Genomic DNA, 46,927 nt, shown 5'->3' on the forward strand with positions numbered 1-46,927 from the left:
CCCCGATGCAGTCCCACATCAATTTCAATATTCACATTCAGGCAGATGTTAAACCATTGTGCCAACTGCAAATATTGCTGCAAGCGCCCCAGATCATCAATCAGCCACTGAATATCTGGCTGCCGCTCACCTGCAGCCTGATAAAACTGCTCTATAGCGTGTATCGGCATCGGTTTACCCAGCAAAATATCGGCCTGGGGGAATGCTGCATGAATGCTGAAAATATGTGGAAGATGAAACAGCATAAAGCGCCGGGTGTTCAGTTTTTCACTGGCCAGTTTAAGCAGCGACAGACTGGCGAGGGATTTCACCACTAAACGCGGTTTTAATTGTGCAGACAAGTGTGACTGCACAATATCCAGATTATGCTGATACGCAGCCAGATCCAGAATCAGTTGTGGCGTGCCTGTGCCCTGCTGTTGTAAATCCTGCGTCAATTGCTGAAAGTAGTTGAATTGCATCACCCTCTCCTCGTTTTCAGAGCAGAAATAATTGCTTTAAATGGGGATTCAGCCATTTTTGCTGAGGGTCCAATTGCTGGCGCAATGCCATAAAATCATCCCATTTCGGGTAAAGATCGCGCAGCGAGGCTGCGGTCATGGAGTGCAATTTTCCCCAATGCGGCCGGCCCTGGTATTTCTGCAAAATAGGCTCGACCAAATCAAATATCGCGTGATAATCCTGCTTGTAAAACTGGTGGATGGAAATGGAAACCGAATCGCGCTGATAAAAAGGACTTAACCAGATATTATCACCTTTGACATAACGGAACTCGATGGGAAAAAACATCGCGACCTGATGCTTCCTTAAAGTCGCTAAAACTTCCTCCAGACATTGCAAACCGAGTTCGACAGGAACCTGATATTCCATTTCATTGAATCTGGTATGGCGCGGTGTGGGAAAAATCTGGCTGGACCAATCCACATGACGAGTCGGTTTGACAAAGACCCTCAGCAGTTTTTGCAGATAGGGATTAGATGCCGGAATCACCCGGGTCAATTCAGAACACAGCGTTAATAAGGCATCTTCCGAAGGCCATGAATCCTGTCGGGGTTGAATGGCTTCATCCGTCTCATCCAGGGTTTTGAGCATCACCTGATCAGAATGAATGAAGGCCCAAAATTCAATATGCCGGTGCTGGTTTTTCCATTGATCGATATGGGTAAATATGTCCTGAATTGGACATAAGCGAATCTGCTCTTTTAATTTATAACGGGGCCGATTTTGCAGGGTAATTTTGGTCAGCACTCCCAGGCTGCCCAGGGCGACACGTCCGGCTTGAAAGATGGCGGTATTTTGCTGATCATCACATTGCAGCAACTCGCCCTCTGCAGTCAGCAATTCAAAGCCTTTCACAAAGGCAGATAGACAGGGCAAATTTATGCCGGTGCCATGCGTGCCGGTAGAAATCGCACCGGCCAGACTTTGCTGGTCAATATCCCCCTGATTCATCAGTGCCTGATTGATAGGAGCAAGATATTCGCCTAAATCCTCCAGGCGTGTACCCGCTTGAACGGTGCATTGGCTCTTATCTTCATCAAAGGCTACCACACCCTTTAACTGATCGAGATTAAGCAGAATTTTATCCGTCTTGACCAAAGCACTAAACGAATGTCCTGCCCCCACAACACGAATATGGGCATAGGACTTTACTATTTTTCGTAATTCATTCACATGCCGAGGTTGCAAAATTTCTGGATGTGCCTGTTGGCTTCCAGACCAGTTCTGCCATCGGTTATCCGCCTGTTGTATTTTCATTATTATTCCCTGGCTGATGTTATTTTAATTGCCCGTTTAGAGTAAAATACCTAAAAAAGCAAATATGGGAACCCATGCGTTCAAAAAAAATCCATGCTATAAAATAATATTTTAATTTTCAATATTTTAAAAATTATCAAATAGCACTCGACTAAAGCATAAATGCAAGATTTCCAAGAAGTGCATATCTTTTTCAAAAGGATATCAAAATAAATATATATAACGGAGTTTTTAACATGGTTAGCGCATACGATGAATTACCGCGTACCCCCGCAAATTTTGTAGCGTTGTCACCTTTACGCTATCTGGATCGGGCTGCTTATATTTACCCGAACCAAAATGCGATTATTCACGGTAAGCGCCGTATTACCTGGCGTGAAAAATATAATCGTTGCCGCCAGTTTGCGCACCAACTCCAAAAACTCGGGATCGTTAAAAATGATACCGTTTCGGTACTGCTGCCCAATGTCCCTGCAATGGTTGAAGCACATTTTGCCGTGCCGATGGCCGGTGCCGTACTGAATACCTTAAATACCCGTCTGGATGCCAAAACAGTTGCCTTCATGCTGGAACACGCCGAAAGCAAGGTGCTGCTGGTTGACCCTGAATTCAGCAAGCTTGCCACAGAAGCCTTGGCGCTGATCCCGCAAGAAATTTATGTTATTGATGTAGCCGATGAAGAATATGAGGGTGAAGATACCCGTATTGGCCAGATCGAATATGAAGACTGGATTGCGCAAGGCGATGCCAATTTTGAATGGCATTTGCCAGCGGATGAATGGGATGCCATCAGCTTAAGCTACACCTCGGGCACCACGGGCAACCCGAAAGGCGTGGTGTACCATCACCGTGGTGCTTACATTAATGCCGCCAGTAATATCATTGCCTGCGGCATGATGCCTCGCGCGACCTATTTATGGACGTTGCCATTGTTCCACTGTAATGGCTGGTGCTTTGCCTGGACCATGGCGGCCAATGGCGGTACCAACGTCTGCCTGCGCAAAGTCGATGCTGAACTGATTTTTAAACTGATTGCCGAACATAAAGTCGATTATTTCTGTGGCGCACCGATTGTTTTGTCAATGCTGATCAACACCCCGGAAGAGAAAAAGACCCAGATTAATCACCGTGTCGAAGTAATGGTTGCCGGTGCTGCGCCGCCGGCTGCGATTATTGAAGGCATGCGTAATATTGGCATTAATGTCACTCACGTCTATGGTTTAACTGAAACTTACGGTCCTTCTGCACTGTGTGCCTCACAGGCGGGCTGGAGCGATCTGTCAATTCAGGAACAGGCGCAACTGCACTCCCGTCAAGGTGTGCCATACCCATTACAAGACGGTATGAAAGTGCTTGATCCGGACACCATGCAGGAAGTTCCGCATGATGGTAAAACCATGGGCGAAATTATGTTCCGCGGTAATATCGTCATGAAAGGCTATTTAAAGAATCCGGAAGCAACAGCCGAAGCCTTTGCTGGTGGCTGGTTCCACACTGGCGACTTGGCGGTTTGCCAACCGGATGGCTATGCCAAGATTACCGACCGTTCTAAAGATGTGATTATTTCCGGTGGCGAAAATATTTCCTCTCTTGAAGTGGAGGAAGTACTGTACCAGCACCCTGCGGTCCTGACGGCAGCAGTCGTAGCGAAACCGGATCCGCGCTGGCAGGAAGTTCCATGTGCCTTTGTGGAACTCAAACAAGGTAAAACGGCAACAGCTGAAGAACTGATTGAGTTCTGCAAACAACATTTAGCACGCTTTAAAGTACCGAAAGATGTGATGATTACTGAGATTCCAAAGACATCTACCGGCAAACTGCAAAAATTCATCTTGCGTGACTGGGCCAAAGAACGTGCTACAGGCGAGTTTCAGTAATTTCTTTTTAACATCACAATAACCTCCATCCCGACCTTCCTCCTACAAGGAGGAAGGAGAATGCGGAACCTTAGAAAAAGAAAACTATTGAGGCATAAAAAAGCGACTCCATCGGGTCGCTTTTTTATTATCAGCAAAGCTCCAGATCAATTATCTGAAATCAAAGCCACTTGCTGAATATAGTTAAACAGTTTTAACTTGGATGCTGCCAGCTCTTCTTCGGTTGCCTGATTTTTGATATCACGATGGATACGCAAAATATGCTGGCGAATCGCATGATGCTCGGCGGCATTGTGCGCTTTTATGAACTCTTTAATCACCGGATCACCTTGCGCGATCATACGATCGACCCAACGTTGCAACTGTGCGGTTTTTTTCGCACCCTGCTGCGGGGTAAGGTAAGACAAAATCATGGTTTCATCTTCATTACGCAATAATTTTCCTACACGCTGAAACTGACGGCGACGCGCTTCATGTGAAGTAATGCTTTGCACATCCAGTAAAGCATCAATCAGACGTTCTTCCACCGGAAGGTTTTTAATTTGTTTGATACTCAACTGAGCCAGTTGCTCACCCAAAGCAGCCATGCGCTGAACTGCTTTTTTCTGTTCGGTTTTACTCGCACGTCCTTCTAAACTTTCAAAGTCATCTTCAGTAAAACGGTTCGGTCGACGTGCCACGATTAATCTGCCTCGTAAAATTTTGCTGCAAATAATGCCTGAATTTCAGATAAAGCCTGTTCTTCATCTGCACCTTCAAGCACTAAGCGTAAAGTTGTGCCCTTGCCTGCACCGAGCATCAGCAAGGACATAATATTTTTTGCATCTACCAATTTGTTACCTTTACCAATTTGAATCGATGAACGAAATTTGGTGGTAACTTCGATTAGCTTTCCAGACGCACGCGCATGTAAACCTAGTTTATTAATTACGTCAACAGTTGTGTCAATCATGACCAGTGCTTCATTTCTCTGTGGAGGACTTGGATAGACCATTTTTCCTCAAGGGCTTTTTTGAGTCTATCTACGATATATACGGAACGATGCTGCCCGCCGGTACAGCCAATGGATACCGTCATATAGTGACGATGACCTTCTGCAAAGGCAGGCAACCATTTATCTAAAAAATGATAAATGTCTTCAAACATTTCATTGGTTTGTTCACTTTGCAGTAAGAACTTTTGCACAGGCAAATCTAAACCTGAATATTTGCGCAATTCCAGATCCCAATGTGGATTAGGCAAATGACGTACGTCAAAGACATAATCGGCATCAAGCGGAATACCGTGTTTATAACCAAATGATTGTAAAATTAAAATCAGGTTATCTGATTGTCCAAGTTTAGACAACAAGGTATGTTTCAGATCATGCACGCTTTTATCGGTGGTATCAATATGCACCGTTGAACGCAATTGTATGGGAAGCAATAAAGTTTTTTCTTCCTGTATACATTCAATCAGGCTTTTAAAACGACCGGCTAAAGGATGTGGACGGCGCGATGCACTAAAACGGGAAATCAGTTCCTGGTCCTGGGTGGTCAAATAAATGATATCCACCGAACCATGTTTCTGCAGTTGTTCAAAAACATGGTCGAACTCTTGCAGGTCTGCACGGGTGCTGCGCACATCTACGCCCAGTGCCAGCTGTTCCAGGTTATTGTCACGATCCAGCTTTTCTACAATTTCCGGCAGCAATGCCAGCGGCAAATTATCAATACAGTAATAGCCCAAATCTTCAAGCACCTGTAAAGCAGATGATTTTCCTGATCCGGATTGTCCTGTAACGATTAAAATACGCTTCATGGCAAGGCTGTCCTTAATAACAAAGTCTATGCAGTATGCTTGACCTGCAAGTTATCAATCAGTCGGGTGTTGCCTAATTTCGCAGCTACAAAAAGCACCACATCCTGATCAAAAGCTTCTATTTTTTGTAATTCTGGAGTACGCGCTTCCACATAATCCACAATAAAACCAGCTTGTGTCAACTTTTGCTTCATATTTTCTAACACTTCAGCAAGACTGACACCATTGTGCAATTGCTGTTCGGCAGCAGTTAAACTTTGATAAATGGTCGGCGCAATGGCACGGTGTTCTGCACTCAAATAACCATTACGCGAACTGAGCGCCAAACCATCTTTGGCACGGGTAATCGGTACACCAATCACTTCCAGCGGAATGTTCAGGTCACGCACAAACTGACGAATCACTGCCAGTTGCTGATAGTCCTTTTCACCAAAGAAGGCATAGTTGGGCTGAACAATATTGAACAGTTTAGTGACCACCACCGCCACGCCATCAAAATGACCCGGACGCTGTAAACCACATAAGTCATTGGTAATATCAGACACGCTAATATTGGTTAAACGTGGCTTATTGCCATACATCTGCTCAACGCTCGGCGCAAAAATAATGTCACAGCCGACATCTGCCAGCAAATGGCTATCCTGCTCCAAAGTCCGTGGATAGCTGTCAAAATCTTCGTTGGGTCCAAACTGGATCGGATTGACAAAGATACTGACCACGACAACATCACAGATTTTTTTTGCTTCACGCACCAGGTTTAAATGCCCTTCGTGCAAATTGCCCATGGTTGGAACAAAACCGATAATTTTTCGTGCCGATCGAGCTGGACTCAGTGAAGCGCTTAATCCCTGAATGGTGGTTTCTGTTTTCATGTTTACAGCTCGACTTGAAAAGTTTGTTCTTTAGCAGGGAATGAACCCTCTTGGACTGCCGCATGGTATGCCTTGAAGGCATCCAGAATTGCAGTTTCTCCTGCTTGTTCTTTCATAAAATTACGCACAAATTTAGCCACATGACCACCGGTCAATCCCAGCATATCTTGAACAACCAGCACCTGACCGTCCGTGTCTGCCCCCGCGCCAATGCCAATCACAGGCGTATGCGGAAACAACTCACTAATTTCCTTACCCACCTGCGCCGGAACACATTCCAGTAGCAGCAGCGCAGCACCAGCTTCCACCACAGACTTACAATCGGCAATCAGCTGATCGGCAGCTTCACGGGTACGCGCCTGAACCTTATAGCCGCCAAACACATGTACGGATTGGGGGGTCAGGCCCAAATGCACACACACAGGAATACCATTACGGGTCAAAACCTGAACGGTTTCCGCCAGCCATGCGCCACCTTCTATTTTTACCATGTGCGCACCAGCTTGCATCACTTGTTTGGCACTGATTAATGCATCATTCAGCGTGGCATAGCTCATAAATGGCAAATCAGTCAGAATAAAGGCATGCTGGTTGCCGCGTCGAACGGCTGCCGTGTGATAAGCCATATCCTGTACTGTCACAGGTAAGGTAGAATCACAACCCTGAATGGTCATTCCTAAAGAATCACCCACCAGAATTGTATCAATTTCAGCAACTTCCATTGCTTTCGCCATACTCGCATCGTAACAAGTCAGGCAGGAGAATTTGCGGCCTTGCGCTTTAAATTTTCTTAAGTCACTTAGACTAATCATCTGGATCTTCCTCTTATGACGACTTTCTCAAGCGGTCATGCAAAAAATTAAATATTTGCCCAATTTCCATCATCCAATACGCTAAGCGTTGGATGTTGCAATATCGGTAAATCTTTTAATAATTGTCCTTTGATTTGTAAATTTGCCTCTAAATCGAGTAATGGCATCAGCACAAAATCCCGCTCCATGACACCAATATGTGGCACGGTCAAACGCTCATTCTGAATCTGTTCTTCGCCATACATCAGGAGATCCAGGTCCAAAGTCCGTTCGCCCCAACGGCGCAGTCGAACCCGACCTGATTCCTGTTCAAAACGCTGCAATTCATCCAGCAATGCAAGGGGTTCCAGGTCTGTAACCAGCTGTACAGCTGCATTTAAGTAGTTGGGCTGGTCTTGCGGCCCCATTGGAGGGCTTTGGTACAACCGGGAGGTTTTCACGGCTCCCAGCGTTGCCAGCTTCTGTACGGCTTCTGCCAGAATTTGACGTGAATCCCCCAGGTTACTGCCTAAGCCGATATAGGTTACTGTCATCATTGTGTCGGTCCAAAAATCACCTGGCTTAAATCACGCTTGACCCGTTTGCGTTTTAAAATTGGATGGTCATAACCAATTTCCGAGCCGCCTGAGGCAACATTTTGAACGGGTTTTTCAGATTTTGCCCGACTCTTGCGTTCACGACGACTACGCGGTTCAGGCTCGTTCACCAAAGGCTCAATTTCAGTAACTGCCGCAACCGGTTTCGTTTCTACCACATCTTCTGTAGTTGCCTTGCGGCGGCTTTTTGCACGCTGGCGGTTATATTGACTGATGGCGCGTTCTTTTTCATCCGTAGACATCTGTTGATACGCATCCCACCATAGGCCCATACCCTGAGTGGTATCGTCACCCGATTTCTCACGCAGTAACAGAAAGTCAAATCCGGCACGGAAACGCGCATGTGTTGATAAAGCCTGAATTTGCTGCGGCTTCGGATTAAGCAAACGCGTTTGCATTTCCCACACTTCACGAATAAAGGTTTCTGCAAAACGTGGAATGATGGTCCGGGTGGCCTGGCGTTTTAAAACATCCAAACCGGCTTGTGCTCTTGCCTCTGCCGGAACGATCCCTTTACCCAAATAAAAGTCACAACGCTCTAAAAAAGGTTTCCACAACAATACCGCATAGAAGAATGCAGGATTGATGGTCTTGCCAATTTGAATACGCTGATCGGTATTGATCGCAGCACGTTCAATAAAGGTGGAGATATCCGGGCTGATGTCTGCAAACAGCTGACGCCAAATACCGAAATCTATCAACATGGGCAGCACCCGGTTCAAATGCCCCATGGTGAATAATTTTTGTGATTCATCATATAAGCGGTGCGGAGAGATATCACGCAACAGCTGGGTCATTTCAGGGGTAAAAATCTCTAAAATTTCAGGGGCAATATTAAAATTTAATTTTGCAGCAAAACGCAAAGTACGCAGCATCCGTACCGGATCTTCTTCGAAACGTAAGGTTGGGTCACCCAACAAGCGCAAGGTTTTATTTTTTATATCATCAATGGCATGACAGAAATCCAGCACAATCCCTTTACGCGGCTGGTAATACATCGCATTAATGGAAAAGTCACGGCGGGCAAAATCCTGTTCAATGGTGCCCCAGTTATTGTCACGTAAAATCATGCCTGAAGCAGAAGTGACGGCTTTTTTAGGCGGTGCACGGAAAGTGGCGACTTCGATCAGCTCGCGGCCGGCATAGACATGAGCAAGCTCAAAACGTCGTCCGATAATACGGCAACGTCGTCCGAAAACTTCTTTTACCTGGGCCGGAGTGGCATTGGTGACCGCATCAAAATCTTTAGGATTCAGACCTAAGATCAAGTCACGGACACCTCCACCGACGATATAAGCTTCATAGCCAGCCTTGGTTAAAGCATCGATAACATCTAATATGGAAGAAGGTAATTGAGCGGTTGATAAACCACATTTTGACGCGCGCAAAGTTTGCAAAAGACGCTGTCTCCTACGTCTGAACGTAAAATATCTAAGATGACGCTAATCATATCTCTAACACAATCAAAGGGCAATTTGATTATCTCGATGCTCAATACTTTGTTCAATATTCTAAGCGGCTCTTGCCATTTCTCTACAGGCCTAAACGGTCTTTATTCTTGCTAAATAGCGCAGGTCCAATGCCTTTGACCTGTTGCAATTCTTCAATATTTTTAAATTTTCCATTTTTTTGCCGATAGGCAATAATCGCTTCAGCTTTCTTTTGGCCAACCCCGGACAGTGCTTGTAGCTGTTCAGCATTGGCCTGATTCAGATTGATCTTGCTGGCCGTTGAAGTTGCGGAGTTTAAAGCAGGTCTGGACAAATAATAATCCCGGGTTGAGACACGCGGTATTTTTAACCGTGCATCCTGAGCCTCTTGTTCAGCCTTCCATTTTAAATATTCCTGGTCGAACTGTTGAGCATAGCTACTGGATACACTCAACAAAGACATCAAACCAAAAAGATAAAAAAATCCCTTCAGGGTAGATATTATTTTTTTCATATTGAGAGGCCTATTATTTTAATTGTTGTTTTGCTTGCTCCCAAAGCAGATCCATTTCTTCTAATGACAGGGCTTCAATATTCTTATGTTGTTGCTGAGCCTGATCTTCTATGAAAGCAAAACGTGTTCTAAATTTATGAATGGTACTTAACAGTGCCATTTCGCTCGAAAGCCCTAGTTTACGTCCAACATTGATCAGTGAAAACAAACAATCGCCAAATTCGTCGAATATTTCGTCGGAATTGTGATTTTGCATGGCTTGTTGCAATTCGCCCAATTCCTCGTTCAGTTTGTCATAAGCATCTGATACTTCAGGAAAGTCAAAGCCGATTTGGGCAGCTTTTTTTTGAATTTCATGTGCTTGCTGGATGGCAGGTCCATGCTTGATTTCATCTAAGCGTGATTGTGCCTTGCCCTGCTTTTCCTGCTGTTTAATTTGCTTCCAGAGTATGGCTACATCTTCCGCGCTCAATTGTGAATATTGCTCGGCCTGAAAGACATGAGGATGACGGCGAATCAGTTTTTCAGTAATGGCATTGACCACATCATTGAAATCGAAAGCACCTTGTTCGCTGTACATTTGCGCCTGAAACACCACTTGCAGCAGTAAATCGCCCAGTTCATCGCGCACTTCATTTGCGTTTCCCGCCCTGACCGCAGCTTCAACTTCATAGGCCTCTTCTATGGCATATCGGGTTAAGCTTTGTGGGGTTTGCTGCTGATCCCATGGACATTTTTCACGTAACTCTCGCATCACTGCCAATAATTTATCCATGTTTTCATTACTCCCATCCTTTCAGATTAAACAACTATCTCCACACTCCATTTCTGTTATGCTGAAGATAAATTCATTAAAAATGAAGCACAACAATACAAAACGAAAAGGAAAATTCAGATGCACAGTATCTTCATTAGTGGTGCAGCACAAGGCATTGGGGCTGCTATTGCGACACTGTTTTATCAACACGGTTATAAAGTCGGCATTTATGATATCAATATTGATCAGGCCCAAGCGCTGGCTCAACAGTTAGGCACACGGGCTAAGGCCGGTTTACTCGATGTTTCTGATTATAGCCAATGGCAGCACACTTTAAGCGAATTTAAGGCCTGGTCTGGTGAAATTAATGTCTTAGTCAACAATGCAGGCATTCTCTACTCAGGTGCTTTTGAACAGACCGATATTACCGCACATCATCGAACCATCGATATCAATGTCAAAGGTGTGTTGAATGGTTGTCATGCCGCCTTGCCCTATTTACAAAAAGCCTCCTTTGCTCGTGTGATTAACCTGTCTTCTGCCTCTGCCATTTATGGGCAGCCAGATTTGGTGACATATTCAGCCAGTAAATTTGCTGTACGTGGCATTACTGAAGGATTAGATATTGAGTGGCAAAAATATGGCATTCGGGTATTAGATGTGATGCCACTCTTTGTACAAACGGCCATGGTTAAAGATATGGATGCCGGCAGCATTAAAAATATGGGGGTACACTTAAGCGCAGAAGATGTAGCAAATCAGATCTATCGACAAGTTCAGGTAAAAGACAGCATATTTACCCCGACTCACCAACCTGTAGGCTTCAAATCTAAAATCCTGTTCAGCCTGTCTAAAGTGAGTCCTCAGTTTGTAAATCGGATGAGTAATATGTTTTTGGCGAAAAGGGAATAAATAAAATCAAAATTAAAAGAGCCTGATGTACAGGCTCTTTGTTTTAAAAAAATGTTTAATTTGAGTGCAGGGATTTATAATATCAAGCCGAGCAAAAAAATAAACAATAAAAGAATTCTGTCGTTTAGCGCATATGTTTGTGGCTAAAAAAAAGTATGACAAAACTTTCTGAAAAATAGGATGTGCGTTCTTATATATGCTTTAAAAAACCTAAAATTGCAAAAAATTGATCAGAAGAAGAAAGCCCTACTCCCCATAACAATTGGTAAAACTTTACTTAAAAAACAACTATGGGCAATAGCACTATTTTGACTAAAATTATTTCTATACTCCCCCTTCATATGAATTTAATAAGATAAGGCGATAATAATGAAAAATTTTCTTCTTATTTCAATCAGCAGCTTAAGTTTAATGGCATGTTCGACTATGCCATTTTCATCCGATAAACATACGTCTCAGAATAATTCAATCCATGCAGTACCGAATGGCAATGCCACCAAAGAGGTTTCGATTGATGGCAGTTATACCGGCGAAATTGTTGGAGACTACCAGAATTCCAAATTTTCCCAGTTAAAAATTGGCATGTCTAAACGTCAGGTAGAAAGTTTAGTCGGTGCTTCAACTGATCAAAGAAGCTATCAGACTGCCAAAGCCTGGATACCCGTTGCAGGCGCTTTTTCTAAAGATCAGTTCCGTATTGAGACCTATTACAAGGAGGCTGGACGTTTAATTTATGCCTATAATGGAACAAAACTATATCGAATCGAAGTAGACCACAACGAAGACGGCCTTCAGTAATCATTGAATCTTTTTATCAATGCTCTGCTCTAGCTGCGTTGAGCATATTCCTTATAAAAACGGGTGATATTCTCCACTCGTTTTTAATTTTTTGTTGATCTACCATTTATCCCGATTCAATTTTCCACTTTAAATCTGTTATGGCCTTACAGTGATAGGAATAAGAAAAACATATGTTAAGGTGACAAAACGATTTTGATTTCAGGAAAAGCAAAACCCTTACAGGAAGCTTCCGATCGCCAGGCAACCGTGAGCATGACATGGCCCAAATCAAAGTTCTGATAGGCAAATGTTCCAATTAAAGGATGGCTGCATAATCCGCCGTCATGCACTGGATGAACCTGGGTATTTAACTCGTTTAGATTTAAGCGTACGCCCAGTCCGGCAGCTTTCAATACGGCTTCCTTGGTAGTCCAGACTTTAAACCAATAGCCTGAATCCTGTTGCAAGTCATTCCAGTGCTTTAATTCATAAGCATGAAAGCCATGATTCGCCAATGCTTCAAACCTGACCTTGCGATCCAGATCTTCAATATCCACCCCGATATCGGGCATGTTTCTACTGGTCGCCAAAGCATAATTTTTTTGGCTATGACTGTGATTAAAATAAAATTCAGGAAAATTGACCAGGTACGGCTTACCATGCTCAGTGGTTGCCAACTGCTCATGCTGAATGCTGACCTGTAATTGTTCGGAAAGTAATTGATTGCGGAAATGATGGATTTGCTGTTTTTGCAGCTGAATTTTGCGCTTGCGATCGAGTGCATGATCCAGATCAACAATCTGCTCCAGTGCATTTACCTCCACCCGTATCACTCTGCTCACTTCAGATCACCTTTCAAAAATAGATGCCTATCTTAAAATAAAAAAGCCCAAAGATCACTTTGGGCTTTTCATACCATTTAAACCAGGTGCTTAACCACGTTTAAATTTCTTCTCGGCTTTCTTGAACTTCTGAACATAGCGACGCTTACGGGCTGCAGTACGTTCATCAATCTGAGATTTACGTCCTTCAAACGGGTTTTCTGAGGTTTTAAACTCAATTTTTACTGGTGTACCTTCAAGTTTGTACACTTTACGGAACACGTTTTCCAAATAACGACGATAGTCCGCAGGGGTTTTATCCACCTTGTTACCATGAATGACAATCGTTGGCGGGTTTTGTCCCCCAATATGTGCATAACGCATTTTGATTGCACGACCTTGGACTTTCGGTGGATGATGTGCATCGGTTGCATCATTCAAAATTTGCGTGATTTTTGCCGGTGACACTTTTAAATGGGAAGAATCATATGCACGGTGAATCGACGGATATAAATCACCTACGCCCGTACCATGCAATGCAGAGATTAAGTGAATTTTCGCCCAAGGAATAAAGTCAAAGCGGCGTTCCACGTCGAGCTTGCATTGCTTACGGTCATACTCGGACATGTTGTCCCATTTGTTGATCGCAATCACCATCGCACGACCGGCTTCAATCGCATAACCGATTAAATGCAAGTCTTGCTCGACAATCCCTTCACGCGCATCGACCACAATCACAACCACGTGTGCGTCTTTCATGGCCTGTAAAGTTTTCACGATCGAGAATTTCTCGATCATTTCATCCACTTTACCTTTACGGCGTACACCGGCTGTGTCAATCAGGGTGTACTTGCGGCCATCACGTTCGAACGGAATATAAATCGAGTCGCGCGTTGTACCGGGTTGGTCAAATGCCACCACACGTTCTTCACCCAGAAGACGGTTGACCAGTGTCGATTTACCCACGTTTGGACGACCAATAATTGCCAGACGCAAGCCTGTATCACGGTCATGTTCATCAAGGTTTTCATCTTCAGGCACATCTTGCAGCACTTCTTCAAGCATCTGCTGTACGCCACGGCCATGGCTGGCAGCAACTTGTAGCGGTTCGCCCATACCCAATTTGTAGAATTCAACCAGCGCAGCTTCGGCATGTACGCCATCTACTTTATTGGCAACCAGAAATACTTTTTTGCCCAAGGTACGCAAGTCACGTGCAATCTGCTCATCAGATGCAAGCAGTCCGGCACGCGCGTCGACCACAAAGATGATCATGTCGGCTTCGTGAATGGCTGTTTTGGACTGCTCAGCCATATACGAGTCGATTCCACCTTCAGTTTCACCAATACCACCAGTATCGACAACGATGAATGATTTATTTTGATAAGTCGCGTCACCATATTTGCGGTCACGGGTCAGACCGGCAAAGTCAGCAACAAGCGCATCACGGCTCTTGGTGATCTGGTTAAACAACGTTGATTTTCCGACGTTCGGACGACCAATGAGCGCAATTACGGGTTTCATAGATTAACCTTTATTCAAGATCAGCCAGTAGGTCTGGTCTGAACAATCAGAAACAATGGAAGAAATAAGTAGCCAAAAATAAATAAAACACGGGGCATTGAATGCTCAATCCCCCGTGTAAAAAAATACGGTTAGCTTAGTTTAACATAAGGCTGAAAAAAATTAACGGTTCTGCCAGATGCTTAAGGCACCCTTACGGGTCGCTACATAAAGTTGGTTATCAATCACACGCAGGGTACGCACTTCCCCACTGGTTTTTGAACGACCAATCAGCTGACCTGTTGCCGGATCAATGAGATGCAATACGCCGTCCAAATCACCTACCACCAGGTCTTGACCCAAGATCACCGGATTGCTGAGCTGACGATTCAGCAAGCTGTCATTTTGCCATAATTGCTCACCGGTAGTCAGCGCATAAGCCGTGATTTTTCCATCGGCCTGAGCCACATAAACGGTGTTATTGAAAACTTCAGGACGCTGGATACTGCTGGCATCTTCACTCCACACCACTTGTTGGGTCGCCAGATCCATCACCGTTACCTGTCCTTGGTAGCTGGTTGTTACCAGGAATTGTCCTGCCACAACCGGATCGCCATCCAGATCATTCAGGCGCTGAATATCCGAACGTCCCTCGCTGACAGCTACACGACGCTGCATACGCGGCACACCACTGATAATATCCAGTGCATAAATATAGGCGTTTGATGACGCAATCAAAACGGTACGCGGGTCAAGCGCAACCGGTGTAGCAATACCACGCAGGCTGAACTGTACATTCGGCAGATTATAGGTCCAGACTTGCTGACCTGTCGCCAGATCATGCGCATAGACCGTATCATCATTGGTAATGGTAATCACACGACCTGACTGAATGAGTGATGCAGATAAAATGGCACCCGACAACTGTGCAATCCATTTTTGCTCACCTGTGGCCTGATCCAGAGCAAACAACTGGCCTTTTTTATTGCCGACAACCACAATGCCTTCACCGGCTTCTATGCCCGAGCTCAAGCCCTGCTTGGAAACTTTTTGCTGCCATAAGCGCTGTTTACCCTGATAGGCAGCCACTTCACCATTTGGATCGACAGCAAAAACCGCGCCGTTATCGGCATCTAAACGCAGGCGTAACGGGTCTGCTTTACTGGTCGAAGAAACGCTCTGAGAAAATACGGGAACAAGAGTCTTTGCTTGCACCAATTTAGGCAATGGATTCGGTTTAACCTCTTCCACCTTAGTTTTATTGGTCGAACAACCAGCAAGTGCAAATGTTAAAATTGTTAGTGCAAACGGTATTTTGTATTTTCTATCCATCACGACTCATCCACTTGTGTTTCTAAAATTGGGCGTTCAACATCAGGATCATCAACTAAAACGCCGACACTTTCGAGTTTAATTTGTAAAATTTGACGTTCTTGCTTACGTTCAAGCAACGCATCCCATGCGCTCATATACGATTTTTTAGCATTTTCGATATCATTTTTAGCCACATAGACATCACCACGCGCTTCATCGGCAGTCGCCTTAAACGCAGGATCGGTCACCGCAGCCAATGTTTTAATGGCATCATCATATTTCTTTTGTGCCAGCTGGGCATAAGCCAAACGCAGCTTAACCACTTGCACTAAACCGGCATCATCCAGTTTGGAATTTTCAACTTTTTTCAAGGCACGTTCTGCATGTGCATAATCGGCTTTGTCATAAGCCAGCTTGGCCATTAATAATTGGGTTTGAATAGCCTGTACAGAATCTGGTGCTTCTTTAACAATTTTATCCGCAGTTGCAGACAAGGCATTAAATGCATTGGCATCACCTGCTGCACTTTTCGCATCGTCCATTAACTGCTGAACCTTGGCTGTTTCCATTTGAGACTCAGCCAGATTTTTCTTCTGCCAATATTCCCAGCCGAAAAAGGCAATCAACGCAATTAAAATTCCGCTAATCATGGCAGAACCATATTTTTTAGCGAAAGATTTTAAGTTATCAAGTTGTTCTTCATCACTCAATGCGTTCATGGGATTACCTTTTCCTTATGTTATTCGGCTTATTTTGAAGAAAATTTTTCAATGATAAATGGCACAAAGTCAGCCACTGCAATTTCGGTCTGTTCTGCTGTTGCCAGTTCCTTGACCAGAATGTGCTGCGCTTCCGCCTCACGCTGACCAAAGATTAAAGCATAAACCGCCCCGGCCTGATCGGCTTTTTTCATCTGGCTCTTCATTGAACCCTGTGAACCGGTTTTTAAACGGATGCTGCTATTGGCTGCTTCCAGCTGGTCACGAATCTGTTCGGCAAGCACCAAGGCTTGACCTTGAGTTGCAGGGTCTGAAACCAGGAACATTTCACAGTCACGGACGGGGGTATTGTCTTCCACCTGTTCAAGCAGCAACAACAACCGCTCCATCCCCATGGCAAAACCAACCGCAGGTACCGATTGATCGGCCTTGCCTTTCAATTGACCCACCAGACCATCATAACGGCCACCGGCACATACGGTGCCTTGTGAACCCAAATATGTCGTGGTCCATTCAAAAACAGTTTTGTTGTAGTAGTCCAGACCACGAACCAATTTTTGATTGATCACGAAGCTTACGCCTGCATCCGTCAAATATTGCTGTAATTGTTGAAAATGCGCCAGAGTTTCTTCACCCATAAAGTCATGCAGTTTAGGTGCATTTTCAAGAATCGACTGAGTTTTGGCATCTTTAGAATCTAAAATACGCAGCGGGTTTGTGGTCAAACGGCGCTGAGAATCTTCATCCAGGTCTGCCTTATGCGACTCTAAAAATTCGACCAGTGCTGCACGGTATGCCGCACGTTCATCTGACTCACCTAAAGTGTTGAGTTCAAGCTGAACCTTGTCGGCCACACCCATGCGTTTCCACAGACGTGCCGTCATCAGAATCAGCTCGGCATCCTGGTCTGGCGTTGCCACACCAAAAGTTTCCACGCCAAACTGGTGGAACTGGCGGTAACGGCCTTTTTGCGGTTTTTCATAACGGAACATTGGACCGATATACCATACACGAGGTGTCGCGCCGCGCAGCAGGTTATGCTCCAGCATGGCACGTACACAGCCCGCAGTCCCTTCCGGACGCAGCGTCAAGGACTCAGGCGGATTACCCTTGTCCAGAAAAGTGTACATTTCTTTTTCGACGATGTCGGTTGCATCACCAATTGAACGCTTGAACAGATTGGTCTGCTCAACCATCGGCAAGCGGATTTGCTGGTAGCCATAAGCATCCATAAGCGATGCTAAGTGTTGTTCAAGACGTCTCCACGCGGGGGTTTGCGTTGGAAGAATGTCATTAAAACCTTTGATTGCGACAATTGAACTCATGATCTACTCAGAAAAACCTGTGCGAATAATCTCTTTAGATTTAGCTTCTTCAAGCTCGGAAACACGTTGACGAACCATAGACTCGATTTCATCAACCAATTGATTGGTATCGATTAAATGGCTTTTCTCGCCATTACGATACACCAGTGAACGTGGACTTGCACCTACTACGCCAATATCGGCTTCTTTGGCTTCACCCGGACCGTTCACTTTACAGCCAATCACGGAAACATCCATGGGGGTACGAATATCTTCCAGACGTTCTTCCAGTGCCTGCATCACTTTAATCACGTTAAATTCCTGACGTGAACAGCTTGGGCAGGCAATGAAGTTAATGCCGTTGGAACGCAGACCCAGTGATTTTAAAATATCAAAACCGATTTTCACTTCTTCTTCAGGCTCAGCTGCCAGCGAAATACGCATGGTATCGCCAATGCCTTCCATGAGCAGACCGCCAAGTGCGATTGCTGATTTTACTGAACCGGTACGGTAAATCCCTGCTTCGGTCACACCCAGATGTAATGGATTGTCAATCTGCTGAGATAACAAACGATAAGCATCCATCGTCAGGAACACATTGGATGCCTTAACGGAGACTTTAAATTCGTGGAAATTTAAACGATCCAGAATATCGATGTGACGCATGGCAGATTCAAGCAAGGCCTGACCTGTTGGTTCACCATATTTTTTCTGGATATCTTTTTCCAGCGAACCGGCATTCACCCCGATACGCATGGAAATGTCATGATGTTTCGCCGCAGCCACCACTTCACGAATTTTCGCTTCCGAGCCAATATTGCCCGGGTTAATCCGTAAACAGTCTGCGCCCAGATCGGCAACAGCCAAAGCAATTTTATAGTCGAAGTGAATATCGGCAACCAAAGGCACATTGACCTGTTTGCGAATTTCACCAAATGCGGCGGCCGCTTCCATTGACGGTACGGAAACACGCATGATATCGGCACCGGCATCTACACAACGCTGAATCTGTGCGACCGTTGCAGCCACATCACAGGTTTCAGTATTGGTCATGCTCTGGATGCTGATCGGGGCATCCCCACCTACATACACAGAACCGACACGAATTTTACGAGTGGGACGGCGCTTAATCGGATTTTCAATCATTGATATCGCTCTATTCTTTACGCATTAACGTGACAAACGGAAATCTGCTTTTCCGTTGACGGTATAAGGTGACAAGGCAATTTTTTCGTTATTCAAAGTCAGGGTAACGGCTGAAGCATCATCCAGACGAATCTGGAAAGGCGTTTCACCATTCAATTTCAATGTCGATGCCTGACGGCCTGTTGCCAGTACTTTACCAGTTGAATCTACAATATGCACAGAAGTTGGATGACTAAACTCAAGCTCTAGCTGATCGCCCGAAACCACAGTCGAGTTATCCAGATTCAACACTTGTACGTCGGATTCGGCAGGTACAACCTCCTGGCTCTCCGCGTCTTTGCTGGATGACCAGTTTTGTATCGCCATAACGGCAACGGCAAGAGCAACTAGTGCCAGCAAAGCAAGTAAAAGGCGTTTCAACCATTTCTTGTTACGGTCACTCTTGGAACCTGGGAGCTTACCCATAATTTTAATCGGTGAGTTGTTTAAGGCATGATTGGGTAACAATCCAGTATCATTTTGATAAATATCATCAAAACGTTGAATAATAGAACTTGCATCCACCTTCAGGTACTTCGCATAGGTACGATAGTAGCCCTTAATAAAGGTGGCTTCTGGCAAAGCCTTATAATCATCTTGTTCTAAAGCGGTCAAAGTCTTTACAGGGATATTTAAATCTTTGACAACTTCACTTAATTCACGCTTTTGTGCAATTCGAACTTGACGTAAGTACTCGCCTGGACGCTGAACATTTCCTAATGCAGTGGGTACTACGCTTGAACCATTCGATTGCGGTGAATTAGGATTTACTTCCATACGGCCTCAGTACTGTACTGTAATTGCAGATAACGTTGGTATTCCGGACTCTCGGGAAAAAGCGCACGCAACTGATTGACAAGCACCTGCGTTCCCATTGGGTCACTATTTGCCCGCGCAATTCGGATACCAATCCAAAGCGCACGCGCACCTTGATTCTTTTGACCGACACTGCGTACAAACTGTTCATACAATTGTGTTGCGGCAGCGGTCTGCTGTTTCAGATAAAAAATTTCAGACAACTCTAACATTGAAATATAAGAGTCACGATTTACTTGCAGGGCCTGTTTGAATGTTTTTTCAGCATTCACCACATCACCGAGTTTTAAATAAATCCGTCCTGCATTTTCCAATGCTCTGTAGCGTTGATCATAGCCCAATGTGGTTCCGGCCACATTGAGTTGTTCAAGCGCGTCATTATAACGCTCAATTTGATACAAATAAGTACCGTAGTTGTTACGCGCCTGTGCATTTTTAGGATCAGCAGAAATTGCCCGCTTAAAATAGCTTTCTGCTTTATCCATGCTGATTTTACTGCCCTCTTGTTGCAGTAAAACGCCCATCATCATATTCGCGGTTGAATCACGTGAATCTACTTCAAGCGCTTGATCCAAGGTTCGTTTTGCAGAATCCAGATCACCCGATTTAATATATTCTGCCGCCAATTGAGTGCGAATTTTCACTGCCTTTTCCGGGTCTTTTTTCCCGATTGTTGCTGGTGTCTGACACCCGGCAACAAAAATAGCGGACATACAAATTGTTGTAATAAAAGCTAATTTATATGTGGGCTTTCTCAATTGACATCCCCTTTTATTATCCCTGAGTGCGCAGAATCTCATTTTGCTGCGCCACTTTCTTTTTCCACTGTTCCGCACGACGGGTACGGTCAGCAACTTGTCCAACCAACTGTCCACACGCGGCATCAATATCATCACCACGTGTCTGACGAATCGTACACACAAAACCGGCATCAGACAAAGTTTTTTGGAAAGAAATAATCCGGTTACGGCTTGAACGCCCATAAGGTGCATGCGGGAACGGATTAAACGGAATCAAATTAATTTTGCTCGGTAAATTTTTAAGCAGTTTCAACATTTGTTGAGCATGTTCTGGTTGGTCATTTACGCCATCCAGCATGACATATTCAATGGTCACATGTTTACGCGAACTTTCATTACCATCTTTAGCAATATAACGCTGACAGGCAGCAATCAGCTGTTCTAATGGATATTTTTTATTGATCGGCACCAGCTCGTTACGCAGTTCATCGTTCGGTGCATGAAGTGAAATCGCCAAAGCCACATCAATATCTTGCGCCAACTGATCGATTTTCGGTACTACACCTGAAGTCGATAAAGTCACACGGCGTTTTGACATGCCATAGGCAAAGTCATCCAGCATAATGCGCATTGAGTTTAATACGGCGTCATAGTTCAGGAGGGGTTCGCCCATGCCCATCATCACCACATTGGTCACTGAACGCTCACGCTCTGCCACAGGTACTTCTTCCATATAAGAGAAGTTTGCCATCCACAGCTGACCAATAATTTCAGCTTGAGTCAGGTCACGCTGAAAACCCTGCTTACCCGTTGAGCAGAATGAACAGTCAAGCGCACAACCCACCTGTGAAGAAATACACAATGTTTTACGTGAACCGGTTTTGTCTTCTGCAGGAATCAGGACAGTTTCCACCAGAGAACCTTCACCATCCCCGACACGGAACACCCACTTACGCGTGCCATCTTTGGAATAGTTTTTATGCACCACTTCCGGCGCTTTAATTTCGCAGATTTTTTCCAGTTTTTCCCGCAGCTTGCCGGAAATATTGGTCATTTCGGCAAAATCTGTGACAAAAAACTGATGAATCCATTTCATCACCTGCCCGGCACGGAATTTTTTTTCTCCCATATCTTCGAAGAATTTTTCCATTTGCGGACGTGACATGCCAAGTAAGTTCACTTTTTCCACAGAATTTTGCTGCGTCGGAGCGGATGGAGATGGTTGCTGTGCATCAGAAATTGCTGATGTAGCGACTACTTCAGTACTCATGTGTATTACCTAAACCATGCCTAAAGATGAAAGGAGAAGCTCAATATCTGAGCAGAGGATTATTCAGAGAATAAAAAAACCAGATAAGCAGTATACCACTTATCTGGCTTGAATACTGCGTATTAACGAGTACGTGGAGCAATCTCAGTTTGCGCGAAGAAATAGTTAATTTCGCGGTCAGCAGATGCTACAGAGTCAGAACCGTGAGCAGCATTTTCGTCGATGCTTACAGCAAAGTCTGCACGGATTGTACCAGGAGCCGCTTCTTTAGGATTCGTTGCACCCAAAATTTCACGGTGAGCAAGAACTGCGTTTTCGCCTTCAAGAACTGAAACAACAACTGGACCAGAAGTCATGAACGCAACTAAATCACCAAAGAAACCACGTTCTTTGTGCTCAGCGTAGAAGCCTTCAGCTTCAGCTTGAGTCAAGTGTTTCATTTTAGTTGCAACGATTTGAAGACCAGCTTTTTCGAAACGAGCAAAGATGTCGCCGATGTGGTTTTTAGCAACTGCGTCTGGTTTAACGATAGATAAAGTACGTTCAATAGCCATTGATTGGCTCCTTAAGTCAATTGTTGACATGAAAATTTGCCGCATTATACCGAATAATGGGCTTTTTTCCGCTTTTGATATGTAAAAAAATTGCTTTTTTCGATGTAGCGCTTAACGCACTTCATCAATCCAGGCCATTTGAATTCCTTCCAGCAAACCTTCAGTGGATTTGGTTGGGTCATCACTAAAGTCTGGCAATGCACACACCCAGGCATGCAAGTCGGTAAAACGAATCCATTGCGGATCCACATCTGGATGTGCTTCAGAAAGCTCAATCGCAATATCAATAGTATCTGTCCAACGCAAACCCATGGCTATTCCTAATATGTTCAAATCAGTGGCAGTACTTTAGCAAATTTTGGAAAAATCGCGTGAGTTTCCTGATTCATCCGCATGCATTTTTATAACATGATATTAAAAAAGGGTGCACTCTCAATAATGCCACTGGCAATCACGACACCAATCAATGCACCGACCAGCACGTCACTGGGATAATGTAGCCCCAAAACCATCCGTGATATCGCCACCAGAATGGTAAAAGGAAGCATCAGAATCAATAACACGGGCTGAATATAACCCAGAACCGTACTGGCCATGACAGCATGCAGGGTATGACCAGAAGGAAAACTAAAATGGTCGAGCGGTTGTTCGTGTAGCCGGATGACTTGATGGACTTGATAAGGTCGTGGGCGTACAGTTTTTTGTTTTAGGATTTTATAAATGACGGTACCTATCGACCCGCTAATCAACAGATATAACAACTGTACAATATAAAACACGCCTTCCAGCACCCATAAACTGGCGAGCATAATAAACCAGAACAAACCATTGCCAAAACGGCTGATGATTTTGAAAAAGTGGGCTACTGCATGTGAATGAGAAAGATTATTCAGATACAAGCAACCTTTTAAATCCAGATCCAACATCGTTATTTTTGCTTTTTTTAAATTCATGATGATGCTCCTTTAAGCTATTGCTTAAAATTCAGGATGTCATTTCTGTCCCCATCGCCACACTATAGAGTGCTTGTTCAAACTGTTGCACAGGGTATTGCCAGCCGATATGCTGCACCGCCTTTCGGGCTTCCAGTCCCATACGTTTCAATTGCTGATTGCCCGGCAACTGACACATTGACTGCATAAAACCTGTCTTATCTCCTAAGGGACTCAACCAGCCCGTCTCGCCATTTTTGACATGCAAATGCGCACTGGCATAATTATAGGCAATCACAGGCAAACCACTTGCCATTGCTTCCAGCACCACATTGCCAAAGGTTTCAACCTGACTGGCAAACACAAAAACATTTGCACTTGCATAAGCCTGAGCAAGTTTCGGGCCAGATAAATTTCCTGTAAAAATGACATCCTGTCCTTGGCATAACATTTCGAGACGACCCCGCTCCGGACCATCCCCCACAATCACCAGTTTGACATCCTGGTTATTTTTCTTCATGGACAGATAGGCTTGAACAAGAACATCAATCTCCTTTTCAGGTGATAAGCGCCCCACATACAGCATAATCTGAGTATTCGACGTTGCCTGCCATTGTTGACGCAAACCGCTGGAATAATGTTGTGGTGAAAAATGCGTAACATCCACACCACGCCCCACCACAACCAGAGGACAACAAATGCCAAATTCTCTTAAAATATATTCCGTATCTTTACTGGGAATACAGGTCAGTTGTGTATTATTGTGAAACCAACGTAAATAGCGCTGAATCGGCTTAATTAAAAAGGCTAAATCGAAATAACGACTAAACTCTTGAAAAGGTGAATGGAAAGCGCTTGAAACAGGAATGCCCTTTGTCTTAGCCGCCTGCAAAACGCTTAATCCCAACGGCCCTTCTGTAACAATATGCACGACATTTGGCGCAAACTGATCCAATGCTTGAGAGACTTTTAAAAATTGTGGCCAGCCAAACTGCAAGCTTGGATATTGAGGAATAGCTTGGGCTTTAACTAAACATTCCTGATTTGGCAAAAACTGAAAACATGTCTGTTTTTGTTCCGGCCTAATCAGTAAAATTTTATGTCCCTGTTTTTGCAACCCTTTGCAGAGTTGCAATAAAGACAGTGCCACGCCATTAATTTCTGGAGACCAGGTTTCTGTCACAATCGCAATTTTCAGCCGTGGGCGAATTAAATCATTGAGTATCGCAATATCATCACAAATTTGGTCTTGCTTATTCTTTTTAAAATAAAATTGGAAATTTTCTGGAAAATTTTGTTCTTTGAGCAGGCTGGTCGCATACAAAGTTGCCATACAACACCTATATCGTTATTTTAGCCCTAGCTTAGAGGTTAATTCTTTCAGTTTGATGATACGTTAATGACTGTTTAAATTCCCATCCCACCCCTCTATAAATTTATTAATAGATTCCTTTCATCAATCAAAAAGTGACACACTTTGCTTATTATGTATACCGTAAATTTTAAGCATTCATGCATAATTTATGCATGAAATACATCGGTTCAAAGCAGCTTTTTGAAGTACAGTGCTGAGTGTTATCGCAACCGAGGCAAAAGACTGAGGTTGAGATTCCATTTAATTGCCGGAATTTACAACATGGAATTGAGCGAAAAATGATTTACAAAAGAAGCCTAATATCTTATTAATTATCCTCAACCCGATTTAATAAGCCATCTTTTACCTGATAAACCTGCCCATAACCAAAATCAACTTGTTGTTTTTCTCCCTGAATGGCAGGAAATCCAGCAATATTTTCTAATTGGGGAGAACGCTGGAATTGATGAGTTTTAGGATTATACATCCAGTAAATAAAGCGCTTATCTTCAATTTTCCTTTCATTTGACGTGTCTGAAAGCACGATATCATAGTAGCCATCAAGATTAATATCCATATAACCAATACTTTTGGGATAAGCAGTAAACCCTGACAAACTTTGAACGACTGTATTGGTGGCTTTATTCCATACATCCACTTGTTTTAAGGCTCTTCCGTAAGGCTGCTGGGCATTTTCAAGACCATAAAATTTAAATATGAACAGCGGCTTTTCTACTGCTGTAAATGCAGGCCCAAATTGAATTGGAATACTTTCATTATTCTTTGCTGTAATCAAAACTGATGACAGCTGTCCAGTATTGGCATTCAAGTTTCCATTTAACTGATATTGTTCAGATGTAGTTGCTTCCCCATTTCCACTGACCGATTTAAGATTCAGCTGATCGCCCTTTTGCAGGCCTTTAAAGGCAATCGTTTTTTGCACATTCAAATCATGAAGTTTGCCGTGTGGATTCCAGATCCCTGCATATAAATCAAGAAAATAACGTCCATCGTCTGAGCGTAGCATTCGCTGCATAGAAACCCGAACATTTGTGAAAGGTTTAAGATGGTCCGTTCTGGTTACAGCTACGGTTTCTGCAAAACTTAAGCATGCAAAAGATAAAGTGGTAAGATATAGTAGGATTTGAGTTTTCATTGCTCAGCCACACTTAACAGTAAATTATGTCTACTCTATCACACTTAAAATTACATCTAATCTATCTCCAACCGCTGTGTTTTGTTGCGAATTATTAATAGACTGATCTTCACAAAAAAACGAAAAATACTTTAGGCAATAAAAAAACCCACTCAGATAAGTGGGTTTTCGCATTTAAATCAATTGATTCAATAAATTAGTTTTTCTCTTTATCAACGATCTTGTTCGCTTGGACCCAAGGCACAAAAAGGGATGAAAGCACTGCTTTCACCCCTTTGAGGCACGAAGTTTTCAACCATTAAAAAGCCCCTGTTAAAAATAAGGGCTTTTTGACTTAGAAATTAGAACTTAGTTCTTTTCTTTGTCTACGATTTTGTTCGCTTGAATCCAAGGTACGAAAAAAATGGGAAAGCACTGCTTTCCCATTTTTTAAGGCACGTAACGCAACCTTAGTTCTTTTCTTTATCTACGATCTTGTTCGCTTGGATCCAAGGCATCATTGCACGCAACTTGTTACCAGTTACTTCGATACCGTGAGCCGCGTTTTGACGACGACGAGCAGTCATAGATGGGTAGTTCAATGCACCTTCCTGGATGAACATCTTCGCATATTCACCAGACTGGATACGTTTAAGCGCATTACGCATTGCTTCGCGAGACTGTTCATTGATAACTTCAGTACCAGTTACATATTCGCCATATTCAGCGTTGTTAGATACTGAATAGTTCATGTCCGCGATACCGCCTTCGAACATTAAGTCAACGATCAATTTAAGTTCGTGTAGACATTCGAAATAAGCCATTTCAGGCGCATAACCAGCTTCAACCAAAGTTTCGAAGCCCATTTTAACCAGTTCAACAGCACCACCACAAAGAACTGCTTGCTCACCAAATAAGTCAGTTTCAGTTTCTTCACGGAATGAAGTTTCGATAATACCTGTACGGCCACCACCTACGCCTGAAGCATAAGAAAGCGCTACGTTACGCGCATTACCAGATGCATCTTGGTGAATTGCGATTAAGTCAGGCACACCTGAACCACGCTGGAATTCAGAACGTACAGTGTGACCTGGTGCTTTAGGCGCAACCATGATTACGTCAAGGTCAGCACGTGGAACAACTTGGTTATAAAGAACAGAGAAACCGTGAGCAAATGCTAGAGTCGCGCCTTGCTTGATGTTTGGCTCAATCACGTCACGGTAAAGTTGAGATTGGAACTCGTCTGGAGTCAAAATCATGACCAAGTCAGCTTGAGCAACAGCAGCAGGAACTTCTGAAACTTTAAGACCAGCATTTTCAGCTTTTTTCCAAGAAGTTGAACCAGCACGTAAACCTACAGTTACGTCAACGCCAGAGTCTTTAAGGTTAAGCGCATGCGCGTGACCTTGTGAACCATAACCAATGATCGCTACTTTCTTAGATTGGATGATCGATAAGTCTGCGTCTTTATCGTAAAAAATTTGCATTGCTGTCTCCGCTTAAATGCTTATGTTTCCTTTTATCCAGGTCAATGATGTTATTGGTATTCATTGACCTAGATCCTCATCTCCACGATGAGTAGAATGTGTTAAAAAATTAGACTGTTAAAACTTTTTCGCCACGTGCGATGCCCGATACACCTGAACGCACCACTTCAAGAATGGTATTTTCTGCAAGTGCATCAATGAAACCATCAAGCTTTTCAGTTGTACCAGCAATCTGAATGGTATAAGTCGTCGGGGTTACATCCACAATTTGTGCACGGAAAATGTCAGCGGTACGCTTGATTTCTGCACGTGCCGATCCAAGTGATTTCACTTTAATCAGCATTAGTTCGCGCTCGATATGCGCACCCTCAGACAAATCAACCACTTTCACCACTTCAACCAGTTTATTCAGCTGTTTGGTGATTTGTTCAATTTTATGATCATCACCATACGTGGTCAGCGTCAAACGTGACATGGTTGGGTCTTCAGTTGGTGCAACGTTCAAAGTCTCAATGTTATAACCACGTTGAGAGAACAATCCCACCAGACGTGAAAGTGCACCCGCTTCGTTTTCTACGAGAACAGAGATGATATGTCTCATTGAGTGCGCTCCCCTTTTCCTAACCACATATCTTGCATCGACTGACCGGCAACCAGCATTGGATATACATGCTCGCTACGGTCAACCATTACGTTAATAAATACGCATTTATCATTGATTGCCATGGCTTCTGCAAGCTTGGACTCAAGCTCATCGGCATGGTTAATCTGGATGCCAACATGACCATAAGCTTCCATCAACTTGGCAAAGTCAGGCAAGGATTCAACATAAGAGCTTGAATGGCGACCTTCGTAGTTCATATCCTGCCACTGTTTCACCATACCCAAGGCACGGTTGTTGAGGCAAAGAATTTTCACATTTAAGCCATATTGCTTACATGTTGATAATTCCTGGATACACATCTGAATCGATGCTTCACCGGTAATACATACCACTTGCTGGTCCGGGAACGCGAGTTTTGCAGCCATGGCATAAGGCAAGCCTACACCCATGGTTCCCAAGCCACCTGAGTTAATCCATTGACGTGGACGCGTGTATTTGTAATACAACGCACCAAACATCTGATGCTGACCAACGTCAGACGTAATAATCGCCTGGCTATTGGTGATTTTATCTAAAGCGGCAACGACTTGTTGTGGCTTCATAGAGCCATCAGTTGGTGCTACAACTTTTAAGCCGTGTGCTGCACGCCACTCATCAATTTGTTTCCACCATGCTGCAATATCTTCCGGATTCGGTTTTGAAACATTCATTTGTTTCAACTGTACCAGCATCTCTTGAAGTACCGGCTCTACCGCACCCACAATTGGAATGTGCGCCATGATGGTTTTAGAAATGGTTGCCGGGTCAATATCAATATGAATAACCTTGGCATTTGGGCAGAACTTAGCCGGATTATTGGTCACACGGTCATCAAAACGTGCGCCTACACACAGGATCAAGTCCGCATTATGCATACTCATGTTGGCTTCATAGGTACCATGCATACCGAGCATCCCCAAAAATTGAGGATCGTTACCCGGGAATGCACCCAAGCCCATCAAGGTATTGGTCACCGGATAGCCCAACAAGTGCGCAAGTTCAGTCAATAATGCTGATGCATTACCCTGCACTACACCACCGCCCGTATAAATCACTGGACGTTTGGCACTGATCAATTCGTCAATTGCTTTACGAATCTGGCCTGAGTGACCACGATGCGGTGGCTGATAAGAACGCATCTTCACTTTTTCAGGATATTCGTAAGCAAATTTTTCTGCAGGATTAGTCGCATCTTTAGGAATATCGACAACCACAGGACCTGGACGGCCTGAAGAAGCAATATAGAATGCCTTTTTAATAATCGCAGGAATTTCGCTGGCATGACGCACTTGAAAACTGTGTTTTACGATTGGACGAGAAATACCGACCATATCGGTTTCCTGGAACGCATCCTCACCGATCAAATGGCTTGCAACCTGACCAGACAAAATCACCATTGGAATTGAGTCCATATAAGCCGTTGCGATTGGCGTTACGGTATTTGTCGCGCCTGGACCTGATGTGACGAGTACCACACCAGTTTTACCTGTTACACGCGAATAAGCATCTGCCATATGACCGGCAGCCTGCTCATGACGTACAAGGTAATGATTGATTTTGTCTTGTTGAAAGAGCGCATCATAAATATGCAATACTGCGCCGCCTGGATATCCAAAAACATGTTCAACGCCTTCGTCCGCCAATGCGCGAACAAGCATTTCACCACCAGATAAAAGTTCCAACGTGATTCACCCTAATCTTTTTTCACGCACAAATGGAGGGCATTTGTGGTGATTAATTCATTCACTGTGCGCTCTGTTATAGCACACAAATTTCATAGTTTTCATAGCAATAAGAAAAAAATCTGACCTGGTTGCCGTTTAAGCAATATGAGGTCTAAAACATGTTGGGATAAACATATTTTGTTGGCTTTGTTCAGCTTCTCGGCTAGAGAAGAAGTCCATTGCTAAAAGGCTCTTATTCGAAGGGTGATCGATCTAAGGCATATAAAACTAAAGCAGCATTTTTGTGGTTTCGAGTATTAAAGTCAAGTTTAAAAATTAGCTTTTTATAGCTTAATTTTAAATTATTCATTTTTTATACATCTGTTTTGTCTTTCGCTGTGTATGCAACCCTCACAAAAAATTAAAATATTATTATTTTTCAAAAAATTAAAAATATTTTCATAAAAAATAAATATAAAAATTATAATAAAATGGAATGAATATTTATTTTATCAAAAAATGTTTTTATTAATTTCAATCTATTTTTCATTCTCTGATTTTGTATCTTGATATATTTTTATATTCAGATTCACGCTACCGCCCCGGATCTGGGAGAATTCTTTCTGATTAAATAAAGATCAAAGGGTACAATTGCCTAACTACAGTTCATTTATCTGCGTTTTGGGACAGTTTATCTTTTTTCTCTGCAAAACGATCTAGATCATATAAAATACTGAAGCAATCAGGAGTTCTATTTCTCCCCACTCTATCCAACTGATTATGACAATAAGGACTTGATTATTATGGCATCATCTTTCATCAAAATTGGATTTATAGCGACTGGCTTAATCTTAAGTTTAAGTTCAACCACAAGCTTTGCCAAAGAATATTACAAATGGGTGGATGCCAAAGGGTCTACGCATTACACCACCACGCCCCCACCGAAATCGGCAAAGAAAAAAGGGAAAGTGGACACTTATGGCACGGCACGTTCTGCTAGTCTTGCATCTCAGGACAATAATAATGCCGCGAAAGAAGCCAAGGATACCGCTCAAGAAAACAAGCCTGTTAATCCAACAATTCCCGCAATTCCAGAAGGCAGCATTCCTGCAACACCTAAAGTCCAATAATATTATATTGTGAGCAAGAGTGATTACGCACCGGGTAATCACTCTTGGTAATCTAAAAAACTATAAAGATGAAAAGAGAAGCAACAAAGCCCATATAGTCACCTTAGAAAAATCGTGGCAAGTGTTTACCTTTATTCGCTATGGTAAATAAATGAATTTTTTCTTTTTATTTAGCTATCCAGTATTGAGCCTCATATTATTATCTCCCATCCAATCATGCTGAAGATATAAAGGAGTAGATACCAAGGATTCAACACATGCTAGCAACGCATCTCCGCTGAACAAGCATAGAGACCAGACTTATATCAACCTTTCAGCATAAAACTGAACAAGCTGAAAAATCAGCATTGTCCAGACGACATATAACAAAGGTTGAATTAACAACAGCAGAACGAACTGCAATTAAGGTGAAAGTTAAGCAGCGACTTCAAGAAAATAAGAAAGATCCTGTATGCAAGCATGTTTGGTGCAGGCACAGACCAAGACCTCCGCTTATCATTAGAATTAGCTTATTTACAAAACAAAGAGAAACTCGCAAATTTAAAGGCATCCCTGCATTCAATGACATTTCCAAAAGTTTCATTTCTAATGACCAGGAAGATAAAATCCTGATCTGGAAACTGACATTGCATAGCATTTTGCGCTATGCTGTGTGCTAAATTTTTTAACCGTTCTCTTGTATTACGTATATGACTACTCACATTGACTCTGAATATCAAGCCAGTGCGATTGAGCCTCAAGTCCAACAGGACTGGGAATCTCGCAAAGCCTTTAAAGTTGCCGACACTGTAGAAGGTCCACGTCGCTATATCCTCTCGATGTTCCCTTATCCAAGCGGCAAGCTGCATATGGGTCATGTGCGTAACTATACGATTGGGGATGTAATCAGCCGTTTCCACCGCCTCAAAGGTGAAACTGTGCTGCAACCGATGGGTTGGGATGCGTTCGGTCTTCCTGCTGAAAATGCTGCAATTGCGCACCAGGTTGCACCTGCTAAATGGACCTTTGAAAACATCGATTACATGCGTAATCAGTTGAAGAAACTAGGTCTATCGATTGACTGGGATCGTGAATTTGCAACCTGTACACCAGAATACTATCGCTGGGAACAATGGTTATTTGTTCAGCTTTATAAAAAAGGTTTGATCTACCGTAAACTTTCAACCGTGAACTGGGATCCAGTGGATCAAACTGTACTTGCCAACGAACAGGTTGAAAATGGTCGTGGCTGGCGTTCAGGTGCATTGGTAGAAAAACGCGATATTCCAATGTACTACTTCCGCATTACCGACTATGCGCAAGAATTACTGGACGATTTAGACACGCTTAAAGACGGTTGGCCACAACAAGTATTGACCATGCAACGTAACTGGATTGGTCGCTCACAGGGTATGGAAATCACCTTCCCTTCAGCAAATCCAGACATTTATGCAGACGGTTTAACGGTATTTACCACACGTGCCGATACTTTAATGGGTGTGACCTATGTTGCAGTTGCAGCAGAACATCCTATGGCGCTGAAAGCGGCTGAAACTAACCCAGAACTTCAAGCGTTCATCGAAGAATGCCGTATGGGTTCAGTGGCAGAAGCAGACCTTGCCACTGCCGAGAAAAAAGGCATGGCAACAGGTCTTTCTGTGAAGCATCCTGTGACAGGCGAAGAAGTGCCTGTTTGGATCGCAAACTACGTGTTGATGTCTTACGGTTCTGGTGCGGTGATGGCAGTGCCTTCACACGATGAGCGTGACTTCGAATTTGCCAACAAGTATGGCTTAACCATCAAGCAAGTGATTGATGCCAAAGGCGCAGACGATGCTGACTTTAACTCAACTCAATGGCAAGAATGGTACGGTTCAAAAGAAGGTAAACTGGTTAATTCAGGTGAATTTGACGGTTTAGACTTCCAAGGCGCATTTGATGCATTCTTGGCAAAACTTGAACCACAAGGTCTTGCTAATGTAAAAGTTCAATTCCGTTTACGTGACTGGGGTGTCTCTCGTCAGCGTTATTGGGGTTGTCCAATTCCAATGATCAACTGTGATACTTGTGGTCAAGTGCCAGTGCCTGAAGATCAACTTCCTGTGGTACTTCCAACGGATGTCGTTCCAGACGGTTCAGGCAATCCATTGAACAAAATGCCTGAGTTCTATGAAACGAAATGTCCATGCTGTGGTGGCGACGCACGTCGTGAAACAGATACATTGGATACCTTCGTAGAATCTTCTTGGTACTATGCGCGTTATGCATCGCCAGACTTTACAGATGGCATGGTGAAACCTGAAGCGGGTCAAACCTGGCTGCCTGTAAACCAGTACATCGGTGGCGTTGAACACGCAATTCTGCACTTGCTCTACGCACGTTTCTTCCACAAATTGATGCGTGATGAAGGTGTGGTACAAGGCAACGAACCATTCACCAACCTTCTTACTCAAGGTATGGTGCTTGCAGATACCTATTACCGTGAAGCGGAATCTGGTAAGAAAGCATGGTTTAACCCTGCAGATATCGAACTTGAACGTGACGAAAAAGGTCGTATTCTTTCTGCCAAATACAAAGGTGATGGTCAAGAAGTCATTGTTGGCGGTCAGGAAAAAATGTCGAAATCGAAAAACAACGGTATCGACCCGCAAGCGATTATTGACCAGTACGGCGCAGACACTGCACGTGTCTTCATGATGTTCGCTGCTCCACCTGATCAATCTTTAGAGTGGTCTGATGCGGGTGTGGAAGGTGCAAACCGCTTCTTGAAACGTGTATGGCGTTTGGCGACAGGTTTCCTTGAACAAGGCAATGCTGCTGCAAACATCGACAAAGCGACACTTTCAACTGCTGCGCAAGACTTGCGTCGTAAGACACACGAAACCATCCAAAAAGTGGGTGATGATATCGAACGTCGTCACGCCTTTAACACTGCTATTGCAGCGATGATGGAATTATTAAACGCAAACAATAAGTTTGAAGTGAAAGATGACAATGACGTTGCTGTTGCACGTGAGTCGATCACCACACTTCTGACATTGCTTGCCCCATTTGCACCGCACTTAAGCCAGACTTTATTGGCTCAGTTCGGTATTGAATTGACTCAAGCTCAATTCCCACAAGTGGATGAGTCTGCATTAACACGTAATACGCAAACCATCGTGGTTCAGGTAAATGGTAAGCTTCGTGGTAAGTTAGAAGTCTCTGTTGATGCATCTAAAGATGACATCTTGGCACAAGCCAAAGCATTGCCTGAAATTCAGCAATTCCTGACCGGTCCAACCAAGAAAGAAATTGTGGTGCCGAATAAGTTAGTGAACTTGGTGGTTTAATCTCCTTTAAGCCCCCCTTTACAAAGGGAGGTTTGGAGGGATTTCATAAAAGAAATCTCCCCTAACCCCTCTTTAAAAAAGAGGGGGACATAAGGATTTCACAATTCCCAAACAAAGCCCGTTGCCAGTCAACGGGCTTTGCACATACAATCACTACATATTTTTAGATCTTCCTTTTTTGCTTTGAAGAACAATACAGAGGACAACACATGCATTTGGGCAAACGTTTAGCAGCAATTGTTTTAACTTGTGGTCTAAGTGCAGGCTTAGTGGGCTGTGGCTTTCATTTAAAAGGCACCAATCCGGCGACGGCTCCTGTGGCTTACTCTAAAATGAAATTGGCATTGCCGGATAATGCAGGACAATTGCATGAAAAACTTGCAATTTATTTGGGCGCAACAGGCATTCAGCTGAGCAATAGTCCCGATGCTTATGTGTTGCGTGTACTGGATTACACTCCACAGCGTCATGAATTAAATGGCAAACTGGTCGAAACCTTGCTGCGCTTAACCGTGACTTTCCGTATTGACGATGCGCAAGGTAATCCTGTAACTGAACCGCGTACCATCACCGCTTCACGCAGCTATCAATATGACGTGGCCACGGTCAACACGGATGACCAGGAACAGAAGTATCTTAATCAGGTGATTGTTGATGATGTGGCACAGCAAATTGTGCGTCAGATTTCATCCAACCGTTTACCCCAAGTCGTGACCAAACCAGCGGCTTCTACAACCCAACCTTAAATATAGAAAATCGCGCGATGAAACTTGACTATCCCCAAGCACTCAAACGTGTTGATGAAGCTCGCGGTGCCTGGATTATGTATGGTCAGGAACCCCTGCTCGAACAAAATTTACTCGATGCTTTCCGGCAGAGTTGGCAAAAGCAGGAAATTGAACGTCAGCGTTATGACATTGGCAATGTCAGTGACTGGAAAAATGTGTTTAATGCTTTAAATAGCCTGTCCTTATTTTCCACGCAACTAGCTGTTGAAGTACATGGCAATATCAAGCCTGATGCCAACGGCATCAAGCAACTGAAAAGCTATATCCAGCACAATGAACAAAACCTGCTGCTGGTGGTAATGCCCAAACAGGACAGCAGCAGCCTAAAATCCAGTTTTTTCCAGGTGGTAGATGCCAATGGGGTCACGGTGCCACTTACGGCTAATTATCCGCAAGACCGGCAGCGGATTTTAAGTATTGAAGCAGAAAAGCTGGGAATTAAACTGGCGAATGATGCCTGGACCTGGCTGGAACAGCACCACGAGCACAACTTGCTGGCAGCTAAAAATAGCCTCATGCGCGTCAGCGATACTTTTGCCGACGTGGAGATCATCCAGATTGAGCATTTGTATTCATGTCTACAAGACCAGTCGCGCTATACTACATATGACTTAAATGATGCCCTGCTTGCAGGAAATCTGGCTCAGGCAATTAAAATTTTCCAGTATTTAATTGCTTCGGGTGAACCGATGAGCCTGATCTTGTGGAGCATCAGCAAAGAAATGCGCTTGCTGATGCAACTGTTTGAACAGCCACAGAATGCCTTACAGCTGGGCATCTGGAAAAATAAAGTCAGCCAGTATCAGCAGGCCTTAAGACGGCTCAATCCGAACTGTTTTCTTAGCTGGCCGTCACTTTTGTTGCGCATTGACGCTTCAATAAAAGGTTTAGGCAAAGAAAACCCTGAACATCTGGTTCTGCAAGCCATTAGCAGCATGTGCGGTCAAACCTTATTTTTATCGCCAAGCGTTTAACTAAAGAAACGTGCAAACCAGCCTTTGCCTTTTTTCTGTTCTTGTTTACGTAGATAGCTCAACATATTGTCTCGCACTGCATCGACATAGTCCTGATCATCATGCTGAATATGGTTGATCAGCCACTTGGACAGCAGACGATACAAGTCGTTTTCAATGGCTTCACCTTTTTCAAATTTCAGGCGGTAATCATTCAGACGCTTTACAAATAATTCATGGATGCCACGATGTGATGGTAAATATTGATAACTGACCTGCTCCAGCAAATTTTCTTCAAAGCTAAAATGCGACTGGGTGTAGTCAATTAAATCCTCCAAAACCTCTTTAATTTTATCGCGCTGCCCGGTGTTTTTTACCTGCTCCAAAGCATTAATATAATCCAAGATCTGACGATGCTGATTATCAATCACATCAATCCCAATGTTATAAGTTTCATTCCATTCCATCATTCTACCCCTTACAAATTTTCATATTAAAGTTATGATCTTTTTCGCATAATCATGGGGATTAATGCTTTTATTATTAAACCCATAATTATTTTATGGATTTAATACTACAAACTTTTTTTATTTAAATCTAGAGATAAAACAAAGATTTTTAAAATTATGTCTACCAGTTGGAAACTCAGGGGGCGGAGAAAAAAAGAAAACCACACCTCTATCACAAAAAATTATTTAAATAAAAATCATTAAATAAATCCATTATCATTAGGCTAAAATCGAATACATCTTGATAGCCCGGATCAGTGAAAAAAAGTTCTGTTTTCTCAGCAGCATTTTGAAAAAACTCAATCATCAGGCTGAAGATCATCTTTCAGAAAATTGATGGAATTGAAATTGAATAACATGCCTATCCTCTATTAAGTCATGCTAAAAAGTTTGTTAAAAATGACTTCATCCTCTGTCTAGAAAATTTTTCAAGACACTCTAAAAAGAAAATAATTCTCATTTGTTTTTAAAAAGTTCACGTTTTATCCTTATTTAGCTTTTATAATTGGTCTAATTTTCCTCATTTATCAGCTCACTATGCCAAAAATAAAACCGTCCAGAATAGTTGTCGCCATAGTCAGTATTCTTGCTATTGCAGTCACCGCCTGGTTCTTTTTAAAACCCAAAGAGCAAGCACCGCAATACATTAGCAGTGAAGTCACGCGTGGTGATATTGAAGACTCTGTTCTTGCAACCGGTGTGCTGGAAGCCACCAAAATGGTCAGCGTCGGTGCACAGGTTTCGGGTCAGGTGAAGAAGATGTATGTGCAATTGGGAGACCAGGTGAAACAGGGTCAGCTGATTGCACAAATTGATTCGATCCGCCAGGAAAATGATCTGAAAACGGCTGAAGCGAGTATTAAAAACCAGCAGGCTCAACTGGCAGTCAAGCAGGCAAACTTGGCGAAAGTCCAAGCTGAATATCAACGCCAGCAAGCCATGTATGCGCAAGATGCGACTTCGCGTGCAGAACTTGAGGCTGCATTGGCCAGCTACAAAACGGCACAGGCGGAAATTTTGGCGATTAATGCCCAGATTGAACAGTCCCGTTTAACCCTGGCAACGGCCAAAGAAGATTTGGGCTATACCCGGATTGTTGCGCCTATGGATGGCACCATTGTGGCCATTGTGACTGAAGAAGGCCAAACCGTAAACGCCAACCAAAGCGCACCGACCATTGTCAAACTGGCCAAGCTCGACAACATGACCATTAAAGCTGAAATTTCAGAAGCTGACGTGATGAAAGTCGAAGAAGGTCAAACCGTGTATTTTACCACCTTGGGCAATAGCGACAAAAAACATTATGCCAAACTACGCCAGGTAGAACCGGCACCGAACTCCATCAATACGGAAAGCAATAACTCATCCACTTCGTCTTCAAGTACGGCGGTGTATTACAACGCCCTGTTTAATGTCCCCAATGAAGATGGCAAACTGCGTATTGATATGACTGCGCAGGTTTATATTGTGCTGGCTGAAGCAAAAAATGTATTGACTGTACCTGCAGCAGCCTTGCAAAGTTCAAACCGTCCGCAAGGCAAACGTGCTGATCGTAATGCAGACCAGGCAAAACAACAAAATCCGACTGATCATGATCAAGCGCAAACTGAGCGTCCAAAACGCTTGCAACTGTCTACCGAAGAAAAAGCACTGATTGAACAAGGTAAAGCCTCTATGTCGATGGTTCGCGTAATTCAGGCAGATGGTACAGCCAAACCGCAACCGGTCCTGGTCGGCTTGAACAATCGTGTCACTGCTCAAGTGATTAAGGGCTTAAAACAGGGTGACAAGGTGGTCATAGCCGATGCTTCGGATACCTCAAACGATGCTGCCAAACGCAGTAACCGTGTAGGTGGTGGTGCCGGTCCAGTGAGAATGTAATCATGAGCCAAGATCAACAGCCTTTGCTCAAGGTCACAGATCTGACCCGTGAATTCCCCGCCGGGGAAAGCACCATTCAGATTTTAAAGGGCATTAATCTGGAGATTTACCCGGGAGAACTGGTCGCGATTGTCGGGCAGTCCGGTTCGGGGAAATCCACCCTGATGAATATTTTGGGATGTCTGGATCAGCCAAGCTCAGGAAGCTATCAGGTCAAAGGGCGTGAAACACGTCAATTGGAAGCGGATGAACTGGCTCAACTGCGCCGTGAATATTTCGGTTTTATTTTCCAGCGCTATCACCTGTTGGGCGATTTAAGCGCGGCAGGTAATGTTGAAGTTCCGGCCATTTATGCAGGTGTCGATGCTTCTGCCCGTCAACAGCGCTCGACCCAGCTGCTTTCGAACCTGGGTTTGGCTGAAAAGACCCAGAACCGTCCCAGCCAGCTTTCCGGTGGCCAGCAGCAGCGTGTATCAATTGCCCGTGCCTTGATGAACGGCGGCGATGTGATTCTGGCCGATGAACCGACCGGTGCACTGGATAAAAACAGCGGCATTGAGGTGATGCGTATCTTGCGCGAGCTGAATGCCAAAGGCCATACCATCATCCTGGTTACCCACGATCATAACGTTGCCAAAAATGCCTCGCGTATTATTGAAATTAGTGATGGCAACATTATTTCAGATAAACCGAATGTGCCTGAAGTTGCCGCAGATGAGGTTTTAGAAAAACAGACCTTAGAACAAACCGCACAGAAAAAAACGCCTTCCTGGCGCTCTGCTGCGGACCGGCTAGGCGAAGCTTTCCGTATGGCGCTGCTGGCCATGAACGCCCACCGCATGCGGACCTTCCTGACCATGCTCGGGATTATTATCGGGATTGCCTCGGTGGTGTCTGTAGTGGCTTTAGGTAACGGTTCACAGAAACAGATTCTGGAAAATATCAGCAGCCTCGGAACCAATACCATTACCGTCTATCAAGGCCGTGGCTTTGGCGACAATTCCAAAACAGCCCAGGTCAAAACACTGGTTCCTGCCGATGCGGATGCCCTGGCAGAACAGCCCTATGTTGATGGGGTCAGTCCATCGGTCACCAGCAACATCACGGCACGTTTTAAGGATACCGAAGCTTCCGCCACCGTGAATGGGGTCAGTGAAGACTTCTTCTATGTTCGAGGGATGAACTTTGCTTCAGGACAGCCTTTTGACAAAGAAGGCGTGACTGAACGTGCCCAAGACGTGGTGATTGATGACAATACCAAAAAGACTTTTTTTAGTGATGGTACCAACCCTGTCGGTCAGGTCATTCTGTTGGGCAGTGTTCCCAGTCGTATTATTGGTGTAGTTGAAGCACAAAAATCAATGATGGGAAATTCAGACAGCCTGAATGTTTACTTGCCCTACTCTACGGTGATGAGCCGCATGTTAGGCCAGGCGAATGTACGCAGCATCATTGTCCGGGTCAAAGACGAATACCCAAGTGCGGCAGCTGAAAATGCCATTTTAAATTTATTGGTACAACGCCACGGCGCACAAGATGTGTTTACCCAGAATGCAGACAGTATCCGTGAAACCATTCAGCAAACCACGCAAACCATGACCCTGTTAGTCTCTGCGATTGCGGTGATTTCCCTGATTGTCGGCGGTATTGGGGTGATGAACATCATGCTGGTCTCTGTGACTGAACGAACTCAGGAAATTGGCGTGCGTATGGCTGTGGGTGCCCGGCAAAGTGACATCTTGCAGCAGTTCCTGATTGAGGCGGTACTGGTCTGTATTTTAGGTGGGATCCTGGGGGTGCTTTTATCTTTAGGCATTGGACAGCTGATTAGCCAGTTTGCCAGCGGTACCTTCCAGATGGCCTATTCCACCACCTCCATTGTGGCGGCCTTCGTCTGCTCAAGCATGATCGGGATTATCTTCGGCTTTATTCCTGCCCGTAATGCAGCACAGCTTAACCCTGTGGATGCACTTTCTCGCGAATAAGGATAAATAGAATGCAAATGAATTTTACCAAGCTTATTGCTAGCCTTATTTTAACTGGTTCTCTGATCGGTTGTGCAGCGGTGGTAAAAACACCGTATGAACAGCCTGCCGTGAATATTCCAGGCAGTTTCCAGAATAGCAAAGCCATGAGCCAGCAGGTGCATGCCGATATCATCTATGCCGATCAATGGTGGACCTTGTTTGGCGATGCGCAGCTGAACCAGCTGGTCAATCAGGTTTTAGCCAGCAATACCGATCTGGCGGTTGCCGGCATTAATTTGCAGCAGGCACGTTTACAGGCCGGTTTGGCGAAAAACCAGCAAGGCCCTCGGGTCAGCTCCAGTGTTTCAGCTGGACATACGGTTGACCTCAATTCAGGTGATGATGCTTCGCGTGGCCTTTCTTTAAGTGGCGGCGTGAGTTATGAACTGGACTTGTTCGGAAAGCTGGCTCGACAAACTGAAGCCAGCCGATGGGAAGCCTTAGCAACTGAACAGGACTTGCAAGCCACTGCACAAAGCCTGATTGCCACTACAGCAAATTTATATTGGCAGTTGGGTTACTTAAATGAACGCTATCAAATTGCCGGGCAAAACCTGGCCAGCACACAAAAAGTCTTTGAGCTGGTGCGTAGTCAATATCGTGCCGGCGCGGTTTCCGGTCTGGACTTAACCTCAGCGGAACAATCGGTGCAAAGCCAAAGAGCGACATTAAGCCAGATTGAGCAGCAGAAAGTCGAAACCCGAACAGCATTGGCAGCGCTGATACATCAACCTGTACAGCAACTGAACATTCAGGAGCCTTCTCGTTTACCGCGTATTGCCCTGCCGGCTATTTCTGCAGGTTTGCCGGCAGAGCTGTTGTCACGCCGTCCAGATTTACAGGCCAGTGAACTGCGTTTACGCAAGGCCCTTGCCACTAAAGATGCGACCAAGGCCAGTTATTATCCTTCCATTAACCTGACCGGAAACCTGGGTTCTTCCAGCACATCTTTAACCAGTCTATTGCAAAACCCGGTGTTAACTTTAGGTGCCAATCTTAGCCTGCCGTTCCTGCAATATAACGACATGAAAAAAGATCTGGCGATCAGTAACCTGGATTATGAAAAAGCGATTGTGCAGTATCGTCAAACCCTGTATCAGGCCTTTGCCGATGTGGAAAATGCCTTATCTGCCCGCACTGAATTAAACAAACAGGTGGCCCTGCAAGAACGCAATTTACAGCTTGCTGAGAAAACCGAGCGTCTAACTGAAGTACGTTACCGTAACGGGGCCATTGCCCTGAAAAACCTGCTGGATGCACAGGAAACCACGCGTAACGCCCGTTTGTCTTTGGTTCAAACCAAACAGAGCCAATACAATGCCTATGTCACCTTGATGCAGGCTTTAGGCGGCAGTCCAGTCAAACAGCTGCCTTAAGTTAAAGGTAAAATAAAAAAGATGCCATTTCGGCATCTTTTTTATTTCAGAAAAATTCCTGAGAAAATGTTCTGTTTGGCTATTTTTAACTTTTTACAGGTTAAAAACTCGGGCGGTAATATTTATAGGTCAGTCCTTTTTCATTATAAACATCATAACTTTTTTGCTTAAAGTCAGAGACCCATTGCTTGCCGTTAAATCCGGCAATGTGGCCATACACATGCTTGCCGGTTCGATCAATAATATAAATATCACCTTCTTTAGGTGCATCGAACTTGGGATTAATTTGTCGATAACCAATTTTCGTCAGGGTATTTCCCCAGTCTGCCGCAGCAACGGGATGACTTTGAAACCTTGCACCAGCCGATTCCAAAGCAAGTCTGATACTTTTGGCACATTTTTGTGAACTGCTGGTTGAAGAAACCGCCTGCAAGAAATCGGTAAATTTACTGATATCAATTCGCTGTCCGTTCTTTGCCAGCATATTCTTTTTGGTTATGGCCTGGTCAGTCTGAAATTCCGAAGATTTTTTTGAATTTTTACCCGATTGGGAACGAATTATGATGTTTGCCTGAACAGGAGCGTGAACTTCACTCATGTTTACATTATGATCATAAACCATTCTTTAACAAACACTCCTAAGCTTAAGACTAACAGCTTTTCACTCATTTCGACGGCAAGATGGTAACCTCTAAAATGTGATTTTTCATATAACAAATGTAATTAAATATAAATAAATTATCGATAAGTGAGTTAACTGACTATTTTTTGTTGATTTTTATAACCAGCTGCGACTAAAAATTTATTTTATGCTTACCCGATCAATAAAGGTCATCATTGGTTTTCAGGCCAAACCATAATGGAATGAGGATGAGATTGAACAGCAAGGTGCAAGATCTGCTCTTGACTGCATTTTGTAAATCTTTCTTAAACCATGCTTATTTCAGCAGGATCACAACCCCTATTTTTAGTCTTTGATACTGTCAGACCTATAAAGTTTTTTGGAGCTTAGAAAAATACATTCAATAAAATGCAATCCATTTTCCTCCTCCTGATCATTTCTAACCAAACCCCATCAAGATTAAGCCTTATGATTTATATGGCTTTAAAATCATAAATATAAATCATATATTTATAAAAATTATCACCAAGATTCACACTTACTTTCCCTCTCAATGGATACAGTTCCCTCCCCGGAAAAAAAAAGCTAATATGTAAGGTTAGCCAACAGATTCTAAAATTAGAATTAGCAAACAGATTCTAATGACAGAGACATGAACCAGATTCTAATGAGAGAGACATGCGTCAGTATTTAGACCTTTTACAACATATCCTCGACAACGGTGGCGATAAAGGCGACCGTACCGGTACAGGGACGCGTTCAGTGTTCGGTCACCAAATGCGCTTTGATCTTTCCAAAGGTTTCCCTTTGTTAACCACCAAAAAAGTACACTTCCGTTCCATCGTGATTGAACTGTTGTGGTTTTTAAAAGGTGATACCAACGTTAAATATCTGCAAGACAACAAAGTTACGATTTGGGATGAGTGGTCCACTGCAGAACAAACGGCGCGTTTTGGCCGTCCTGAAGGCGAATTGGGTCCGGTTTATGGTCATCAGTGGCGTAATTTTGGCGCAACCAAAAAAGAAAATGGTTTATATGAACAGGATGGTTTTGACCAGATCACCTGGCTGATCAATGAAATTAAAACCAATCCCAATTCACGCCGTTTAATTGTGTCAGGCTGGAACCCTAAAGAAGCAGGAACGGTTGCCCTGCCACCCTGCCACACCCTGTTCCAGTTTTTTGTACAGGATGACAAACTGTCTTGCCAGCTTTATCAACGTAGTGCCGACGTGTTTTTGGGCGTTCCCTTTAACATTGCCAGCTATGCCCTGCTCACGCACATGATTGCGCAAGTTTGCGGTTTGGGTGTCGGCGACTTTGTCTGGACCGGTGGCGACACTCACTTATATGTGAACCACTTTGAACAGGCTCAATTGCAACTCAGTCGTCAGCCTCTACCTCTATGTCAGCTTAAATTAAACCCTGAAATCAAAGATATATTTGATTTTAAATTTGAAGATATTGAAATTGTCGGCTATGAATCGCATCCCGGCATTAAAGCGCCAGTAGCGGTTTAATTTTCCTTATTAGAGTTCCCTCTCCTGAAGAATTGTTTAAGCACTGCTTTAAACAATTCTGTCAGTGAGGGTTAGGGAGAGGTAAATTACCCCTCATCCTCTTACGGAATATATTCCCATCCCTGAGCCATATATGGCGCAAGACAAGGAATTGGAAATCAAAACTTTAAATCCCTCTTCCCTCCTTTACTAAAATGGAAAAATTGTAGGAAGGATTTTGGAATTATTCACAAGGATTAAATAAATGAGCTTCCAAAATTTAGAAGTTGTGCATGTTGTGGCCATGGATCAACAGCGCTGCATTGGTAAAAATAATGACCTGCCTTGGCACATTTCAGCTGACCTGAAACACTTTAAGGAAATCACCCAAGGCGGTGTGGTGGTCATGGGACGCAAAACCCTGGAGTCTATGGGCCGCACTTTGCCAAAACGGGTCAACTGGGTGATTACCCGGGACAAGGACTGGTCGTTTGAAGGCACCAAAGTGGCCTACTCGATTGAAGATGCCTTGGCTCAAGCCATTGCCGATGTCAAGGCATCAGAAAAACCCGAAGCAATCTTTGTGATTGGCGGTGGTGAAATTTTTAAACAGACCATGAACATTGCCGACCGCCTGGAACTGACCCATGTTGAACTGGATGTTCAAGGCGATGCCTACTATCCGGAAATTCCGGCTGAATTTAAAAAGGTCGCCTCAGAACAACATATTGACGACAAAACCGGGATTGCTTTTAAGTTCGCAACTTACCGAAAATAAAGGCAATAATTACTTATAACAGTCAAATATGCATAATACTGGAACAAGAGAATTCCTTCTTGCCTTGGGCATGGTATTAGTCCATACCGTGTTCGGTTTGTTCGTTATTGTGTCCTCTATTTGGCTGTGTCTGGCCTTATGGTTTCAGGAACCTTTGGGCAGCTTTGGCACCCGCATACTGATCGGTCTCTGGATCGCTTTTGCCTTAAGCATCCTCGGCATTTATCTCACCCAATATGTCTTGAACCGTCAGACCGATGTGCTGATCTATGTTCTGTTTTTTCTTGTCGGCTTATTCTGGTATTTTAGCCTAGAAGCCCGGCAAGATCGCGAGTGGAATCCGGAAGTTGCCCAAGTGCTGTCTTATCGGCAGCACGGCGATCAAGTGACCTTACACAATGTACGCAATTTTAACTGGCATGCAGATGGCAGTTATGATGAACGTTGGGAAACCCGTCAGTTTGATTTAAACCAGATCACAGGGGTAAATATTATTACTTCCTACTGGATGGGACCACGCATTGCGCATACCCTGGTCAGTTTTGATTTTGCCAACAGCCCGCCGCTGACCTTTTCAATTGAAATTCGCAAACAAAAAAATGAAGAATTTTCAACTTATGGAGGATTTTTCAGAAAATACGAACTCAGCCTGATTGCAGCAGATGAAAAGGACCTGATCTATACGCGCAGCAATATCCGTGGTGAACAGGTCTATTTCTTCCCGATTAATATGTCAAAAAGCGAAAGACGCGCCCTGTTTGAAGAATATCTGCACAAAGCCAACGAATTAAGGCAGCAGCCGAGATGGTACAACAGCCTGACCAGCAACTGTACCACGCTGGTATTTGACATGGTACAGGCCATATCAAAAAGGCCTTTTCCGGCAGATTACCGCCTGCTCGCTTCTGGCTATTTGCCGAATTATCTCTATGACTTAAATGCCATTTCACATGATTTAAGCATCAAGCAATGGTACAACATTGCTTATATCAACCCGCGCGTGAGACAATTTAAGCATCTTTCCAGTAGCCAATATTCAACATTGATTCGCCACGGCATCCCCCAGCCAATAACGGATGAATTAACTGAATTTTAAAAGTAAAAATATAAAAACATTCCATTTAATCCTAGTGAAAAGCCTATTTTTTTGTTTATATAGACTCCAAGTTAAACCAAGAATGAGAACTCAAATATGTTAAAAAAAATGTTTGCTGTCGGCATACTGGGCGCTGCAATTGCTTTTACCGGCTGTCAAACCACACCGAATGCCGCACCTCCTATTGAGGCTGCAAACTTGGTACAACTGCAAAACCGTACCTGGATTGCCACCCATATTGGCAATACCGAAATCAAGACAGCACCGACTGCCCACAATATTCCAAGCTTGCAGTTTGATGCTGCCAGCAAACGGGTCAGCGGTGCCGATGGTTGCAATCGCATTATGGGCAGCTATGAAGCAGGGCGAGATACGCTCGTGCTCGGTCAAATGGCGGGCACCAAGATGGCCTGTCTGGATAGCAACAATGTAGCGCCACAATTTAATGAAGCCTTGGCGAAAGTCGCAAACTATCAGGTGTTTGGAAAAACGCTAAAACTGCTGGATCGTCATGGCAATGTAGTGCTGCAATTTTCCAGCCCAGTGCAACCACGTTAATTGTTTAAATAAAAGCCTGAAATCTCAGGCTTTTGTGTTTAAAATGTATAAATTCATTGTCGCTTCATAGAAAGCCCCTATATTAAAAATAATAAGCAAATACAGGATAAGATCATGCAACAAGCATTATTGGGTGGTGGATGTTTCTGGTGTGTCGAAGCCGTTTTTTTACAGTTAAAAGGTGTGGAAAAAGTGGTCAGCGGTTATGCTGGCGGTCATACTGAACATCCCAGTTATGAGGATATTTGCCGTGGTGACACCCAGCATGCGGAAGTGATTCTGATTGATTATGATGAAACGCAAATTAGCTTTGCCCAGCTTTTGGATGTATTTTTTACCACCCATGATCCAACGACCTTAAACCGTCAAGGTAATGACATCGGCACTCAATATCGTTCAGTCATTTATTATTTTAATGATGAACAGCAGCAGCAGGCAGCACAAGCCATTGAGCATTTAAAAGCGCAAGGTTTAAATATTGTGACCGAGCTGAGCCCTGCACCGAAATTCTACCCTGCGGAAGAATATCACCAGAATTTTTTTGCCCGCAACCCTTCCCAAAGCTACTGCAATTTCACCATTCCACCGAAACTAATGAAATTGCGCAGCAAGTTTCAGGACTTGCTGAAATCTGAATAATCTGGCCCTGCCAATATTAGACACTTAGATTCTCAAATGAAGTGCAACAGAGATTAAATTATTGGAAGGAAGCAAGATGAGCTAGCATTTTGCTTCCGACCGACCAAAGTCAAAGTTGCATCATGAACTACACTCATCTTACCCAAGAAGAAAGATATCAGATTTATACTTTGTTACGTGAAGGTTTTTCTAAACGTTATATCGCTTGGA

The 46,927-nt window shown here is 43.8% G+C and carries 46 protein-coding genes (1 of these 46 running past the window's edge); 16 read left to right on the forward strand and 30 right to left on the reverse strand.

All coding sequences use genetic code 11. The annotated features are described in order from the left end of the window. Together E0H88_RS09020 and E0H88_RS09025 are read right to left on the reverse strand one after the other, a co-directional pair. On the reverse strand, positions 1–461 hold the beginning of the coding sequence (locus E0H88_RS09020) for an alanine racemase (RefSeq protein ID WP_131273925.1). Its footprint begins 694 nt before the window's first position; only the first 461 of its 1,155 coding nucleotides appear in the window; its start codon is at positions 459–461; the stop codon falls past the left edge of the window. A 16-nt stretch (positions 462–477) separates the two neighbouring features. Next, a complete protein-coding gene (locus E0H88_RS09025) occupies positions 478–1,758 on the reverse strand; it encodes a D-arabinono-1,4-lactone oxidase (protein ID WP_131273926.1) in 1,281 nt (426 codons plus the stop codon). A 236-nt stretch (positions 1,759–1,994) separates the two neighbouring features. On the opposite strand from E0H88_RS09025, the gene E0H88_RS09030 reads away from it, so the two are divergent. Continuing rightward, entirely contained in the window at positions 1,995–3,635 is a 1,641-nt protein-coding gene (locus E0H88_RS09030; RefSeq protein ID WP_131273927.1) for an acyl-CoA synthetase, read from the forward strand. 146 nt (positions 3,636–3,781) lie between these two features. Here the strand turns inward: E0H88_RS09030 and yjgA are convergent, their stop codons facing one another. From yjgA to mazG, 9 genes are all read right to left on the reverse strand, one after another. Then, entirely contained in the window at positions 3,782–4,315 is a 534-nt protein-coding gene (gene yjgA, locus E0H88_RS09035) for a ribosome biogenesis factor YjgA (protein WP_092819007.1), read from the reverse strand. A gap of 2 nt (positions 4,316–4,317) precedes the next feature. Further along, the gene (locus E0H88_RS09040) at positions 4,318–4,587 is read right to left on the reverse strand and encodes an HPr family phosphocarrier protein (RefSeq protein WP_086175841.1); all 270 of its coding nucleotides are present in this window, start codon (positions 4,585–4,587) and stop codon (positions 4,318–4,320) included. Next, positions 4,584–5,435, reverse strand: coding sequence for an RNase adapter RapZ (gene rapZ / locus E0H88_RS09045; RefSeq protein WP_131273928.1), 852 nt, complete (start codon positions 5,433–5,435; stop codon positions 4,584–4,586). The genes E0H88_RS09040 and rapZ overlap by 4 nt, the downstream gene beginning before the upstream one ends. A 26-nt stretch (positions 5,436–5,461) precedes the next feature. After that, positions 5,462–6,307, reverse strand: coding sequence for a pantoate--beta-alanine ligase (gene panC, locus E0H88_RS09050; protein ID WP_131273929.1), 846 nt, complete (start codon positions 6,305–6,307; stop codon positions 5,462–5,464). A 2-nt stretch (positions 6,308–6,309) separates the two neighbouring features. Next, entirely contained in the window at positions 6,310–7,119 is an 810-nt protein-coding gene (gene panB / locus E0H88_RS09055) for a 3-methyl-2-oxobutanoate hydroxymethyltransferase (RefSeq protein ID WP_131273930.1), read from the reverse strand. Between the two features lie 47 nt (positions 7,120–7,166). Continuing rightward, a complete protein-coding gene (gene folK, locus E0H88_RS09060) occupies positions 7,167–7,655 on the reverse strand; it encodes a 2-amino-4-hydroxy-6-hydroxymethyldihydropteridine diphosphokinase (RefSeq protein ID WP_092819011.1) in 489 nt (162 codons plus the stop codon). After that, a complete protein-coding gene (gene pcnB / locus E0H88_RS09065) occupies positions 7,652–9,112 on the reverse strand; it encodes a polynucleotide adenylyltransferase PcnB (protein ID WP_092819012.1) in 1,461 nt (486 codons plus the stop codon). The genes folK and pcnB overlap by 4 nt, the downstream gene beginning before the upstream one ends. A 136-nt stretch (positions 9,113–9,248) precedes the next feature. Beyond that, the gene (locus tag E0H88_RS09070; protein WP_131273931.1) at positions 9,249–9,659 is read right to left on the reverse strand and encodes a ComEA family DNA-binding protein; all 411 of its coding nucleotides are present in this window, start codon (positions 9,657–9,659) and stop codon (positions 9,249–9,251) included. Between the two features lie 13 nt (positions 9,660–9,672). After that, the gene (gene mazG, locus E0H88_RS09075; RefSeq protein WP_131273932.1) at positions 9,673–10,434 is read right to left on the reverse strand and encodes a nucleoside triphosphate pyrophosphohydrolase; all 762 of its coding nucleotides are present in this window, start codon (positions 10,432–10,434) and stop codon (positions 9,673–9,675) included. Positions 10,435–10,554: 120 nt separating this feature from the next. Here mazG and E0H88_RS09080 point away from each other — a divergent pair, with 120 nt between their 5' ends. Both E0H88_RS09080 and E0H88_RS09085 read left to right on the forward strand, forming a co-directional pair. Further along, positions 10,555–11,328 (forward strand): SDR family oxidoreductase, encoded by a 774-nt coding sequence (locus E0H88_RS09080; protein WP_092819015.1) that lies wholly within the window; start codon positions 10,555–10,557, stop codon positions 11,326–11,328. Between the two features lie 369 nt (positions 11,329–11,697). Further along, a complete protein-coding gene (locus E0H88_RS09085) occupies positions 11,698–12,126 on the forward strand; it encodes a hypothetical protein (protein WP_131273933.1) in 429 nt (142 codons plus the stop codon). Between the two features lie 176 nt (positions 12,127–12,302). Here the strand turns inward: E0H88_RS09085 and E0H88_RS09090 are convergent, their stop codons facing one another. The 17 genes from E0H88_RS09090 to E0H88_RS09170 all read right to left on the reverse strand — a co-directional run bounded on the left by E0H88_RS09090 (position 12,303) and on the right by E0H88_RS09170 (position 29,567). After that, a complete protein-coding gene (locus E0H88_RS09090; protein WP_165493307.1) occupies positions 12,303–12,950 on the reverse strand; it encodes a 4'-phosphopantetheinyl transferase family protein in 648 nt (215 codons plus the stop codon). Positions 12,951–13,040: 90 nt separating this feature from the next. Continuing rightward, the gene (gene der, locus E0H88_RS09095) at positions 13,041–14,453 is read right to left on the reverse strand and encodes a ribosome biogenesis GTPase Der (RefSeq protein WP_092819017.1); all 1,413 of its coding nucleotides are present in this window, start codon (positions 14,451–14,453) and stop codon (positions 13,041–13,043) included. Between the two features lie 162 nt (positions 14,454–14,615). Next, on the reverse strand, positions 14,616–15,764 hold the full coding sequence (bamB, locus tag E0H88_RS09100; protein ID WP_131273934.1) for an outer membrane protein assembly factor BamB: 1,149 nt from the start codon (positions 15,762–15,764) through the stop codon (positions 14,616–14,618). Continuing rightward, on the reverse strand, positions 15,764–16,465 hold the full coding sequence (locus E0H88_RS09105; protein WP_131273935.1) for a YfgM family protein: 702 nt from the start codon (positions 16,463–16,465) through the stop codon (positions 15,764–15,766). The genes bamB and E0H88_RS09105 overlap by 1 nt, the downstream gene beginning before the upstream one ends. A 29-nt stretch (positions 16,466–16,494) precedes the next feature. After that, a complete protein-coding gene (gene hisS / locus E0H88_RS09110; protein ID WP_131273936.1) occupies positions 16,495–17,790 on the reverse strand; it encodes a histidine--tRNA ligase in 1,296 nt (431 codons plus the stop codon). A 3-nt stretch (positions 17,791–17,793) separates the two neighbouring features. Further along, on the reverse strand, positions 17,794–18,915 hold the full coding sequence (ispG, locus tag E0H88_RS09115; RefSeq protein ID WP_092819021.1) for a flavodoxin-dependent (E)-4-hydroxy-3-methylbut-2-enyl-diphosphate synthase: 1,122 nt from the start codon (positions 18,913–18,915) through the stop codon (positions 17,794–17,796). 24 nt (positions 18,916–18,939) lie between these two features. Next, positions 18,940–19,731, reverse strand: a complete 792-nt coding sequence (locus E0H88_RS09120) for a helix-turn-helix domain-containing protein (RefSeq protein WP_131273937.1) — start codon at positions 19,729–19,731, stop codon at positions 18,940–18,942. Further along, positions 19,722–20,483 carry a type IV pilus biogenesis/stability protein PilW gene (pilW, locus tag E0H88_RS09125; protein WP_165493308.1) on the reverse strand — a complete coding sequence of 254 codons (762 nt, stop codon included), beginning with the start codon at positions 20,481–20,483 and terminating at the stop codon, positions 19,722–19,724. Before pilW ends, E0H88_RS09120 begins: the two co-directional genes overlap by 10 nt. Positions 20,484–20,544: 61 nt before the next feature. Next, a complete protein-coding gene (gene rlmN, locus E0H88_RS09130; RefSeq protein WP_131273939.1) occupies positions 20,545–21,780 on the reverse strand; it encodes a dual-specificity RNA methyltransferase RlmN in 1,236 nt (411 codons plus the stop codon). Positions 21,781–21,902: 122 nt separating this feature from the next. Further along, the gene (gene ndk, locus E0H88_RS09135; RefSeq protein WP_086195365.1) at positions 21,903–22,334 is read right to left on the reverse strand and encodes a nucleoside-diphosphate kinase; all 432 of its coding nucleotides are present in this window, start codon (positions 22,332–22,334) and stop codon (positions 21,903–21,905) included. A 111-nt stretch (positions 22,335–22,445) separates the two neighbouring features. Beyond that, on the reverse strand, positions 22,446–22,646 hold the full coding sequence (gene iscX, locus E0H88_RS09140) for a Fe-S cluster assembly protein IscX (protein ID WP_092819025.1): 201 nt from the start codon (positions 22,644–22,646) through the stop codon (positions 22,446–22,448). An 89-nt stretch (positions 22,647–22,735) separates the two neighbouring features. Further along, positions 22,736–23,287, reverse strand: coding sequence for a phosphatase PAP2 family protein (locus E0H88_RS09145; RefSeq protein ID WP_092819026.1), 552 nt, complete (start codon positions 23,285–23,287; stop codon positions 22,736–22,738). Between the two features lie 31 nt (positions 23,288–23,318). Continuing rightward, positions 23,319–24,599, reverse strand: coding sequence for a glycosyltransferase family 4 protein (locus E0H88_RS09150; protein WP_131273940.1), 1,281 nt, complete (start codon positions 24,597–24,599; stop codon positions 23,319–23,321). Between the two features lie 349 nt (positions 24,600–24,948). Next, positions 24,949–25,776 (reverse strand): XAC2610-related protein, encoded by an 828-nt coding sequence (locus E0H88_RS09155; RefSeq protein WP_131273941.1) that lies wholly within the window; start codon positions 25,774–25,776, stop codon positions 24,949–24,951. Positions 25,777–26,225: 449 nt separating this feature from the next. Next, entirely contained in the window at positions 26,226–27,242 is a 1,017-nt protein-coding gene (ilvC, locus tag E0H88_RS09160) for a ketol-acid reductoisomerase (protein WP_131273942.1), read from the reverse strand. 109 nt (positions 27,243–27,351) lie between these two features. Beyond that, entirely contained in the window at positions 27,352–27,843 is a 492-nt protein-coding gene (gene ilvN, locus E0H88_RS09165; RefSeq protein WP_086195356.1) for an acetolactate synthase small subunit, read from the reverse strand. Next, a complete protein-coding gene (locus E0H88_RS09170; RefSeq protein ID WP_131273943.1) occupies positions 27,840–29,567 on the reverse strand; it encodes an acetolactate synthase 3 large subunit in 1,728 nt (575 codons plus the stop codon). The genes ilvN and E0H88_RS09170 overlap by 4 nt, the downstream gene beginning before the upstream one ends. 785 nt (positions 29,568–30,352) lie before the next feature. Here E0H88_RS09170 and E0H88_RS09175 point away from each other — a divergent pair. The 4 genes from E0H88_RS09175 to holA all read left to right on the forward strand — a co-directional run bounded on the left by E0H88_RS09175 (position 30,353) and on the right by holA (position 35,752). After that, positions 30,353–30,679 carry a DUF4124 domain-containing protein gene (locus E0H88_RS09175; RefSeq protein ID WP_092819031.1) on the forward strand — a complete coding sequence of 109 codons (327 nt, stop codon included), beginning with the start codon at positions 30,353–30,355 and terminating at the stop codon, positions 30,677–30,679. Between the two features lie 689 nt (positions 30,680–31,368). Further along, positions 31,369–33,990: a leucine--tRNA ligase gene (gene leuS, locus E0H88_RS09180; protein ID WP_131273944.1), complete on the forward strand. Its 2,622-nt coding sequence runs from the start codon at positions 31,369–31,371 to the stop codon at positions 33,988–33,990. 209 nt (positions 33,991–34,199) lie between these two features. Next, positions 34,200–34,736 (forward strand): LPS-assembly lipoprotein LptE, encoded by a 537-nt coding sequence (locus E0H88_RS09185; RefSeq protein WP_092819033.1) that lies wholly within the window; start codon positions 34,200–34,202, stop codon positions 34,734–34,736. Between the two features lie 17 nt (positions 34,737–34,753). Further along, complete coding sequence (gene holA, locus E0H88_RS09190; RefSeq protein ID WP_131273945.1) at positions 34,754–35,752, forward strand: DNA polymerase III subunit delta; 999 nt, start codon at positions 34,754–34,756, stop codon at positions 35,750–35,752. Here holA and E0H88_RS09195 read toward each other — a convergent pair. Next, a complete protein-coding gene (locus E0H88_RS09195; RefSeq protein ID WP_092819035.1) occupies positions 35,749–36,198 on the reverse strand; it encodes a bacteriohemerythrin in 450 nt (149 codons plus the stop codon). The two genes, holA and E0H88_RS09195, sit on opposite strands and share 4 nt — an antisense overlap. Before the next feature lie 579 nt (positions 36,199–36,777). Here E0H88_RS09195 and E0H88_RS09200 point away from each other — a divergent pair. The 3 genes from E0H88_RS09200 to E0H88_RS09210 are packed head-to-tail and all read left to right on the forward strand — an operon-like array spanning position 36,778 to position 41,524. After that, on the forward strand, positions 36,778–38,121 hold the full coding sequence (locus E0H88_RS09200; RefSeq protein WP_131273946.1) for a MacA family efflux pump subunit: 1,344 nt from the start codon (positions 36,778–36,780) through the stop codon (positions 38,119–38,121). 2 nt (positions 38,122–38,123) lie between these two features. Continuing rightward, positions 38,124–40,106, forward strand: coding sequence for a MacB family efflux pump subunit (locus E0H88_RS09205; protein WP_131273947.1), 1,983 nt, complete (start codon positions 38,124–38,126; stop codon positions 40,104–40,106). 11 nt (positions 40,107–40,117) lie between these two features. Next, on the forward strand, positions 40,118–41,524 hold the full coding sequence (locus E0H88_RS09210) for an efflux transporter outer membrane subunit (protein ID WP_131273948.1): 1,407 nt from the start codon (positions 40,118–40,120) through the stop codon (positions 41,522–41,524). A 100-nt stretch (positions 41,525–41,624) separates the two neighbouring features. Here the strand turns inward: E0H88_RS09210 and E0H88_RS09215 are convergent, their stop codons facing one another. Beyond that, positions 41,625–42,146, reverse strand: a complete 522-nt coding sequence (locus E0H88_RS09215; RefSeq protein ID WP_092819039.1) for a CHAP domain-containing protein — start codon at positions 42,144–42,146, stop codon at positions 41,625–41,627. 678 nt (positions 42,147–42,824) lie between these two features. On the opposite strand from E0H88_RS09215, the gene thyA reads away from it, so the two are divergent. The 6 genes from thyA to E0H88_RS16280 all read left to right on the forward strand — a co-directional run. Next, a complete protein-coding gene (gene thyA / locus E0H88_RS09220) occupies positions 42,825–43,667 on the forward strand; it encodes a thymidylate synthase (RefSeq protein ID WP_092819040.1) in 843 nt (280 codons plus the stop codon). A 244-nt stretch (positions 43,668–43,911) separates the two neighbouring features. Beyond that, the gene (locus E0H88_RS09225) at positions 43,912–44,424 is read left to right on the forward strand and encodes a dihydrofolate reductase (RefSeq protein ID WP_092819041.1); all 513 of its coding nucleotides are present in this window, start codon (positions 43,912–43,914) and stop codon (positions 44,422–44,424) included. A gap of 28 nt (positions 44,425–44,452) precedes the next feature. Next, entirely contained in the window at positions 44,453–45,520 is a 1,068-nt protein-coding gene (locus E0H88_RS09230; protein ID WP_131273949.1) for an Lnb N-terminal periplasmic domain-containing protein, read from the forward strand. A gap of 96 nt (positions 45,521–45,616) precedes the next feature. After that, positions 45,617–46,078, forward strand: coding sequence for an META domain-containing protein (locus E0H88_RS09235; protein ID WP_131273950.1), 462 nt, complete (start codon positions 45,617–45,619; stop codon positions 46,076–46,078). Between the two features lie 114 nt (positions 46,079–46,192). After that, complete coding sequence (gene msrA / locus E0H88_RS09240; protein ID WP_131273951.1) at positions 46,193–46,717, forward strand: peptide-methionine (S)-S-oxide reductase MsrA; 525 nt, start codon at positions 46,193–46,195, stop codon at positions 46,715–46,717. Between the two features lie 122 nt (positions 46,718–46,839). Beyond that, the coding region (locus E0H88_RS16280) for a helix-turn-helix domain-containing protein (protein ID WP_213033332.1) at positions 46,840–46,927 on the forward strand (88 nt) is incomplete at its 3' end.

The sequence above is a fragment of the Acinetobacter sp. ANC 4216 genome (assembly GCF_004331195.1).
Lineage (GTDB): Bacteria > Pseudomonadota > Gammaproteobacteria > Pseudomonadales > Moraxellaceae > Acinetobacter > Acinetobacter kookii.

Coding starts and splice junctions, on each gene's coding strand:
- E0H88_RS09025 (WP_131273926.1), bottom strand. CDS start 1,758: ATGAAAATACAACAGGCGGATAACCGATGGCAGAACTGGTCTGGAAGC.
- E0H88_RS09030 (WP_131273927.1), top strand. CDS start 1,995: ATGGTTAGCGCATACGATGAATTACCGCGTACCCCCGCAAATTTTGTA.
- E0H88_RS09040 (WP_086175841.1), bottom strand. CDS start 4,587: ATGATTGACACAACTGTTGACGTAATTAATAAACTAGGTTTACATGCG.
- rapZ (WP_131273928.1), bottom strand. CDS start 5,435: ATGAAGCGTATTTTAATCGTTACAGGACAATCCGGATCAGGAAAATCA.
- panC (WP_131273929.1), bottom strand. CDS start 6,307: ATGAAAACAGAAACCACCATTCAGGGATTAAGCGCTTCACTGAGTCCA.
- panB (WP_131273930.1), bottom strand. CDS start 7,119: ATGATTAGTCTAAGTGACTTAAGAAAATTTAAAGCGCAAGGCCGCAAA.
- folK (WP_092819011.1), bottom strand. CDS start 7,655: ATGATGACAGTAACCTATATCGGCTTAGGCAGTAACCTGGGGGATTCA.
- E0H88_RS09070 (WP_131273931.1), bottom strand. CDS start 9,659: ATGAAAAAAATAATATCTACCCTGAAGGGATTTTTTTATCTTTTTGGT.
- mazG (WP_131273932.1), bottom strand. CDS start 10,434: ATGGATAAATTATTGGCAGTGATGCGAGAGTTACGTGAAAAATGTCCA.
- E0H88_RS09080 (WP_092819015.1), top strand. CDS start 10,555: ATGCACAGTATCTTCATTAGTGGTGCAGCACAAGGCATTGGGGCTGCT.
- E0H88_RS09085 (WP_131273933.1), top strand. CDS start 11,698: ATGAAAAATTTTCTTCTTATTTCAATCAGCAGCTTAAGTTTAATGGCA.
- der (WP_092819017.1), bottom strand. CDS start 14,453: ATGAAACCCGTAATTGCGCTCATTGGTCGTCCGAACGTCGGAAAATCA.
- bamB (WP_131273934.1), bottom strand. CDS start 15,764: ATGGATAGAAAATACAAAATACCGTTTGCACTAACAATTTTAACATTT.
- E0H88_RS09105 (WP_131273935.1), bottom strand. CDS start 16,465: ATGAACGCATTGAGTGATGAAGAACAACTTGATAACTTAAAATCTTTC.
- hisS (WP_131273936.1), bottom strand. CDS start 17,790: ATGAGTTCAATTGTCGCAATCAAAGGTTTTAATGACATTCTTCCAACG.
- ispG (WP_092819021.1), bottom strand. CDS start 18,915: ATGATTGAAAATCCGATTAAGCGCCGTCCCACTCGTAAAATTCGTGTC.
- E0H88_RS09120 (WP_131273937.1), bottom strand. CDS start 19,731: ATGGAAGTAAATCCTAATTCACCGCAATCGAATGGTTCAAGCGTAGTA.
- pilW (WP_165493308.1), bottom strand. CDS start 20,483: ATGTCCGCTATTTTTGTTGCCGGGTGTCAGACACCAGCAACAATCGGG.
- rlmN (WP_131273939.1), bottom strand. CDS start 21,780: ATGAGTACTGAAGTAGTCGCTACATCAGCAATTTCTGATGCACAGCAA.
- ndk (WP_086195365.1), bottom strand. CDS start 22,334: ATGGCTATTGAACGTACTTTATCTATCGTTAAACCAGACGCAGTTGCT.
- iscX (WP_092819025.1), bottom strand. CDS start 22,646: ATGGGTTTGCGTTGGACAGATACTATTGATATTGCGATTGAGCTTTCT.
- E0H88_RS09145 (WP_092819026.1), bottom strand. CDS start 23,287: ATGAATTTAAAAAAAGCAAAAATAACGATGTTGGATCTGGATTTAAAA.
- E0H88_RS09150 (WP_131273940.1), bottom strand. CDS start 24,599: ATGGCAACTTTGTATGCGACCAGCCTGCTCAAAGAACAAAATTTTCCA.
- E0H88_RS09155 (WP_131273941.1), bottom strand. CDS start 25,776: ATGAAAACTCAAATCCTACTATATCTTACCACTTTATCTTTTGCATGC.
- ilvC (WP_131273942.1), bottom strand. CDS start 27,242: ATGCAAATTTTTTACGATAAAGACGCAGACTTATCGATCATCCAATCT.
- ilvN (WP_086195356.1), bottom strand. CDS start 27,843: ATGAGACATATCATCTCTGTTCTCGTAGAAAACGAAGCGGGTGCACTT.
- E0H88_RS09175 (WP_092819031.1), top strand. CDS start 30,353: ATGGCATCATCTTTCATCAAAATTGGATTTATAGCGACTGGCTTAATC.
- leuS (WP_131273944.1), top strand. CDS start 31,369: ATGACTACTCACATTGACTCTGAATATCAAGCCAGTGCGATTGAGCCT.
- E0H88_RS09185 (WP_092819033.1), top strand. CDS start 34,200: ATGCATTTGGGCAAACGTTTAGCAGCAATTGTTTTAACTTGTGGTCTA.
- holA (WP_131273945.1), top strand. CDS start 34,754: ATGAAACTTGACTATCCCCAAGCACTCAAACGTGTTGATGAAGCTCGC.
- E0H88_RS09195 (WP_092819035.1), bottom strand. CDS start 36,198: ATGGAATGGAATGAAACTTATAACATTGGGATTGATGTGATTGATAAT.
- E0H88_RS09200 (WP_131273946.1), top strand. CDS start 36,778: ATGCCAAAAATAAAACCGTCCAGAATAGTTGTCGCCATAGTCAGTATT.
- E0H88_RS09205 (WP_131273947.1), top strand. CDS start 38,124: ATGAGCCAAGATCAACAGCCTTTGCTCAAGGTCACAGATCTGACCCGT.
- E0H88_RS09210 (WP_131273948.1), top strand. CDS start 40,118: ATGCAAATGAATTTTACCAAGCTTATTGCTAGCCTTATTTTAACTGGT.
- E0H88_RS09215 (WP_092819039.1), bottom strand. CDS start 42,146: ATGGTTTATGATCATAATGTAAACATGAGTGAAGTTCACGCTCCTGTT.
- thyA (WP_092819040.1), top strand. CDS start 42,825: ATGCGTCAGTATTTAGACCTTTTACAACATATCCTCGACAACGGTGGC.
- E0H88_RS09225 (WP_092819041.1), top strand. CDS start 43,912: ATGAGCTTCCAAAATTTAGAAGTTGTGCATGTTGTGGCCATGGATCAA.
- E0H88_RS09230 (WP_131273949.1), top strand. CDS start 44,453: ATGCATAATACTGGAACAAGAGAATTCCTTCTTGCCTTGGGCATGGTA.
- E0H88_RS09235 (WP_131273950.1), top strand. CDS start 45,617: ATGTTAAAAAAAATGTTTGCTGTCGGCATACTGGGCGCTGCAATTGCT.
- msrA (WP_131273951.1), top strand. CDS start 46,193: ATGCAACAAGCATTATTGGGTGGTGGATGTTTCTGGTGTGTCGAAGCC.